At 72.0% G+C, this 56,406-nt stretch carries 51 protein-coding genes (1 of these 51 only partly in view); 25 read left to right on the plus strand and 26 right to left on the minus strand.

Features of this window, described 5'->3' with window-relative positions; all coding sequences use genetic code 11:
- The 3 genes from AB0389_RS23280 to AB0389_RS23290 form a co-directional block, all read right to left on the minus strand.
- On the minus strand, positions 1-3,025 hold a 3,025-nt coding region (locus tag AB0389_RS23280), incomplete at its 3' end, for an amino acid adenylation domain-containing protein (RefSeq protein ID WP_366397384.1).
- Positions 3,026-3,338: 313 nt separating this feature from the next.
- Positions 3,339-3,809 (minus strand): ATP-binding protein, encoded by a 471-nt coding sequence (locus AB0389_RS23285; RefSeq protein WP_366397385.1) that lies wholly within the window; start codon positions 3,807-3,809, stop codon positions 3,339-3,341.
- 178 nt (positions 3,810-3,987) lie between these two features.
- Positions 3,988-4,368 (minus strand): hypothetical protein, encoded by a 381-nt coding sequence (locus AB0389_RS23290; protein WP_366397386.1) that lies wholly within the window; start codon positions 4,366-4,368, stop codon positions 3,988-3,990.
- 452 nt (positions 4,369-4,820) lie between these two features.
- Between AB0389_RS23290 and AB0389_RS23295 the strand changes: the two genes are divergently transcribed.
- The 10 genes from AB0389_RS23295 to AB0389_RS23340 all read left to right on the plus strand — a co-directional run bounded on the left by AB0389_RS23295 (position 4,821) and on the right by AB0389_RS23340 (position 15,202).
- Positions 4,821-5,984, plus strand: coding sequence for an LLM class flavin-dependent oxidoreductase (locus AB0389_RS23295; protein WP_366397387.1), 1,164 nt, complete (start codon positions 4,821-4,823; stop codon positions 5,982-5,984).
- Positions 5,981-6,529: a GNAT family N-acetyltransferase gene (locus tag AB0389_RS23300; RefSeq protein ID WP_366397388.1), complete on the plus strand. Its 549-nt coding sequence runs from the start codon at positions 5,981-5,983 to the stop codon at positions 6,527-6,529. The genes AB0389_RS23295 and AB0389_RS23300 overlap by 4 nt, the downstream gene beginning before the upstream one ends.
- A gap of 17 nt (positions 6,530-6,546) precedes the next feature.
- The gene (locus AB0389_RS23305; RefSeq protein WP_366397389.1) at positions 6,547-7,587 is read left to right on the plus strand and encodes an amino acid ABC transporter permease; all 1,041 of its coding nucleotides are present in this window, start codon (positions 6,547-6,549) and stop codon (positions 7,585-7,587) included.
- Complete coding sequence (locus tag AB0389_RS23310) at positions 7,584-8,360, plus strand: amino acid ABC transporter ATP-binding protein (protein WP_366397390.1); 777 nt, start codon at positions 7,584-7,586, stop codon at positions 8,358-8,360. The genes AB0389_RS23305 and AB0389_RS23310 overlap by 4 nt, the downstream gene beginning before the upstream one ends.
- A 104-nt stretch (positions 8,361-8,464) precedes the next feature.
- The gene (locus tag AB0389_RS23315) at positions 8,465-9,457 is read left to right on the plus strand and encodes an ABC transporter substrate-binding protein (RefSeq protein ID WP_366397391.1); all 993 of its coding nucleotides are present in this window, start codon (positions 8,465-8,467) and stop codon (positions 9,455-9,457) included.
- Positions 9,458-9,682: 225 nt separating this feature from the next.
- Positions 9,683-11,869, plus strand: coding sequence for an APC family permease (locus AB0389_RS23320; RefSeq protein WP_366397501.1), 2,187 nt, complete (start codon positions 9,683-9,685; stop codon positions 11,867-11,869).
- 85 nt (positions 11,870-11,954) lie between these two features.
- Entirely contained in the window at positions 11,955-12,128 is a 174-nt protein-coding gene (locus tag AB0389_RS23325; RefSeq protein ID WP_366397392.1) for a hypothetical protein, read from the plus strand.
- The gene (locus AB0389_RS23330) at positions 12,125-12,877 is read left to right on the plus strand and encodes a hypothetical protein (protein WP_366397393.1); all 753 of its coding nucleotides are present in this window, start codon (positions 12,125-12,127) and stop codon (positions 12,875-12,877) included. The genes AB0389_RS23325 and AB0389_RS23330 overlap by 4 nt, the downstream gene beginning before the upstream one ends.
- 157 nt (positions 12,878-13,034) lie before the next feature.
- A complete protein-coding gene (locus tag AB0389_RS23335) occupies positions 13,035-13,964 on the plus strand; it encodes a hypothetical protein (RefSeq protein WP_366397394.1) in 930 nt (309 codons plus the stop codon).
- Positions 13,961-15,202 carry a serine hydrolase domain-containing protein gene (locus AB0389_RS23340; protein WP_366397395.1) on the plus strand — a complete coding sequence of 414 codons (1,242 nt, stop codon included), beginning with the start codon at positions 13,961-13,963 and terminating at the stop codon, positions 15,200-15,202. Before AB0389_RS23335 ends, AB0389_RS23340 begins: the two co-directional genes overlap by 4 nt.
- A gap of 206 nt (positions 15,203-15,408) precedes the next feature.
- Here the strand turns inward: AB0389_RS23340 and AB0389_RS23345 are convergent, their stop codons facing one another.
- The gene (locus tag AB0389_RS23345; RefSeq protein WP_366397396.1) at positions 15,409-16,743 is read right to left on the minus strand and encodes an LCP family protein; all 1,335 of its coding nucleotides are present in this window, start codon (positions 16,741-16,743) and stop codon (positions 15,409-15,411) included.
- A 175-nt stretch (positions 16,744-16,918) separates the two neighbouring features.
- Here AB0389_RS23345 and AB0389_RS23350 point away from each other — a divergent pair, with 175 nt between their 5' ends.
- Positions 16,919-17,410: a hypothetical protein gene (locus AB0389_RS23350; RefSeq protein WP_366397397.1), complete on the plus strand. Its 492-nt coding sequence runs from the start codon at positions 16,919-16,921 to the stop codon at positions 17,408-17,410.
- 29 nt (positions 17,411-17,439) lie between these two features.
- Here the strand turns inward: AB0389_RS23350 and AB0389_RS23355 are convergent, their stop codons facing one another.
- The 9 genes from AB0389_RS23355 to AB0389_RS23395 all read right to left on the minus strand — a co-directional run bounded on the left by AB0389_RS23355 (position 17,440) and on the right by AB0389_RS23395 (position 31,024).
- Positions 17,440-20,664 carry an alpha-L-rhamnosidase gene (locus AB0389_RS23355; protein WP_366397502.1) on the minus strand — a complete coding sequence of 1,075 codons (3,225 nt, stop codon included), beginning with the start codon at positions 20,662-20,664 and terminating at the stop codon, positions 17,440-17,442.
- Between the two features lie 219 nt (positions 20,665-20,883).
- The gene (locus tag AB0389_RS23360; RefSeq protein WP_366397398.1) at positions 20,884-21,648 is read right to left on the minus strand and encodes an SMI1/KNR4 family protein; all 765 of its coding nucleotides are present in this window, start codon (positions 21,646-21,648) and stop codon (positions 20,884-20,886) included.
- Between the two features lie 21 nt (positions 21,649-21,669).
- Entirely contained in the window at positions 21,670-23,082 is a 1,413-nt protein-coding gene (locus AB0389_RS23365) for a GntP family transporter (RefSeq protein WP_366397399.1), read from the minus strand.
- Complete coding sequence (locus AB0389_RS23370) at positions 23,079-24,041, minus strand: NAD(P)-dependent oxidoreductase (protein WP_366397400.1); 963 nt, start codon at positions 24,039-24,041, stop codon at positions 23,079-23,081. Before AB0389_RS23370 ends, AB0389_RS23365 begins: the two co-directional genes overlap by 4 nt.
- An 85-nt stretch (positions 24,042-24,126) precedes the next feature.
- Positions 24,127-24,984, minus strand: coding sequence for a class II fructose-bisphosphate aldolase (locus AB0389_RS23375; protein WP_366397401.1), 858 nt, complete (start codon positions 24,982-24,984; stop codon positions 24,127-24,129).
- Complete coding sequence (locus tag AB0389_RS23380) at positions 24,984-26,411, minus strand: four-carbon acid sugar kinase family protein (RefSeq protein ID WP_366397402.1); 1,428 nt, start codon at positions 26,409-26,411, stop codon at positions 24,984-24,986. Before AB0389_RS23380 ends, AB0389_RS23375 begins: the two co-directional genes overlap by 1 nt.
- A gap of 132 nt (positions 26,412-26,543) precedes the next feature.
- Positions 26,544-27,242 (minus strand): FadR/GntR family transcriptional regulator, encoded by a 699-nt coding sequence (locus AB0389_RS23385; protein ID WP_366397403.1) that lies wholly within the window; start codon positions 27,240-27,242, stop codon positions 26,544-26,546.
- A gap of 133 nt (positions 27,243-27,375) precedes the next feature.
- Positions 27,376-29,418 (minus strand): cellulase family glycosylhydrolase, encoded by a 2,043-nt coding sequence (locus AB0389_RS23390; RefSeq protein WP_366397404.1) that lies wholly within the window; start codon positions 29,416-29,418, stop codon positions 27,376-27,378.
- A gap of 103 nt (positions 29,419-29,521) precedes the next feature.
- A complete protein-coding gene (locus tag AB0389_RS23395) occupies positions 29,522-31,024 on the minus strand; it encodes an NAD(P)/FAD-dependent oxidoreductase (RefSeq protein WP_366397405.1) in 1,503 nt (500 codons plus the stop codon).
- A gap of 153 nt (positions 31,025-31,177) precedes the next feature.
- Between AB0389_RS23395 and trxA the strand changes: the two genes are divergently transcribed.
- Positions 31,178-31,570, plus strand: coding sequence for a thioredoxin (trxA, locus tag AB0389_RS23400; RefSeq protein WP_366397406.1), 393 nt, complete (start codon positions 31,178-31,180; stop codon positions 31,568-31,570).
- Between the two features lie 43 nt (positions 31,571-31,613).
- Here the strand turns inward: trxA and AB0389_RS23405 are convergent, their stop codons facing one another.
- Positions 31,614-31,883, minus strand: coding sequence for a hypothetical protein (locus tag AB0389_RS23405; RefSeq protein ID WP_366397407.1), 270 nt, complete (start codon positions 31,881-31,883; stop codon positions 31,614-31,616).
- A 122-nt stretch (positions 31,884-32,005) separates the two neighbouring features.
- Between AB0389_RS23405 and AB0389_RS23410 the strand changes: the two genes are divergently transcribed.
- On the plus strand, positions 32,006-32,503 hold the full coding sequence (locus AB0389_RS23410; protein WP_366397408.1) for a type II toxin-antitoxin system PemK/MazF family toxin: 498 nt from the start codon (positions 32,006-32,008) through the stop codon (positions 32,501-32,503).
- Here the strand turns inward: AB0389_RS23410 and AB0389_RS23415 are convergent.
- Positions 32,488-33,402, minus strand: a complete 915-nt coding sequence (locus tag AB0389_RS23415; protein WP_366397409.1) for a TIGR02452 family protein — start codon at positions 33,400-33,402, stop codon at positions 32,488-32,490. The two genes, AB0389_RS23410 and AB0389_RS23415, sit on opposite strands and share 16 nt — an antisense overlap.
- A 175-nt stretch (positions 33,403-33,577) precedes the next feature.
- On the opposite strand from AB0389_RS23415, the gene egtA reads away from it, so the two are divergent.
- The 4 genes from egtA to egtD are packed head-to-tail and all read left to right on the plus strand — an operon-like array spanning position 33,578 to position 37,957.
- Positions 33,578-34,891 (plus strand): ergothioneine biosynthesis glutamate--cysteine ligase EgtA, encoded by a 1,314-nt coding sequence (gene egtA, locus AB0389_RS23420; protein WP_366397410.1) that lies wholly within the window; start codon positions 33,578-33,580, stop codon positions 34,889-34,891.
- Positions 34,888-36,237: an ergothioneine biosynthesis protein EgtB gene (gene egtB / locus AB0389_RS23425; protein ID WP_366397411.1), complete on the plus strand. Its 1,350-nt coding sequence runs from the start codon at positions 34,888-34,890 to the stop codon at positions 36,235-36,237. Before egtA ends, egtB begins: the two co-directional genes overlap by 4 nt.
- Entirely contained in the window at positions 36,237-36,998 is a 762-nt protein-coding gene (gene egtC, locus AB0389_RS23430; RefSeq protein ID WP_366397412.1) for an ergothioneine biosynthesis protein EgtC, read from the plus strand. The genes egtB and egtC overlap by 1 nt, the downstream gene beginning before the upstream one ends.
- A complete protein-coding gene (gene egtD / locus AB0389_RS23435) occupies positions 36,995-37,957 on the plus strand; it encodes an L-histidine N(alpha)-methyltransferase (protein ID WP_366397413.1) in 963 nt (320 codons plus the stop codon). The genes egtC and egtD overlap by 4 nt, the downstream gene beginning before the upstream one ends.
- Here egtD and AB0389_RS23440 read toward each other — a convergent pair.
- Positions 37,852-38,865 (minus strand): lysophospholipid acyltransferase family protein, encoded by a 1,014-nt coding sequence (locus AB0389_RS23440; RefSeq protein WP_366397414.1) that lies wholly within the window; start codon positions 38,863-38,865, stop codon positions 37,852-37,854. The two genes, egtD and AB0389_RS23440, sit on opposite strands and share 106 nt — an antisense overlap.
- Entirely contained in the window at positions 38,862-39,731 is an 870-nt protein-coding gene (locus AB0389_RS23445) for a GNAT family N-acyltransferase (protein WP_366397415.1), read from the minus strand. The genes AB0389_RS23440 and AB0389_RS23445 overlap by 4 nt, the downstream gene beginning before the upstream one ends.
- A gap of 288 nt (positions 39,732-40,019) precedes the next feature.
- On the opposite strand from AB0389_RS23445, the gene AB0389_RS23450 reads away from it, so the two are divergent.
- Together AB0389_RS23450 and AB0389_RS23455 are read left to right on the plus strand one after the other, a co-directional pair.
- Entirely contained in the window at positions 40,020-40,235 is a 216-nt protein-coding gene (locus AB0389_RS23450; protein ID WP_114664071.1) for a dodecin, read from the plus strand.
- Positions 40,236-40,274: 39 nt separating this feature from the next.
- Positions 40,275-41,300: an LLM class flavin-dependent oxidoreductase gene (locus AB0389_RS23455; protein ID WP_366397416.1), complete on the plus strand. Its 1,026-nt coding sequence runs from the start codon at positions 40,275-40,277 to the stop codon at positions 41,298-41,300.
- Here AB0389_RS23455 and AB0389_RS23460 read toward each other — a convergent pair whose 3' ends face one another.
- From AB0389_RS23460 to AB0389_RS23470, 3 genes are read right to left on the minus strand one after another with little or no spacing between them, the layout of a single operon-like run.
- On the minus strand, positions 41,301-42,047 hold the full coding sequence (locus tag AB0389_RS23460) for a succinate dehydrogenase/fumarate reductase iron-sulfur subunit (RefSeq protein WP_366397417.1): 747 nt from the start codon (positions 42,045-42,047) through the stop codon (positions 41,301-41,303).
- Positions 42,044-44,020 (minus strand): fumarate reductase/succinate dehydrogenase flavoprotein subunit, encoded by a 1,977-nt coding sequence (locus AB0389_RS23465; protein ID WP_366397418.1) that lies wholly within the window; start codon positions 44,018-44,020, stop codon positions 42,044-42,046. Before AB0389_RS23465 ends, AB0389_RS23460 begins: the two co-directional genes overlap by 4 nt.
- A gap of 1 nt (position 44,021) precedes the next feature.
- Complete coding sequence (locus tag AB0389_RS23470) at positions 44,022-44,768, minus strand: succinate dehydrogenase (protein ID WP_366397419.1); 747 nt, start codon at positions 44,766-44,768, stop codon at positions 44,022-44,024.
- A 95-nt stretch (positions 44,769-44,863) separates the two neighbouring features.
- Here AB0389_RS23470 and AB0389_RS23475 point away from each other — a divergent pair, with 95 nt between their 5' ends.
- Positions 44,864-45,778, plus strand: coding sequence for a LysR substrate-binding domain-containing protein (locus tag AB0389_RS23475; protein WP_366397420.1), 915 nt, complete (start codon positions 44,864-44,866; stop codon positions 45,776-45,778).
- Positions 45,779-45,790: 12 nt separating this feature from the next.
- Here AB0389_RS23475 and AB0389_RS23480 read toward each other — a convergent pair whose 3' ends face one another.
- The 3 genes from AB0389_RS23480 to AB0389_RS23490 form a co-directional block, all read right to left on the minus strand.
- Positions 45,791-47,959, minus strand: a complete 2,169-nt coding sequence (locus tag AB0389_RS23480; RefSeq protein ID WP_366397421.1) for an EAL domain-containing protein — start codon at positions 47,957-47,959, stop codon at positions 45,791-45,793.
- Positions 47,956-48,768, minus strand: coding sequence for an SAM-dependent methyltransferase (locus AB0389_RS23485; protein WP_366397422.1), 813 nt, complete (start codon positions 48,766-48,768; stop codon positions 47,956-47,958). The genes AB0389_RS23480 and AB0389_RS23485 overlap by 4 nt, the downstream gene beginning before the upstream one ends.
- Before the next feature lie 207 nt (positions 48,769-48,975).
- Positions 48,976-49,977: an SCO0930 family lipoprotein gene (locus AB0389_RS23490; RefSeq protein ID WP_366397423.1), complete on the minus strand. Its 1,002-nt coding sequence runs from the start codon at positions 49,975-49,977 to the stop codon at positions 48,976-48,978.
- 336 nt (positions 49,978-50,313) lie between these two features.
- On the opposite strand from AB0389_RS23490, the gene AB0389_RS23495 reads away from it, so the two are divergent.
- The 3 genes from AB0389_RS23495 to AB0389_RS23505 all read left to right on the plus strand — a co-directional run bounded on the left by AB0389_RS23495 (position 50,314) and on the right by AB0389_RS23505 (position 52,332).
- The gene (locus AB0389_RS23495) at positions 50,314-50,712 is read left to right on the plus strand and encodes a hypothetical protein (protein WP_366397424.1); all 399 of its coding nucleotides are present in this window, start codon (positions 50,314-50,316) and stop codon (positions 50,710-50,712) included.
- A gap of 112 nt (positions 50,713-50,824) precedes the next feature.
- A complete protein-coding gene (locus AB0389_RS23500; RefSeq protein ID WP_366397425.1) occupies positions 50,825-51,589 on the plus strand; it encodes a hypothetical protein in 765 nt (254 codons plus the stop codon).
- Positions 51,590-51,777: 188 nt separating this feature from the next.
- Positions 51,778-52,332, plus strand: coding sequence for a hypothetical protein (locus tag AB0389_RS23505; protein WP_366397426.1), 555 nt, complete (start codon positions 51,778-51,780; stop codon positions 52,330-52,332).
- A gap of 97 nt (positions 52,333-52,429) precedes the next feature.
- On the opposite strand, the gene AB0389_RS23510 is transcribed toward AB0389_RS23505, so the two are convergent.
- On the minus strand, positions 52,430-52,915 hold the full coding sequence (locus AB0389_RS23510) for a hypothetical protein (protein WP_366397427.1): 486 nt from the start codon (positions 52,913-52,915) through the stop codon (positions 52,430-52,432).
- A 311-nt stretch (positions 52,916-53,226) separates the two neighbouring features.
- Between AB0389_RS23510 and AB0389_RS23515 the strand changes: the two genes are divergently transcribed.
- Positions 53,227-53,889 carry a class F sortase gene (locus AB0389_RS23515; protein WP_366397428.1) on the plus strand — a complete coding sequence of 221 codons (663 nt, stop codon included), beginning with the start codon at positions 53,227-53,229 and terminating at the stop codon, positions 53,887-53,889.
- A gap of 76 nt (positions 53,890-53,965) precedes the next feature.
- Here AB0389_RS23515 and AB0389_RS23520 read toward each other — a convergent pair whose 3' ends face one another.
- Positions 53,966-54,850 carry a polysaccharide deacetylase family protein gene (locus AB0389_RS23520; protein ID WP_366397429.1) on the minus strand — a complete coding sequence of 295 codons (885 nt, stop codon included), beginning with the start codon at positions 54,848-54,850 and terminating at the stop codon, positions 53,966-53,968.
- A gap of 135 nt (positions 54,851-54,985) precedes the next feature.
- Between AB0389_RS23520 and AB0389_RS23525 the strand changes: the two genes are divergently transcribed.
- On the plus strand, positions 54,986-55,450 hold the full coding sequence (locus AB0389_RS23525; RefSeq protein ID WP_366397430.1) for a universal stress protein: 465 nt from the start codon (positions 54,986-54,988) through the stop codon (positions 55,448-55,450).
- 32 nt (positions 55,451-55,482) lie between these two features.
- Here AB0389_RS23525 and AB0389_RS23530 read toward each other — a convergent pair whose 3' ends face one another.
- Positions 55,483-56,406 carry the 3' portion of a CapA family protein gene (locus AB0389_RS23530; protein WP_366397431.1) on the minus strand. It continues 258 nt past the right edge of the window, so only the last 924 of its 1,182 coding nucleotides appear in the window; its start codon lies beyond the right edge, outside the window; it ends in the stop codon at positions 55,483-55,485.

A 56,406-nucleotide genomic window follows, 5' to 3' on the forward strand; every position in this document is an offset into this window, starting at 1 on the left:
ACCGAATACGGCTCACCAACCGGGTCGCCAGCAGCGAATGACCACCCAGCTCAAAGAAGTTGTCCTCCACACCGACCCTGGACACACCCAGAACCCCGGCGAACACAGTGCACAGAATCTCCTCCTGCACCGTCGACGCCCCCCGGCCGCTCTCGGCCGCCCGGTAGTCCGGAGCAGGCAGCGCCTTACGGTCCAACTTGCCGTTCACCGTCAGCGGCAGCGCATCCAGCACCACCAACGCGGACGGCACCATGTACTCCGGCAGCATCGCGCCGAGGAACGCGCGCAGGACAGCCGTATCCACACCACCAGCGTGACCGGCCGCCGGAACGAGATAACCGACCAGACGCTTGTCCCCGGGACGGTCCTCACGCACCACCACCGCAGACTGGGCCACATTCGGCAGGCCAGTCAGTACGGCCTCGACCTCACCCAGCTCGATCCGGAAACCCCGAACCTTCACCTGATCATCCGTACGCCCCAGATACTCCAACTGCCCATCGGCACCCCACCGGGCCAGGTCACCCGTGCGGTACATCCGCTCACCCACGGCAAACGGACTGGCCACAAACCGCAGCGCGGTCAACCCCGGCCGCTCGAAATAACCACGCGCCAACTGCACACCCGCCACATACAACTCACCCGCGACCCCGGGCGCCACCGGACACAACGCCGCATCCAGCACATAGACCCGGGTGTTCCACACCGGGCGCCCGATGGGGACACTGCTCCTGCTGGTGTCGCCGTCGCACGTCCATGCGGTGACCTCGACCGATGCCTCGGTGGGGCCGTAGAGATTGTGCAGCGGAACATCCAGGATGTTCCGGAACTGTCCGGCGACATCGCTGGGGAGCGCCTCGCCGCTGCAGAACACAGCGCGCAGATCGGTGCAGGCCGAGGCGGCCGGTTCGCGGAGGAAGACCTGTAGCAGGGAGGGGACGAAATGCGCGATCGTGACACGTTCGCGTTGGATCAACTCGGCCAGGTACCCGGGGTCGCGGTGGCCCGAGGGCTTGGCGACCACCAGCGTCGCCCCCTGGAGCAGCGGCCAGAAGAACTCCCGTACCGACACGTCGAAACCGAAGGGAGTTTTCTGCAACACCCGTTCCGAGGCGGTCAAGTTGTAGGTGCCCTGCAGCCAGGTAAGCCAGTTGACGACACCCGCATGCGGTACGGCCACACCCTTGGGCCGTCCGGTGGAGCCGGAGGTGTAGATGACGTACGCGGGGTGGGCGGGCAGCAGGGCGGTACTGCGCTCGGTGTCGGTGGGATCAGTGACCGAGAAGCCCTCAAGCACGGTGGCGGTCCGGGGATCGTCGACGGCCACGTACGGTGGGCGGCTGCCGCCGAGACGGAGGGCCAGGTCCGCGCTGGTGAGCACCAGAAGCGGCCGTGCGTCGGCAAGGACGTAAGCGATCCGCTCGGCAGGATAGTCAGGGTCCACGGGAACATACGCGCCACCGGCCTTGACCACCGCAAGGAGAGCGACCACCAGATCGACGGAACGGTGCATCATCACCGCGACCAACGACTCAGGACCCACACCACGATCGATCAGCAGCCGGGCAAGACGATTGACCCGGGCGTTGAGGTCGGCGTAGGTCACCTCGATACCGGCGAAGACCACCGCCGGCGCCTCGGGGGTACGAGCAGCCTGGGCCTGGAACAGCTCCGGCAGCGTCGCCGAGGGCACGGCGCGGACGGTGTCGTTCCATTCCTGGAGAACCAGACGCTGCTCGGAGCGGCTCATCAAGGTGATCCGGTGGACGCGTTCCTCAGCGGCGGAACGCGCCATCCAGGTCATCACGTCAAGGAATTTCGCAGCATGCCCATGCGCTGCTTCCGGGCTGTAAAGATCCGGGTTGGCATCAACAACCACGGATATGCTTCCGTCGGATGACCTGTCGTACACGGAAATCGACAGGTCATTGAAGTTTATGCCGCCGAGCCCGTGCGCACTGCTGGGCGCGTCACCAAATCTCAGATCGTAGTCAAAGGATACGATATTGACCAGCAGGGGGTAAAGTCCGCTGCGCCCCAAGAGCTTCAGGTCTCGGAGGATGTCCTCATAACGGTATCGCTGATGCCGCAGGGCGTCTCTTACGCCACGGGACACCTGCTTCACAAGGTCCCGCACTGTGACCTTCGGCTGCACGGTGAGACGCAGCGGAACTATATTCGCCGTCATTCCCGGGATGTCCCGCAGTGCGGTTGCTCTTCCCATGACGGGGACACCGAGAATGATGTCCTCCTGCCCCGTCGCCCGATGCAGATAGGCGGCGCTCGCGGCTATGGCCAGACCTGAGAGACTCGTTCCCAGCCGACGTGCTGATTTTCTTAGTTCCGCGGCGGCGTCGGGAGGAATATGGAGTGCATGACGTGTCAGTTCATGGCATGCGGCGGAAGGCTCCCGGCCGCTCAAGCTGACCGCTTGAGGGTGATCGGAAAGACGCTCCGCCCAGTACGCACGGTCCTGTTCGAACTCTGCGGACGACCGGTAATCGGCGTCGGCGTCCATCAGTGAGGAACTGGAGGGAATCGCACTGTACGCAGGAGCTTCGCCGGCCGAGAGGGACGTGTAGACCGCAGCGACTCGGGCCGCTATCACGGATCCCGCGAGTCCGTCCGCGACGATGTGGTGCATGCGGTGGTACCAGAGGAAGCGGTCTTCGTCCAACGCGAAGAGAGCCTGGGTGAAAAGGTCACCGCTCCGGAGATCCACGGGACGCAGCATGTCCGCCCGCATCCAACTCTCCGCGCTGGAACGGGGATCGCCCTCGCCGCTCACGTCGATCACGTGAAACAGCCAATCGCTCCGCAGGTCAAAATACTGCTGCGGGATTTCTCTTGCGGCCACCTCGAAACGTATGCCAAAACAGTCGACCTCTTCGGCGACTCTTCGCACGGCCGCTTCAAATAACTCCGCGTTCACCTTTCCGTGAATCTCGATGTATTCACCCATGTTGTAGATCGGATTATCCGGATCCATTTGCTGCGCATGCCATACGCCAAGCTGTCCGGCCATCAATTCGCGACGGCCACCTCTGGATCCAGACACTTCCACACCTCGGTCAACGCTCGCGCCCCACATCAAGGAGCAACCGATTAAGAATTGGCAGCAATGTTGATTAACCTTCTCAAGACGAGCAGGACACTGTCAACATCTTCGGCAAGGCAGGAGTTAAGAGGGCGTTTGATGTTTATTGCGAAGACCGTTTACCGTTCCGTCATATCCGTCGGCAGTACTGACAGGACGAAAGGCGTGGAATATCCACACTGATGGCAATTTTTACCGAGTAGCGTCCCACCGCGGCGAGACACTGTAGGTAGCCGCGGTGTCACGCAGCGGGCAGTGGCAGCCGCCGCACCGCGCCCACCGGGGTGAGCGGTGTACGCGGCAGGCTCGGGACGCCCTGCGGCGCCTCCACACTCCTGGTGAACCAGACGACCTTGCCGCGGTCCGTGGCGCAGGTGCCCCAGCTGTCACTCAGCGCGGCGACGTGGGCGAGTCCTCCGCCGCCGGCCGTGAGCAGGTGCGGCAACCGGGGCAGCCGAGGCCCCTCGTCCTCGACCGATACCGTCAAGTGACGGCCGGTCCACCGGAGTTCGATCACACAGCGGGCGCCGACGCCGACATGGCGGTGGACGTTGGTGACCAGTTCGCCCAGGCCCGCGCAGACGGGTCCGACGGCATGCGGTCCGAGCCCCCAGAACAGCAGGCGCGCGGAGACGATACGCCGCAGTGTCGGTACACGTTCGGCGGAGGCGGGCGATTCCACGACGTAGTGACACCCGAGGGGAACGGTCATGGTCGAAGGCTCCTCGTCACGCCTCATCACACTTCGCGCACTCGCACACTCGCACGCTTCGGGGCGCACCTGCTGCGCCGCGCACGGAGCGTGAGCGATCACCCTGAACGGGTTGTCACCAGCCTGCGCCCGTACGCGCCGCCCCGCAACACGAACGGACGAGAGGGCCGCGCGAGGGCTACGTACGGCTCTCCAGCCGCAGCTGTACCTCTTCCTCCTGGTCACCGTAGGCCGTACCGACCTCGCGCACGGTGAACGCCGAGGCCAGGCTTCCGCGCAGGCTGTCCACCGCCGCGTAGCCGCCCTGGAGGGTGGCCACGACCGGGGCCGTCAGCCGCACCGGACGTGCCGGACGCGCCCGTACGTCCGAGGCGTCGAACGTGGCGATCCAGACGGTCGGGCGGTCCCCCGCCCCCGGCACCTCCTTCGGTACGTCGTCGGCCGCGCGGTCGCAGCCGTATGCCGAGCGCAGCGCGCCGAACACCTCGCGCGCGTCCTCCTTCACCCCGCCGGTGAGCGCGACCACGACTTCCGCCACCGGCTGTCGCGTGCTGTTCACGTGGACCACTTCCTCTGCCGCTCTGTCCCCGCCCCCCACTCTCGACGATAGCGGGCCCCGCCGCCCACGGAGCGAGCATGTGTTGACTTCGGTGAAAGTCCCGTGCTCAATTGGCTTCATGCAGAAGCAGCTGCCGTTGGTCACCCGCGGGCACATCGACTTCGGTCGCGTGTGGTCCGCCTCTTGTTGCGCCTGACCCGGCAGCGGGCCCGCCCGACCGGCCGCCCCTTCCACACCTCCCCGTGACCCCGTAGCGCACGCTGCCGCCGTACCCCTGACGCGCCTCTCGCCGTCACGTTCGGCTCCGGCCGCGTACCGCGTCCACGTACCGCGTCACACGTACCTCGTACTCCGCCACTCCGCACTCCGTACCGCGTGCTGCCGTCGGCCGGCCATGTCCGTGTGCCCGCGTCCGTACGTTCCCCCGTCCTGTCCTGCCCGAAAGGTCCCTCATGCCTGTGGAGTTCCTCGGTATCGCCGCCACCAACGACGGGTCGGAGACCGGCCCGCGCTCCGGAGCCGCGTTCGACAAGGAATACACACTCAAGCTCGCCCGCGCCCATGAGGATCACGGCTGGGACCGGGTGCTCTTCGCGTACGGGTCCGGCTCGCCCGATCCTGCGCCGGCCGCCGCGTACATCGCCTCCCGGCTGGACAAGCTCCAGATCCTCCTCGCGCACCGGCCGAACGTCTCGTATCCGACGTTCGCCGCGAAGACGTTCGCGACGCTGGACCGGATCAGCGACGGCCGGCTCACGGTGCACTTCATCACCGGCGGCAACGACCACGAACAGGGGCGCGAGGGCGACACACTCACCAAGGACCAGCGGTACACCCGCACCCGCGAGTACATCGAGATCGTCAAGCGGATCTGGACCTCGCACGAGTCCTTCGACCACGAGGGCGAGCACTACAGGTTCCACGACTTCGTCAGCGATGTGTTCCCGGTCCAGCAGCCGCGGCCCGTTGTGTCGTTCGGCGGTTCGTCGGCCGCGGCGTACGCGGCGGGTGGCGCAGAGGCGGACGTCTACGCGCTGTGGGGCGAGCCGCTGGAGCGGACGGCGGAGCAGATCGAGTCGGTACGGGCGGCGGCCCGCGCGGCGGGGCGGGCGACCCCGCCCCGTATCCAGGTGGCGTTCCGGCCGATCATCGCGCCGACGGAGGAGCTGGCCTGGGAGAAGGCGTACCGGACGGTCGACGCGATCAAGGCGCGCAAGGCGCGGGGCGATGCCACGGTCGTGCGCCACCACCGCCGCGGCGAGCCCGAGAACGCGGGGTCGCGGCGGCTGATCTCGATCGCCCAGGACGGTGAACGGTACGACCGGGCGCTCTGGACCCCGACGGCCGCGGCGACGGGCGGCGCGGGCAACTCCAACGCCCTGGTCGGTACGCCGGAGACGGTCGCCCGGGCGCTGCTCGACTACTACGACCTCGGTGTGGACATCATCTCCGCCCGCGGCTACGACCTGCTCGGCGACGCCATCGACTTCGGCCGGCATGTCATCCCGCTGGTACGGGAGGGCGTGGCCCGGCGCGATGCCGAGGGCGCCCGCCGGGGTCCGGAGACCCTCGACCCTGAGATCCTCGGCCCGCGCGCCGCCGGGGCCGGCCGATGACCTCCGTGGCCCGGCCGGACGGGGCGACCTGGCTGCGGACCCGGGTGGCCGATCCGCTGGTGCGCCCGATGCTGCGGGAGCTGGGCGACGAGTACGCGGCCCGGTACGGCAAGGACGCGCACGGCGAGCTGGAGCGGTATCCGGCCTCGGAGTTCGACCCGCCGCACGGGGTGCTGCTGCTGTTGCTGGAGCACGGTGAGGCGGTCGCCGGGGGCGCGTTCCGCCGCTACGACGCGACCACGGCCGAGCTCAAGCGCATCTGGACGCACTCCGCCCACCGGCGGCGCGGGCTCGCGCGGCGCGTGGTCGGGGAGCTGGAGCGGATCGCGGCCGTACAGGGGTACCGCAGGGTCTGGCTGACCACCGGGCCGCGCCAGCCGGAGGCCCGTGGGCTGTATCTGGCGGCCGGGTACACACCGCTGTTCGACACGGGCGCCGATCCGGAGACGATCGGCCCGCTGCCGTTCGAGAAGGCGCTCACGGACCGCCGCCGCGGGGTCCCGGCCGTGGAGATGTCCCGCGTCAGCCCGCCCGAACACACGTGACCCGCAGGAGCCCTTGAATGGACACCACGACCGACGCCGGCTCGACAACCGGCGCCCGACCGACGGCCGGCGCCACCACCACAGCCGTCCCCTCTCCCGCCTCCGCGCCGTCGCCCCGTCCCGACGAGGTGCGCGACGGCGAGGATCTCGCCGCGCTGAGGGTCGTTCCCGCGCGCCACTACTGGCGCTGGGCCGCGGGCGCCGCCGCGCTGGTCGTCGTCGCCCAGTTCAGCCACGGTCTGCTCACCAATCCGGGGTGGGAGTGGGACATCTTCTTCCGCTATCTCACGGCCGACACCGTACTGAAGGCCGTGTGGGTGACCCTTCAACTCACCTTCTACGGAACGGCGATCGGCTTCGCCCTCGGGATCGCCCTCGCCTTCATGCGGCTGTCGCGCAGTGTGATCCTCCAGACGATCGCCTGGACGTACATCTGGGCCTTCCGGTCGATCCCGCTCATCGTGCAACTGCTGTTCTGGTTCAACCTGGCTTATCTCTACAAGGAGTTGGGGGTCGGCGTTCCCTTCGGTCCGGTGCTGTGGAGCTTCGACACGATGAATCTGGTCGGTGCCCTCTCGGCCGCCGTCATCGGACTCGCACTGCACCAGGCCGCCTACGCCGCGGAGATCGTGCGCGGCGGGATCATCTCCGTCGACAGCGGGCAGCTGGAGGCCGCCGCCGCGCTCGGCATCCCCCGGCTGCGGCAACTGCGCCGCGTTCTGCTGCCGCAGGCGATGCGCGGCATCCTGCCCAACGCGGCCAACGAGGTGATCTCCCTCTTCAAGGGCACCTCGATCGTCTCCGTCATGGCCATCGGCGAGCTGTTCTACCAGGTGCAGGTGATCTACGGCCGCAACGGCCGGGTCGTACCGCTGCTGATGGTCGCCACGGCCTGGTACATCCTGCTGACCACCCTGCTGTCCATCGCCCAGTACTACGTGGAGCGGCACTTCGCGCGCGGCTCCGAGCGCACTCCCCCGCCCACCCCGTTCCAGCGCGCGAGGGCGTTCGGCGACAGGATGCGGGCTGCCGCCGCCACCGGAGGGTTCCAGAAATGAGCACCGACAGCCGCCGTCCGATGGTCGAAGTACGCGGCGTCCACAAGAACTTCGGCGCACTCGAAGTGCTGCGCGGAGTCGACCTCCAGGTCCGTGCCGGTGAGGTGACGGTCGTGCTCGGCCCGTCCGGTTCGGGCAAGTCGACGCTGCTGCGCAGCATCAACCACCTCGAAAAGCTCAACCGCGGGTACGTGAGCATCGACGGGGAGCTGATCGGCTACCGCCGCGCCGGCTCCACGCTCCACGAGCTCAAGGAGCGGGAGGTGCTCAAACAGCGGCTCCACATCGGATTCGTCTTCCAGAACTTCAACCTCTTCCCGCACCTGACCGTCGTCGAGAACATCATCGAGGCCCCCGTCTCGGCGCTGCGCCGCCCCCGTAAGGAGGCCGTCGAGCAGGCGGGGGCGCTGCTGGAGCGGGTGGGGCTCGCCGACAAGGCGGACGCCTATCCGCGTCAGCTCTCCGGTGGCCAGCAGCAGCGTGTGGCCATCGCCCGCGCGCTCGCGCTGGAGCCGAAGGTGCTGCTCTTCGACGAGCCGACCTCGGCGCTCGACCCGGAGCTGGTCGGTGAGGTCCTGGACGTCATCAAGGACCTGGCCGTCAGCGGGACCACCATGATCGTCGTCACCCATGAGATCGGCTTCGCCCGTGAGGTCGCCGACACTGTCGTCTTCATGGACGAGGGCGTGATCGTCGAACAGGGCCCGCCGGGGCAGGTGCTCGACCGGCCGCGTCACGAACGTACGAAGGCGTTTCTCTCGAAGGTTCTCTGACCGGGCGTCCGCTCATCGAGGTCCGCCGGACCACCATCGCCCTCTCCCTGTTTCCGCTTCCGTTTCCGTTTCCGCTTCATCCGCCATCCCGTCAAGGAGTCACCGTGCCGCCGCGCCGTTCCCTCGTCCGTACCGCCGCCGCCCTGCTGGGCCTCGCCACCGCGTTCTCGCTCACCGCCTGCGGCAACTCCGCCGACGACACCACCGGCACGGTCGCGGCCAAGGGCGCCGGCGGTAGCGGGTCGAAGATCAACCTGGGCCCGGACCAGAACCGGGTGACCACCCCCAAGGTGGATTCCATCGCCGCCCTCGTACCGGAGGCGATCCGCAAGCGGGGCACCCTGGAGATCGTCGGGACGACCGGCACCGCGCCCCCGCTGGGTTTCTACGCCACCGACGACAAGACCGTGATCGGCGTGGAGCCGGACATCGCCTCGCTCATCGCGAATGTGCTCGGGCTCAAACCGCACTACAACACGGTCGACTGGGCCAATATCTTCGTCGGGCTCGACAGCGGCAAGTACGACGCGGGGCTGAGCAACATCACGGTCACCGAGGAGCGCAAGGAGAAGTACGACTTCGCCACGTACCGCCTGGACAACCTCGCCTTCGAGGCCAAGAAGGGCGCCGGCTGGAAGGTGAGCAAGCCGGCGGATGTGGCCGGCAGAACCATCGGGGTCGGCTCCGGCACCAACCAGGAGAAGCTGCTGGTCACCTGGAGCGAGCAGAACGTGAAGAAGGGGCTCAAGCCCACCGACATCAAGTACTACCAGAACGCGACCGACTACTATCTCGCCCTCGGCTCCGGGCGGCTCGACGCCTATCTCGGCCCCAACCCGACGGCCGCGTACCACGTCGCGTCCGTCGGACAGACCGAGATCATCGGTACGTACTCGGGCGGCGGCGCCGATGTCCAGGGCGAGATCGCGGCCACCACGAAGAAGGACAACGGGCTGATCAAGTCCATTCAGGAAGCGCTCAACACCGTAATCAAGAACGGCACGTACCAGAAGGTGCTGGATCGCTGGGGGCTGGCGAACGAGGCCGTGTCCTCCTCCGAGCTGAACCCGAAGGGGCTGCCGAAGACGAACCAGTAGCCGCGCGCCCGGCTGTGCCGGTGCTGCCGCCGAACGGGTGGTCGACGCCCGCGCCCGTGTGTCGCCGGGCGCGGGTGGGGCCCGTGGGCCGGTCCGCCGAAGAGACTCACGGATGTGACGGATACCCGAGGAGCCCCGGACGGTCAGAACGGTCAGAGCGGCCAGGATTCCGCCGACTCGGCGGCCGGGCCCGTCTCGGTGCCGAAGCTCGACGCCGAGCAGTCGATGCTGCTGAGGATGGTGGGGCGGGAGTGGGGACGGGTCTCCGTCGGCCCGGAGGCGTGGCGCGAGGCGCTGCCGGTCGATCCGGACCTCGGCAGCTATCCCGAACCCGCGCAGATCGTACCGGCCCGCTTCGGCCGGTTCGTCCGGGTCGCCCCGCTCGGTGGGCAGCCGTCCGGTACGGAGGCGGGCGGGCCGGAGGCGCTCGCGGGCGACGCGGCGCCGGCCGCCGGGTTCGGGGCGCGCGTACGGCGGGCGGTGCTGGGGGCGCCGCTGCGGAGCACGGCGATCGCGCGCGAGCGGATGCGCAAGCTGGTGGCGCTGCCGGTGCTCTCGGCGGACGCGCTGTCGTCGGTGGCGTACGGTCCCGAGGCGATGCTCGCGGTCCTGGTCCTCGCCGGTACGGCGGGGCTGGCCTACTCGGTGCCGGTGGCCCTGGCGATCGCCTTCCTGATGCTGGCCGTGGGGTTGTCGTACCGCCAGACGATCCGTGCGTACCCGCACGGGGGTGGTTCGTACATCGTCGCCACCGACAATCTGGGGCGGACGCCGGGGCTGGTGGCCGCCGCCGGGCTGATGACGGACTACGTACTGACCGTCGCGGTCTCGGTCTCGTCCGGGGTGGCGGCGGTGACCTCGGCGCTCCCCGGGCTGAACGACGAGGCCGTACTGATCGGGGTACTGGTCATCGCGCTGCTGCTGGCGGGGAATCTGCGCGGGGTCCGGCAGGCGGGCGCGGTGTTCGCCGCGCCGACGTACGCCTTCATCATCGCCATCGCGGCGCTGGTCGGCTTCGGGCTGTACCACGCGGCGGGCCGCGGTTTCGCGTCCGTACCGACGCCGCCGCTGCACGCGGCGGAGGGGGTCGGCCTGCTCCTGGTGATGCGGGCGTTCGCGTCGGGCTCGACGGCGATGACCGGGATCGAGGCGATCTCCAACGCCGTACCCGCGTTCAAACCCGTCCCCTGGCGCAACGCGCGCACGACGCTGTCCTGGATGATCGGGCTGCTCGTCGCGCTGTTCGCGGGGACGGTCGCCATGGTCCATCTGGAGGGTGTGATCCCCAACTCCCAGGAGACCGTGCTGTCCCAACTGGCCCACCGGAGCTTCGGTTCCGGCGGGATGTACGTCTTCACCCAGGCGGCGACGGCTCTGGTGCTCCTGCTCGCGGCGAACACCGCGTACAACGACTTCCCGCGGGTGCTGTTCCTGCTGGCGCGGGACAACTACGCGCCGCGGATCTTCACCCGGCTGGGCGACCGGCTGGCGTTCAGCAACGGAATCATCGTGCTCTCGGTGGCGGCGGCGATCGTCTACGTCGCGTTCGAGGGCAGGACGGCGTCACTGATCCCGCTGTACGCCGTCGGGGTGTTCCTCGCGTTCACCCTCTCCCAGACCGGCATGGTGGTGCACTGGTGGCGGCGGCGCGACCGGCACTGGCGCAAGAGCCTGTGTTTCAATGCCACGGGCGCACTGCTCTCGGCGCTCGTCTTCGTGACGGCGGGCATCACCAAGTTCACCGAGGGCGCGTGGGTCGCGATCCTGGCCGTCGCCGGGTTCCTGCTGGTGACGACGCGGATCCGGCGCCACTACGACCGGGTGACCGCGGCGCTTCGACTGCGTCCGCAGATGATCGAGATCCCCGGCGGTACGCTCACGCCGCCGCCCGACCCCTGCTCACCGGCGCGCGGCGGCACGGCGGGTCCGAGGGATTCGGAGAACGCGGACGACTCCGAGGAAGAGGACACGCCCGAGGAGATCCGCCATCTCTCGGTCGTGCCGATCGACGCGCTGCACCAGGCGAGCGTGCGGGCGCTGGCCTACGCGGCCTCGCTCCAGCAGCCCGTCCTCGCCCTCCATGTCAGCCCGAGCGACGAGGACGCGGAGCGCTTCCGCGAGGCGTGGATGCTGTGGGGCGACCATCTGCCGCTGCGGATCGTCGTCTCTCCGTACCGCGCGATCGTGGCACCGCTGATCAGTTATATCGAGACGCTGCACCATCAGCGGCCGGATCTGACCATCACTGTCATCATCCCGGAGATCGTCGTACGGCACTGGTGGCATCGGATTCTCCACAGCCCGCTGGCGGGACGGCTGCGGCGGGCACTGCGGCATCTGCCGAAGATCGTGGTGACGACCGTTCCGTTCCATGTACAGGACAGCGCGTTGAGGTCCGGACGCCCGTCCTGAATGGCCGGTTTGTCACACAATGATTAGAGTCACTTCTGGCATTGCCCAGTCGGGGCGATGGCATCTCTACGAGGAGAGCTCACTGATGCTTTCTCAGACCATCAGGCCGGGAGAAATCACTCTGGACACCGCGGCGTTGGGAACGGCGATGGCCGAACCCGAAGCCCCGATCAGCGACGCTCCGGTCTACGCGCCGGAAGCGGGCGGCATTCTGCTTCTGCTGGCCCTTCTCTCGCCGAAGGAGCCCAAGGACAGGTGACGGAAGACCAGTCGCGGACCGCCGCGTACCAAGCATCGGCGGCCGGCCTGGCACGACGTGCTCTCGGAGCCCTTTCGGGCTCCGGGGGCACCGCCATGGTCGCCGAGCACGTGGAGAGCGCCGCGGATCCCGGCGCCGCGCTGGCCGCCGTCCGGATTCTGGGCGCCGATGCCCTGGCCCCGGCGCTGCTGACCGGGGCAGTACTGCATACCGGTGACGCGGCGGCCGTCGCCCTCTCCTTCAGCGCGCTGCCGCCCGCGGCCGAGGCGGTGCCCGCACCGCCCGGCGGACCCGAGGCGGCCTGGCTGATGGCCTGGCGCGACTGGGCCACCGTCAGTCTGCTGGCCGTACTCACCGGTCGCCACGCCGACGGCGTACACGCGCCGCGACCGGAGCCGGATGGTTCGGGCGGTGCGGACTGTGCGGGCGGTGCGGGCGGTGCGGAGTGGGCCGCGTGGTCGGTCAGGATGGGGCAGTTGTGCACCCTGGCCCTGCCGGGGCTGGACGGTCCGGTGCACGACGCGGCCCGAGGCGCGCCGCTGAGGCTGGCCCGCGGGGCCGCCCGCGCCGTACTGCGCCGGGACTACGCCACCGCCGCGCGGATCACGCGCTGGCTGGCGTGGCTGCGCGCGGACGGGGTGGAACTGCCGCTGGATCCGGGGCCGTTGGTAGAGCACATCGCTCTGATGGCGGGCGGCGACCGGCCGGCGCTGGATATGGCGATCGCCCGGCGTCTGCTTGCCGCTTGACCCTGTTCGCACGGCAGCCGCCGCTGCCTCTGCCTCTGTTGTCTCTACCACCTCTGCTATCTCCGCTGTCGCTGCTGCATCCGTCGCCTCGCTGACCCCGCCGCTCTCGTGCGGGCCTTCCTCCCCCGTACGCGCCACCCGATCGGACCAAGACCCGATGGCCATGTCCGTCACGCAGAACGCCCACCGCGTCAGCAGCCTGGCACTGGCCTGGCTCCACACACACCGGGAGCACGGCGCGCTGCCGCCCGACACCACGGCGGAGCTGGCCGAGCCCGACACCGTCTACAAGCCGCTCGGCGAGACCGGCCTCGCCGCCTCGCTCGTGATGCGCGAGGCGGTGGCCGGTACCGGGGAACTGCGGCTGGCGCGCGAGCTGCTGGACTTCAGCTGGAAGCAGCTCGGCGGCGGCTCCATGCTCCACGAACGGCTGCTGCGCTATCCGATGATGAGCGACCCGCTGGAGACATACGCCCATTTCGCGCGCTGCGGTTACCGCAACGAGGAACTGGACGCGCTGCTGGCACACACGACGTCGCTGCGCTCGACGCGCGCGGCGGAGGTTCTGCCCAACCGGCGGCTGGCCGTCGCCAACGCCGCCCGGATCAGTGGTTTCGACCTCGGCGAGGGGTTCGACGCCACCGACTGGGCCGGGCTGACCCGGGCCACCTGGCTGGGCGCGCTGCCCGAACCGTGGCTGATCGACTGGCTGACCGCGTACAGCATGACCCACACCGTCTTCCACATCACGGACTGGGGACGGCTGCCCGGCGCGCTGCCCACCGACATCTGCCGCTACCTCACCCGGTGGCTTCCCGTCTGGATCGACATCTGGACCGAGATCGGCGAATGGGACCTGGTGGCGGAGCTGCTCATCGTCGATCACTGTCTGCCCGAGCCTCTGAGCGCCCCCGCGGACTGGGAGCGACTGGCCGCGATCCAGCACGAGGACGGGCTGATGCCCCGCGACGGCGAGCCCGTCACCGGGGACGATCACGAACGGTTCGTCACCCACCACCACACCACCGTGGTCGCCGCCGTCGCCGGAACGCTCGCCGTCTCCCGTACGCTCGGCGCCCGCGCGTGACGGCGGGCACGGCCGGGGCCGCCGGAGCGGCGGCGGGTGCGGACACCGGCGCGGACAGCGGCGGGGTGTACGAGATGAAGTCCGCGGACCACCCGCCACCGCCCGACTGGGCGCGCCGTCCGGCTGCCGCGATTGCCGCGGCGGCGCGCGGAGCCTCGGGGGTGGCGGTCGCGCTGCGCCAGGGCGAGCGCTGGGCCATCGTGACGCACGGCAGTACGGGGTACGGCGGATCGGCGGTCGGCGGATCGGCGTACGGCGGGGGCGGCCCGGTCACGGCCGACACCCGGTTCGAGGTCGGCTCGGTCACCAAGTGCTTCACCGCGCTGCTGCTCGCCGAACAGGTGGCCCGGGGGGAGATGGCTTACGGCGATCCGCTCTCCCGGTTCCTGCCGTACGGCGTGCTCCCCCGGACGCCAGGTGGGGCCATCACCCCGCTCCATCTGGCCACCCACACCTCGGGGCTGCCCCGGCTGCCACCCGGTTTCCTGGCCGCCGCGGCGCCCCGGTGGTTCAGCAACCCGTACGCCGGGTTCACCACCGCCGATGTGCTGAGCTCCCTCGCCGGAACGCGTACGCGCACCCGGCCCGGCGACCGGGTGCGGTACTCCAACTTCGGGGTCGGGCTCCTCGGCCATCTGCTGACCGTGGCCGCCGACGGCAGGCCGGAGCAGCGGGAAGAGTGGAGTGAACGGGGAGAACAAGGAGAGCCGGGTGAGCGGAAGGAGCGGGGATGCGGGGGCCGGCGGTACGGCGAGCTCCTCACGGCCCGGGTGCTGGAGCCGCTCGGGCTGTGCCACACCGGCTGCGCGCCGAACGGACCGCAGGCCACCGGCCACTGGCACGGCCGGCCGCGGCCGGCCTGGCGGATTCCCGGGCTGGCCGGGGCGGGCGCCGTGCGGTCCACGGCGCGCGACCTGCTGGCGCTGCTCGACGCCCTGCTGGACCCCGCCGCCGCGCGGGGGCCGGATGAGCTGCGGGCGGCGCTGGCCGATGTGGTCCGTCCCCGGCTCGCCCTGCGCGGCGGCGCGAAGCGGCTGGCGCTCGTCTGGAACATCCGCGTCCGGCCGGACGGCGATGTCTACCACCACTCCGGCGGTACGCGCGGCTTCACGTCGTTCACCGGGTTCAGCCCGGCCCACCGTACGGCCGTGGTGGCGCTGGCGAACACGGGGCCGGCGGCCGACGGGGCCTTTGTCCAGAGCGCTTACTCGGCCCTGCTCGCGCTCTCGCGCCCCTGACTGGACTGAGGGTTTTCCCTGCCATTGATCAGGGATCTTCCGGATAGTCAGCGGCGGGCGTTCCGGGGATCGTTGATGTCATGAAACGACACTCATTCACTGTCATCTCGCTGCTTGTCGGCATGCTGCCGTTCCTCTTCCGGAGGCTGGAGGCCGCCCTGAGCCGGCCTCCACGGTGCCTGCCGTGGCGCCTGCCCCGGGGCCTTTTATCCGGGGGTGGGCAGATCCGGGCCGATGGTGAGGGTGACGGTGTCCGGGGCCGCGGCGGCGGAGAGTTCAGGGGTGAGCCCCGGCAGTCTGGCGGCCAGGGTCCGCGCCTGGGCGGCGAGGCCCTCGGGGTGGGTGAGGGTGGTCGCCGCGACCGGGGCGGGGGCGTTGGCGACGGCGGTGACGGAGAAGCCCAGGGCGCGCAGCCGGTCGGCGATCTCGCGGGCCCGGCCGGCCACACCGGTGCCGTTGAGGACGGCGACCCGGACGGTGTCCGGCGCCGGGGGCAGCCGGCCGGCCGCCTCGCGCAGCCGGTCCGCGGTGATCTCCCGGTCGAGGGTGAGCGCGGTGAACAGCCGCTCGGCGGCGGGCGGGTTCCAGACGACGTTGGCCGTGTCGCCGGGGACGTCACGCCGCCGGGGGTAGTTGGGCACGGTGAGGAAGGTGATCCGGTCGGCGTCCATGCCCCGGATGCCGGCGGCCAGGTCGTAGAGGCGGCGCAGGTCGGCCAGGGCGGGATCGGTCGTCAGCGACGCGGTGGCCGAGTCGAGGAAGCCGTACAGCGCCCGGGGGTGGTGGAGCCGGTCCCTGGCCTTGGCCGCCAGAGCCCGCAGGAACTCCTGCTGGCGGCCGATCCGGCCGAGGTCCGTGCCGTCCCCGAGGCTGTAGCGGGCCCGTACGTAGCCGAGGGCCTGCGCGTCGCGTACGGTCTGGCAGCCCGCCCCGAGATCCAGCCGGGCCTTCGCGTCGTGGATCGGCCGCTCGGGACAGATCTCCACCCCGCCGAGGGCGTTGACCATGCCGGTGAAGCCGCGGAAGTCCGCGATCATGAAGTGATCGACCCGGACCCGGGTGTTCTGTTCGACGGTCTTGATCGCGCAGGCCGCGGCCCTGGCGGCGTCTCCGCCCGAGCCGCCGATGGCGAACGCCTCATTGATCTTGAAGCTGTGCGGGGCGGAGAGAGTGCCGTCGCCCTGGCGGCACGCGGGGATGTGTACCCAGGAGTCGCGCGGGAGCGATACGACGGTGGCCCACTTCCCGCTGCCGCCGACATGGAGCAGCATCAGTGTGTCGGACTGCATGGAGGTCAGCTCCGCGCCGTAGTCGTCGCCCAGTCCCGTGCGGCTGTCCGACCCGATGATCAGGATGTTCCGGCCGCCCCGGGTGGCACCGGGCCGGTTGTCGCCGAGCGCGCCGTCCACGGCGGCGCCATGGATGTTGCCGCTGAGCCGGGTGTAGAGCCAGCCGCCCGTGGTGGCCGTGCCCAGCACCAGGAGGGCGGCGGCCAGGGCGATACAGCGGCCGATCCGGCGGAGCGGATGCACTGCTCTCACGGGGTGGGACTCCTTGCCTCGGACTTCCACCCGGTGAACAGCGGGCGCGGCCGACAGGTCACGGGCCCGTCGGGCTCCACCGGACGGGCCCGTCCGGTGGCCCCGGTCCCGCACGTGCCGTCTAGTGGGGCGTACGTGGCACGGCCGGCCGGAAGAGCACCCCGCGGGAGCAGCGATGTCCTCAGTCATCCCCGACGCGTTCGCCCGTACGGGCGGGACCCGTCGCGTTCTGCGGGCGGTGGCGCGCCTGGTGGCCGCCGCCGCGCTCGCCTGGGACGCGTATCTGCACGCGCACCTCGCGGATCAGTACGACACGGTCTCGGGGAGCATCAGCCAGGGGGACCTCTTCCGTATCGAGGCGGGTCTCGCCTCGCTCGCCGCGCTGCTGGTGCTGGCCTGGCGGCGGGTGCCCGGCGATCTCTTCGCCTGGCTCGTCGCCGCCGGTGGCCTCGCGTTGCTGCTGGTCTACCGGTACGTCGACGTCGGCACCCTGGGTCCGGTGCCGAACATGTACGAGCCCGTCTGGTACACGGAGAAGCGGCTCTCCGTCGTGGCGCAGGCGATCGCCGTTCTGGCCACCATCTTCCTGCTGCTCACCCCCTCCACCCGACGGCGTGGGCGCGGCGCGCACGCGGCGCGGGGCAGACGTCTGCGCCTGCCCCGCTGACCCTGTGCCGCAGTGCGCTCCGTCCTTGGTCAGGCCGTGAAATGGTGTCTGCCCGGGCCCACGGCGAAGACGGCGCAGCCGTCCTCCTTCCGCAGGAACGTGGCGCCGCCGGCGCCGGGCTTCCTGGTACCGGCGGTCGGTATCCACACCTCGGCGGTGGTGTTGGCCGGGAGGGAGACGGTGAGCTCGAACCCGCCGGCGCCTGTCCGCCACTTGGTGGTGATCGGTCCGTAGACCGAGTCGAAGCGGCCTTCCGCCCGGGTCAGTCCGCCGCCGGGCCTGGGCCTGACGGTGATCTCGCGGAAGCCGGGGGCGCGCGGTGCGATGCCGGCGATGTTCGCGTACATCCACTCACCGACCGAGCCGTACGCGTAGTGGTTGAAGGAGTTCATGCCGGCGTCCTGGAAGCCGCCGCTGGGGGTGATGGAGTCCCAGCGCTCCCACATCGTCGTGGCGCCCCGGTCGATCTGGTAGCCCCAGCTGGGGAAGGTGCGCTGGAGCAGCAGCCGGTACGCGACGTCCTGGTGGCCGGTGGCGGTGAGTACGGGCAGCAGTCGCGGGGTGCCGAGGAAGCCCGTCGAGAGGTGCCAGTCCTTCGCCTCGATCAGCTGGACGAGCCGGTCCGCGGCGGGGGCCCGGTCTGCGGGTGCCAGCAGATCCATGGAGAGGGCCAGCACGTAGGCGGTCTGGGTGTCGCCCTTCACCCGGCCGCCCGCGGTGACGTACGCGGTACGGAAGGCGGTCCTGACCCGGTCGAACAGGGCGCGGTAGGGCGCGGGGTCCTTGCCGAGCGCCTCGGCGGTCCGGGCGACGAGGTCGGCGCTGTGGGCGTAGTAGGCGGTGCCGATGACGTCCTTGGGGGTCTCGTCCTGGATGTTGAGCCAGTCCCCGTAACCCTGGTCCGGGCGCAGGTAGGCGTTGCTGTTCCGCTCCAGGTAGTCGAGCCACTTGAGCATCGAGGCCCAGGACTGTTCCAGTACCCGGGTGTCTCCGTACGCCTGGTAGAGCGCCCAGGGGACGGTGACCCCCGCGTCCCCCCAGCCCGCTACGCCCCTGCCGACCGTGCCAACGAACGGCGCGACGTCGGTGAAGCCGCCGTCGGACGCCTGGTCGTCGCGCAGGTCCCAGAGCCACTTGGTGAGGAAGCGGGCCGACTCCATGGTGTAGGCGGCGGTGGGGGCGAAGACGTTGATGTCCCCGGTCCAGCCGAGGCGTTCGTCACGGGCGGGGGTGTCGGTGGGCACGGAGAGGAAGTTGCCCCGCTGGCCCCAGGTGATGTTGCTGTGCAGCTGATTGAGCAGGGGGCTGTCCGTCTTGAAGTCCATGGTGAGCGGCGCCGAGGTGTGGATGACACGGCCCACGACCGCGTCGCGCGACGGCCGGCCCGGGTAGCCGGTCACCTCGACGTAGCGGAAGCCGTGGAAGGTGAAGCGCGGCTCGTAGGTCTCCTTGCCGCCGCCCTTGAGGGTGTAGGTGTCGGTGGCGCGGGCGGTACGGAGGTTGGTGGTGTAGAGCGTGCCGTCGGGGTTGAGTACTTCGGCGTGGCGCAGCCGTACGGTGGTGCCGGCGGCGCCGGTGACCTTGAGCCGGACCGTACCGACCATGTTCTGGCCCAGGTCGAAGACGAAGACGCCGGGCTTCGGTTCGGTGACGGTACGGGCCGGGAGGTCGGTCTCGACCCGCGAGGGGCCGTCAACGGCCGCGACGAGGGCGGCGGTTGTCGCGGGGACCGGTTCGGCGGCGGCCCAGTCCGAGGCGTCGAATCCGGCGCGGGTCCAGCCCGGGGTCTCCAGCCGGGCGTCGTAGTCCTCGCCCATCAGCAGGTCGGCGCTGGTGACGGGGCCGATGATGCTGCGCCAGCCGGCGTCGGAGACGACGCGTTCGGTGCTGCCGTCGGTGTAGGTGATCTCCAACTGGGCCATGAGTGCGGGACGTTCACCGTACTGGTGGGGGCCGAACATGCCGACGCTGCCGGCGTACCAGCCGGCGGCGAGGGTGATGCCGAGGGCGTTGGCGCCGGTGCCGAGCAGGCCGGTGACATCGTAGGTCTGGTACTGGACCCGCTTGTGGTAGTCGGTCCAGCCGGGGGCGAGCCGGTCCTCGCTGACGCGCTGTCCGTTGACGTACGCCTCGTACACGCCGAGGGCCGTGGCGTAGAGGCGGGCGCGCGCGACGGACTTGCGCGGGAGCCGGAACTCCTGGCGCAGCTGGGCGGCGGGCGAGTAAGGGACGGTCACCCTGCCCCAGGGGCCTCCGCCCCAGCGGGCGAGGACCTTGGCGGCGGACCACGAGGTGTCGTCGTGGGCGAGGGAGCGCCAGTCGCCGGCGGGTTCCCGCTGGACCGTCCGCCAGGTGTCGCCTGTGGTGAAGGTGCGGACACCGTCGGCCGTGGTCAGCTCCAGCAGGCCGAGCAGTCCGGCCGGACCCACGGAGGCGTTGGTGGCGGAGACGGCGATGACGTTGGAGCCGGTGCGGAGGTGGGCGGTGACGTCCAGGAGGGCGGGGCGGCGCCAGTTGTCGGCGGGGCCGTCGGCCTCGGTGTGCGCGACCTGGACGCCGTTCACGTAGGCGGTGTAGCCGTCGTCCGCCGTCATGACCAGCCGGGCCCGGGTGACGCCCGCCGGGACATCGGTGCGACCGCGGAACCAGCGGGTCTCCGCCGGGGCGCTGCTCGCCGGGTCGCCCTCGGGGAACCAGATCCACGAGGCACCGTCGAGCGCGGGGGGCCCGGTGAGCGCGACGGGGGCGGCGATCCAGCGTGCGGACCAGTCGGAGGCGTCGGTGAGAGCGGTCTCCCACCAGGACGGCGCGCTCCACGCGGAGACCGAGCCGTCGGTGCCCCAGACGCGCACGGACCAGTGGTAGCGGGTCCGGGAGGCGAGCGCGGGGCCCGCGTACGGGACCAGGACGGAGTCCGGCGACCGGACCTTCCCGCTGTCCCAGACGTCGGGCCGGGTGAGCCGGGCCGGGGAGGTGGCCACCCGTACCTGGTACGCCTGCTGGGCCTGGCCGGGGCGGGCGGACACGACGGGCCAGCTGAGTCTGGGGCGTGGCGTGTCGAGGCCGAGCGGGTGCCGTACGTACTCGACGGTCGGCGCGGTGACATGGACGGCGGAGGCCGGGGCCGCCACTGGGGACGAGTGGCCCGTTCCCGCGTCGGCGGTGCCGGCCAGTGCGGGGACGGCGGACCCGGCGACCATGGCCGATCCCATGGCGGTGGCGGTGGTGCCGAGCAGTCGTCTTCTGCTGATCACAATGCGGCTCCGATACGACTCGACAGTGAATCGTTTCACTGCGGTGAAAGTAGGGAGGCGCGTGAGGTGTGTCAAGGGTGTGGGGCGGTTGTGGTGCGGTCGCGAGATTTCCAGGTACGGACCATTGACGCGATGCTCGATAGGGGCTTAACGTCCCTGAACGCAGGGGGCGTTGAAACCTTTCATGCCGGAGATGGCGTACGGTCGGGGACCGTGTGGTCAGGTGTGGAGGGGCGCGCCGTCGCCCAGCCAGCCGAGAAGATCGTCCGTCACCGGCCTGCTGACCCCGCAGCCGGCGATGTCCCGCTCCCCCGCGCCGAGATCGAGGAGGTGGACGGTTCCGCGGTCCTCGCCGTGGCGCCGGACGAACAGTCCGCTTCCGCCGCTGTCGTCACCGATGAGCAGCCAGTCCGGCGCGTAATCGGCCACGCCGTAGGTCTCGTTGCGTTCCAGGAGGTCATGAGGGCCGTAGACGTGGACGCCGTTGGGCAGCAGGACGCCCGGGGTGGAGCGCCAGAGCCGGGCCAGTCCGGGAACGGGGCCGAGGCCCAGTCCGTTGCTCAGCGCGACCTCTCCGGTCAGGAAGCCGGCGAAGGAGTCGGCCGCCTGCTCCTCGGCGCCGCTGAAGTGGTCCCGGCGGATCACCGGGTGTTCCCCGTCGGTGCGCCGTCCCAGGTCGAAGTGGTAACTGTCGCCGCCGTCCGGCTCCGTGAAGAAGCAGAGCAGACCCGCGTCGAGCCGCCACCCGGCGGTGATGTCCTCCTCGGCGCCGGCCGCCCCGGGCGGCACGACGGTCGCCGGCGCCGCGCCGCTCAGCGTGCCGCCGCCGTACGCGCCGAGCCACCAGCGGTACGAGACGGACAGGGGCCCGACGGCGGACTCGGCCGCCGCGATCCGATCGGCTGCCACTCCTCCGCCGGGCCGGGTGGCGATCACCGGCGAAGCCTCGATCAGCTCACGGAGAAGTACCAGGTCGGGTCGCATGCGGCCGAGCCTGTCACACGCTCACACCACCAGCCAGAGCAGGCCGGTCAGTGCGAATCCGCTCACGCCCATCGCCGTGGTCAGCACGGTCCAGGTGCGCAGACCGTCCTTGACGTCCAGCCCGGCCAGCTTGGTGAACATCCAGTACCCGGCGTCGTTGATGTGCGACACGGCCAGCGCGCCCGCGCCCATCGCCAGACAGACCAGGGCCAGTTGCTGCGCCGACAGATCGGTGCGGTGCAGCAGCGGGGTGATCAGCCCGGCCGTCGCCACCAGGGCGACGGTGGCCGAGCCCTGTACGGCGCGCAGCAGCAGGGTCATCACGAACGCCAGCGCCAGCAGCGGGAGTCCAGTACGGTCCAGGATGTCCGCGACGGCGTCGCCGATGCCGGTCTTGACCAGGACCTTGCCGAAGACTCCGCCCGCGCCGGCCACCAGGATCACCATGGCGACGCCCGGCAGCGCCGAGCCCATCACGGTGGAGATCTGGCCTCGCGTCCAGCCGCGCCGGACCCCGAGGAAGTAGGCGGCGAGCCCCGCCGCGATGAGCAGGGCGACCATGGGGGCGCCCAGCACGGTCAGTACGGCGCGGAGCACGGAGCCCTCGGCGAGGGTGTTCGTTCCGATGGTGCCGAGCAGGATGAGCGCGATCGGGGTGACGATCAGGCTCACCACCATGGCGAAGGACGGCGGGTTAGCGGTGGTGGCCGCGGGCAGCCCGTCCGGCCCCTCCTCGGCGTGCTCGGCGCCGGACTCGGCAGAGCCCGCGCCGCCGTCCTGGCCGCCGTAGACCTTCTCGCGCACATCGGCCGCCAGGCTGTACTCACGGCGCGTCATGCGCCGGGCGAGCAGGTAGCCGAGGAGGATCACGACCGCCGTCAGCGGGATGCCGAACAGCAGCACCCAGCCCTGGTCGGCGCCGATGGTGGAGGCGGCGGCGACCGCTCCCGGGTGCGGCGGCAGGAAGGCGTGCACCGTGAGCATGGCGGCGCTCATCGGCAGTGCGTAGACGAGCAGCGGCTTGCGGGAGGCTCGGGCGACGCCGTACGCGATCGGCATCAGGATGATCAGCCCGACCTCGAAGAAGACCGGGATGCCGAGCAGGAATCCGGCGACGGTGAGCGCGAGCGGGGTGCGTTTCTCGCCGAAGCGCGCGATGAGCGAGTGCGCCAGCGAGGCGGCGCCGCCGGAGAGTTCGACGATCCGGCCGATCATCGCCCCGAGCGCGATGATGGTGGCGATATGGCCGAGGGTCGAGCCCATCCCCTCCTCGATGGTCGCCACGAGGTCCGCGGCGGGCACCCCGGCCGCGAGGGCGACCCCGATGCTGACGACCATGAGCGCGACAAAGGGCTGGACCTTCACCTTGATGATGAGCAGGAGCAGCAGGGCGACGCCTGCCGCCGCTATCAGCAGCAGGGAGTTGTGGCTCATCGGTCGCCCTCGCTCACCGGTGAGAGCACGGTGACGATGGACGAGTCGTCGCGGCCGGCCAGCCCGGCGCGCTCGCCCAGCAGATACAGCTGCTCGGCGGCGGAGGCCAGCGGCACCGGGACGTGCGCGTTCTTCGCGATGCCGGTGACGATGCCCATGTCCTTGACGAAGATGTCGAGCCGGGAGCGGACTTCGACGGCGTCCGCGTCGTCCCCGTACGCCTGTGCCATGCGCGGGCCGCGGTCGGCGAACATGAACGATCCGGCGGCCCCCTGGCTGAGGCTGTCGATCACCGTCCGCGGGTCGAGGCCGACGCCGCGTGCGAGGGCGACGGCCTCGGCGGCGGCGGCGATGTGGATGCCGGCGAGCAGCTGGTTGATGGCCTTGAGCGCCTGTCCGTCGCCGGGGTTGCCGCCGATGACGGTGAGTGTGGACGCGAGCCGGTCCAGCACGGGCCTGGCCAGGTCGAGGGCGGCGGGTTCCGCGCCGACGACGATCAGCAGATCGCCGTTGCCGGCGCGGGTCGGGCCGCCGCTGATGGGGGCGTCCACCAGCAGGGCGCCGTACTCGGCGAGCGCGGTGGCCGTGGCGCGGGCCGCGTCGGGACCGACCGTGCTGGTGAGCACGACGACGGCGCCGGCGCGCAGCGCGGGCGCGACCCCGTCCGGGCCGAACAGCGCGCTGTCGACCTGGGCCTGGTCCCGCACGGCGAGCAGTACGACGTCGGCGTCGCGCGCCGCGTCGGCGGGGGTGGTGGCCTCCGCGGCGCCGTCGGCCGCGGCGAGCGCGCGCCGCTCGGCGGAGATGTCGAAGACGGTCACGGGCAGCGCGCCCGCGAGATGGCGGGCCATCGGGAGGCCCATCGCGCCGAGGCCGATCACGGCGGTGCGCGGCGGCACGGCGGTGGGCGTGGCGGCGGTCGGAGTGGAGGTGGCGGAGCCGGGGGTGGTCGAGGACATGCGGGATCCTTGGCGGTCTGGGAGGTGCGGGAGGCGGGGGAGGTTCAGCGGGTGGAGGTGGCTTGCGGGCGGGACGCGCGTCCGCTCAGACGGGGCGGGCCTGGGTGGCGAGCCGTTCGGTGATGCGCAGCGCCGTGGCCGTCACCGCGTCGCGGGCGGCGGCCCAGGTGGCGACGGTGTCGGAGCCGGGCAGCGCCGTCGGCAGGGCGGACTCGACGGCCGTCAGATAGGCGCGCCGCAGCTCCGCGTTGACATTGACCTTCGCGACGCCGCGCCGCAGCGCGCCCAGGAGCTGTTCCTCGGGGAGGCCGCTCGCGCCGTGCAGGACGAGGGGTACGGGGACCGCGTCCCGGATGGCGGCGAGGCGGTCGAGGTCGAGGCGTACGGGTTCGGCGGTGAAGCCGTGCACGTTGCCGACCGCGACGGCGAGGGCGTCGATCCCGGTCGCGGCGGTGAACTCGGCTGCCTGGTCCGGGTCGGTCATGGAGCCACGGGCCGCCGTGGCGCCGGTGGACACGTCCTCGTCGCCCGCGAGGGCGCCGAGTTCGGCCTCGGCCCAGACCCCGGCCTCGTGGGCGATCGCCACCGCCGCGCGGGTGAGCGCCACGTTCCGGGCGAAGGGCAGGTGCGAGCCGTCGATCATGACCGAGGTGTAGCCCGCCTCGACGCAGGCGGTGATCTCGGTCAGGTCCCGGCTGTGGTCCAGATGGACGCCGATCCGCGCGGTGGACCGGCGCGCGGCGTCCAGCGCGAGGGCCATCAGGGCCTCGCGGCCCGCGTGCTTGAAGGCGCTCGATCCCGCCTGGAGCAGTACGGGCCGGCCGGATGCCTCGGCCGCCGCCACGACGGCCTGGACGGTTTCGAGGTTGTAGGCGACGAAGCCGGGTATCGCGGTCGACTCGCGGGCGGCGGCGGTCAGCGCGTCGGTTCCGTGGAGCAGCATCATCGGCTCCTGAGCAGGTCGACGGCGTCGGCGAGGGCTTCCTCGCCGCCGACGTTCCCGGCGAACACGATGTACGGGATGCCCTCGGCGGGTCCCGACACCGGTTCCCACAGCGAGACGATGCCGGGCAGCAGCGTGCCGCGTGCCACGGCGCGGCGGATCTCCAGACCCTCGGTGGCCACATCGCTGGAGGTGATACCGCCCTTGGCGAGGACGAAGGCGGGGCGCCGCTCGGCGAGGAGCGCGCGGACGGTCTCCACCACGGCGGCGGACACGGAGCGCGCGAGGGCGAGCGAGTCGTCCGCGCTCGCGCCGGTGACCACCGCGCGGGTCGTCCGCAGGACCACCTCGGCGGAGGCGAGCGCCCCGGCGCAGGCGCGTACCACCTCGGCGATGTGCGCGGCGCGCCGCTCGCCGTCCAGCAGAGCCGGTACGTCGAGTTCGAACTCGGCGAGTCCGCCGCGCAGGCGCAGCCGGTCCAACTGCCGTGTGGTCAGGCCGACATGGGATCCCACGACGATCAGTCCATGGGCCGCGGGGGCGGCCGGTGACGCCGGCTCGCGCCGGACGGAGCGGATCTGTTCCGGCGTCAGCGGTGCGCGGGCGCCCTGTCCGGCCCTGGCCCGTACGAAGGAGGGGCCGACCCGGTACAGCAGCCGGGTGCCGGACTTCTCGGCGGTGGCGCAGGCGACGGCCAGGACGCGCAGGTCGTCGTCGCAGAGCGCGTCGACCACGGCGGGCCGGCCGGCGCGCAGCGAGGTCAGCAGGGTGGCGACGTGCTCGGGGCCGCGCAGCCGGAGGTCGTCCAGCGTGACGCGGAGCACGTCTCCGGCGGGGATCCGGCCGCCGGTCTTCTCCTCGATCCACTCGGGGAGGCCGGAGTGGGAGTAGCCGAAGGTCGCGTCCTTCGCGAACTCGCTCTCGGCGACCGGCAGCATGCCCGTCTCCGTACGCATCCAGTGCACCGAACCGGCCGTGAGCCGCCCGGCCTCGATGTACGCCGGTACGACGACGACGCCGTCCACCGGTGTCTCCTCGGCCAGGACGTCCGTCTCCAGCGGGTAGTGGCCACGCAGGGTGGAGTCGCCCCGGCTGGCCAGCACGAATCCGGTGTGCTCGGCGGCCGACGCCTCGGTCAGCGCCCGGACGATCTCGCGGTTGCGGGCGGCGGCGGCGTCCGGCGCCAGGCTGCGGGTGTTGGTGAGGACGAAGAACGCGGTGCTGTCCTGGCGCAGTGCCCAGCGCAGGTCGTCGACCGTCCAGGTGGTGAGGACGGGGATGTCGGCGACGGTCTGGGTGCCGGTCGGATCGTCGTCGAGGACGACCAGCCGGCGGCCTCCGGCGATGGCCGCGGCCACCTCGGCGGGGGTGACCTCGCGGACCGGGGGCAGCGTGGCCTCGTCGGGGAAGACAGGGGTGTGGAGCATGTGCGGCTCTGCTTTCGTGTGGCGTGGGGCAGGCGTCGGCCGGGCAGGCGGGAGCGCGCGCCGGCCCGGCGCGGGGTGTCGCGTGGTGGTGGTGCCGGGGCCCGGGCCCCGGGCCCGGGACGTGGTGTGCGGTCAGGCGGGCTGGTCGATGACGTGGGTCCGCAGGTCGTCCGCCGTCTGTGCCATGTGGTCGTCCATGGCGATCCTGGCCTTCTCCGGGTCGCCGGCGCGCAGGGCTTCCAGCACGGCCTCGTGGTGCCCGATGGCGTTCGTACGGATCTGGGGCACGGCGGAGGTCTGCCGGCGCGCCTCGACCAGCAGCCGTCCGAAGGGTTCGAAGAGCAGCGGTACGAAGGCGTTGCCCGAGGACCGCATCACCACCTCGTGGAACGCGATGTCGGCCTGGACGAACTGCTCGGTGTCCCCGGCCTCGGCCGCCGCCCTCATCTCGTCGAGCGTTTCGGCCAGTTCGGCGAGATCTCCGTCGGTGCGCCGGGTCGCGGCGAGCCGGGCGGCACCGACCTCGATCAGCTGGCGGGCCTCGATCAGCTTCTCGGCGACCGCGCCGGCCGCGGGCGCCCCGGCGGCGGCGCGGATCATCGGTTCGAGGGCGGTCCACTGGTCGGGGGCGTTGACGTACGTACCGCGCCCCCGCTGGATCCGGACCACGTTCTGGGACCGCAGCACCTTGACCGCCTCGCGGACCGTGAGCCGGCTGACCGCGTGTTCGTCGGCCAGCACGCCTTCCGCGGGAAGCGCGGTTCCGGGCGGGTACTGACCGTCGATGATCGAGGACAGCAGACGTTCGGCGATCTCGTCGGACAGCGGCATTGCTGTCGGCCTCCTTGCGTAGTCCGGGACATCAGACGTCTGATGTCCCGGAGGTGAAACTAAGCGGGCCTTTTCCCCCGCGTCAAGACCCCGGCACGAAAACATCCCGCACCGTCACCGTGCCGGGGTCGGGTCACGACGCCTGACCGAAGCCCGCGCCCGCCGCCCAGGCGGCCAGTTCGCGCTGCGCCGCCGCCCTGAGTTCCGCGCTCGGGGCCGTGCTTCCGTCGGCCACCAGGGCGTAGTGGAGCGTGCCTGCGGTGTCGGCCGCCGCCGGGGCCGAGAGCAGCAGCCGCCGCGCGTCGGTGGTGCCGGTTTCGACGGCCGAGGCGATGGGATGGTCGGCGATCCGGTCCCGGGCGGTGTACTCGGGCAGGCCGGTGACCGTACCGAGGTCGGAGACGACCGTGGTCGCGGCGGCCGTGAAGCCGGCCGGCAGATGCAGCTGCGTCGGCGCCCGGGTGGCGCCTTCGGAGCGCCAGACCAGCATCCCGTACCGGCCGCTGCCCACCAGCCGGGCCGTGCTGGGCATGGAGTCGGGGATCCGGTTCCAGGTCAGGACGGTGTTCCCGTCACGCGAGCGGTCCTCGTAGCTGAACGCGAGGGTACGGCCGGCCACCGCGCCCGGGTAGAGCCGGTCGAGCAGCCTGGCGTCCTGGCGCAGCACGGCACGGCCCGAGGAGTCGAGGGCGACGGCGGACAGGTCCTCGTCGTTCCAGGCGTCGCCCTCGGTGAGGATCTTGTTCGGATTGCCGTTCATCGCCTCGCGGTGCCGGCCGCTGTAGATGTCCCACTGCCACTGGGTGGACGAGAGGACGGGTCCGGACCCGGTGGGCGCGGTCCACCAACTGGCGCCCGGGACACGGGAGTCGAGCGCCTGGTACATCGCCTTGTTCACGGTCGGCGCCTTGTCGGAGGTGTAGCCGGTCAGCGGATGGCCGAACTCGCTGATGATCGCGGCCGTGTTCAGCGCCCTGGAGCGGTCGCGGACCGTCCCGAAGTCGGTGGTGTACTGGCCGTCGTTCGCCTTGCCCCACATGAAGACGCCGGAGATGGCCTTCTGGTCGTAGAAGTGCGTGTTGAAGACGTAGCGGCTGCCGATCGCGCCCGCGTCGAGCAGACCGCCCTCCTGCCGGGCGAAGTCCAGATTGGCGTTCCAGAACATGTTGGGTTCGACGAAGACGGGCTTGTCGCGCCAGCCGGCCGCGTCCATCCGGGCGCGGAACTTCTCGTAGAACGGCCAGAGGCGGTCCCGTTCCCAGGTACGGCTGGTCTGCCCGGACGCGTACTCGCCCGCGTACGGCTCGTTGTACGGGTCGAAGCCGACGACCCCGGCGAACTCGGCGGGGGTGAGCTTCGCCGCGAGATGGGCCATCGTCTTCTGCGCGGTGTCGAGGAAGGCGTCCTGGACGGGTACGGAGCGGGTCCCCGAGGCGGTGGGGACAGCGAGGACGCGGTTGTTCCAGAAGTCGCGGGTGGCGTTCTTGACGGCCTGGTTCTGGGTGATGTTCTGGCCCCACAGGAGGCAGACTCCGCAGTTCTCGACGGGGTAGCCGCCCGCCTCGACGGCCCAGCGGGGCGCGCCGTCACCCGTGTACCAGCTGTCCTTGTGGAAGAGGTAGCGGGAGTGGAGATCCTGATGGAAGTCGGGGAACACCCGCAGTCCGGCGTCGAGGAGCGCCTTGATCTGGTCGGCGGCCCGGTCCAGATAGGCGGTGTCGACCTGGCCAGGCTCGGGTTCGGCGTAGGCCCAGGACAGCAGGAAGCGGACGGCGTTCCCGCCGGTCAGCGAGCGCAGCGCGGCGGCGGAGGCGCGGGCGTCGGCCGTACTGGCGAAGGGCAGGCCGCCGTACTCCTCCAGCTTGGTCTCGCCGGAGACGTTGAAGCCGCGCAGCACGACCTCGCGTCCGTGGCCGTCGGCGAACCGGGTGCCGGTGACGGAGACCTGATCCGCCGTCGCGCCGTCGAACCAGAGCGGCGCGGCCACCGCGGCGCTGTCCGCCGCCACGGCCGGCGGCCCGCCGACCGCGCCCGCCGCGAGCAGAACGAGCGCGGCACCGAGGAGCACGCCCCTGCGCCGCGCTCCGGACACCGCGCCCGGCCGCGCCGCCGTCCCCTGCCCCGCGCCGTGCCCCGCGTCGTGCCCCGACCGGCTCTCCGACCATATTTTCGCCATGCACACAACACTGAGCTACCTACTGATGAGTAGTCAATACTCGTGCGTAACAAGGGGCTTGAGGCCAGGAGCGGCGCACCGGCCCGGTGCCGGAGCGGCCGGCTCAGGCGGCCCCCGTACCATCCCGGTACGTCTCCAGCAGCCGCAGCCACACCTCGCTGATCGTCGGATACGCGGGAACGGCGTGCCAGAGACGGCCGATGGGCACCTCCCCGACGACCGCGACGGTCGCCGAGTGGAGCATCTCGCCCACGGCGGGACCCGCGAAAGTGACGCCGAGGAGGGTCTCGCTGTCCAGGTCGACGATCATCCGGGCGTGCCCCCGGTAGCCGTCGGCGTAGAGGGCGGCGCCCGCGACGCCGGACAGGTCGTAGTCGACGGCCCGCACCCGGCGGCCCGCCGACTCGGCCTCGGCGAGGGTGAGGCCGACGGAGGCGATCTCCGGTTCGGTGAAGACGACTTGGGTGACCGCCCGGTGGTCCGCCGTCGCGGCGTGGACGCTCCACGGTCCGGACCCGGAAGCGGACCCGGAACCGGAAGCGGACCCGGAACCGGACCCCGTGGAGCGGGCGCCCCCACCTCCCGCCCGCGCGGCGATCGCGGCTCCCGCGATCCGGGCCTGGTACTTGCCCTGGTGGGTCAGGAGGGCGCGGTGGTTGACGTCCCCGACCGCGTAGAGCCAGTCGCTGCCCTCGACACGGCAGCTGTCGTCGACCGTAAGCCAGGAGCCCGGCTCCAGCCCGACGGAGTCGAGCCCGAGGTCGTCCGTGCGCGGCGCGCGGCCCGTCGCGAAGAGCACTTCGTCCGCCTCGACGCTCTCCCCGTCCGCGAGGACGACAGTCACCGGACCGGTGGATCCGTCGCGCCGGACGTCGGTGACGGACACCCCCGTACGGACCGTGGCACCGGCCTCCGTCAGCGCCCGGGCGACCAGCTCACCGGCGAAGGGCTCCATCCGGGGGAGCAGTCCGCCGCCCCGTACCAGCAGGGTGACCTCGGCGCCGAGCGCCCGCCACGCCGTGGCCATCTCCACGCCGACCACTCCCCCGCCGACGACCACCAGCCGCGCGGGCACCCGCTGCGCGCTGGTCGCCTCGCGGCTGGTCCACGGCGCGGCGGTGGCGATCCCCGGGAGGTCCGGCAGCACGGCACGGCTGCCGGTGCACACGGCGACGGCGTGACGGGCCGTCAGGACCAGCCGCTCGCCGCCGGGTCCGGTGACGGTGACCCGCTTCGTACCGTCCAGCCTGCCGTGCCCCCGGTGAATACGGGCACCGATGCCGTCGAGCCAGGCGGCCTGGCCGTCGTCCTTCCACTGCGAGGTGAACACGTCGCGGTGGGCGAGTACGGCCCGGGTGTCGAGCGGCCCCTGGACCGCCGCGCTCAGCCCCGGCACCCTGCGGGCCTCGGCGCGGGCGATCACCGGGCGCAGCAGCGCCTTGCTGGGCATGCAGGCCCAGTACGAGCACTCGCCGCCGATCAGTTCGCTCTCGACGACCGCCGCGCTCAGCCCGGCCGCGCGGACGCGGTCGGCGACGTTCTCGCCGACCGGCCCCGCGCCCAGCACCACGACGTCGTACTCCATGGGTTCCGTCGCTACCGTCATGGGCCCAGTCTGGTGGGCTCCCCCGCGCATGGCCACATGATCTTCGGGCAGGTGCGGGGGGGGAATACGCCGTCGGCGCGGACCGTTCTCGCAGGCGGGTTCCCCGGCGAGCGGTGAACGGTGAACGGCGACAGGAAGAAGAGGTAGCGGGTCATGGCGACTGTGGAACTCACCAAGGAGAACTTCGACCGGACGGTGTCGGAGAACGACTTCGTGCTGATCGATTTCTGGGCCTCGTGGTGCGGTCCGTGCCGCCAGTTCGCCCCCGTCTACGAGAAGGCGTCGGAGCGTCACGGCGATCTCGTCTTCGCGAAGGTGGACACGGAGGCGCAGCAGGAGCTGGCCGCCGCGTTCGAGATCCGCTCGATCCCGACGCTGATGATCGTCCGGGACAACGTCGCGGTGTTCGCCCAGCCCGGGGCGCTGCCGGAGGCGGCCCTGGAGGATGTGATCGGCCAGGCGCGCGCGCTGGACATGGACGAGGTGAAGAAGTCGGTGGCGCAGGAACAGGCCAAGGCACAGGCCGCCGAGGGCGCCTCGGAGTGAGGCGTTCCGGCCCGGACCGGCCGAGTCGGCCGGCCGGGCCGGATCAGGTGGCGGGCGCGGCGACGACGCGGACCGACAGGCCGTAGTCGATCTCCGCGCCGTCGACCAGCAGCGCTTCGACGGTCAGGGTCTCGGGGTCGATGTCCGCCTCCATCCCCTCGCCCGCGTACCGCGGGTAGCCGGAGGCACCGGTGTCGCCCGTCGCCTCGACGACGGCGGAGCGCAGGGCGGTCGCCGGGGCGGGCGGGGCGCCGTCGCCCTCGCTGAACGCGGCGACCAGCAGGAGCTCGAAGCGCCGCGGAACGGTAGTCATGCCTCCGACGCTAGCCGAGTGGCTCCGAGGTTTCACCCGCGGCGCTCCACGCGGCGGGGCGACGGCGGTCTACGGGTGACCCGGCGCCCGGGACGCAACGCGCGCGTTCTAACGTCTTGCGGATGACCTTCCTTTCCCCTGCCGGCAGCGGCAGCCGTGACAATGACCGTGATCGTGACCGTGACCGCGAGACCGACTTCCCCGGCCGTACGGGCCCGAGCGCCACGACCGAGGCCGACCCCCGCGATGTGGGCCCCGTCCGCACCTCGTACGCGCCGGAGCGCGACGGCGAACCCGACCCCGGCGAGATCGTCTGGACCTGGGTGCCGTTCGAGGAGAACGACGGACGCGGCAAGGACCGTCCGGTGCTGGTCGTGGCCCGTGAGGCGGCCGGTACGGTGCTCGCCGTCCAGCTCTCCAGCAAGCGCCACGACGAGGACCACGAGTGGGTGCCGATCGGCGTCGGGCCCTGGGACCGGGAGGGCCGCGAGTCCTGGGTGGACATCGACCGGGTGCTGCGCCTCCACGACGCGGGGATGCGCCGCGAGGCGTGCGCGCTGGACCGGGGCCGCTTCAACCTGGTCGTGAACCGGCTGCGGGAACGCTACGGCTGGAACTGACCGTCCGCAGGCGGTCGCTGTCTGCCCGCGGGCGCGGCGGACCCGGTGGTGAAAGGCCCCAGCACCCGTCGGAACGCGCCGAGCGTCGTCGTGTTCGCCGTACGGTCCAGTACGGCGAACACGGTCTCGTCGAAGCGCCCGGCGAACCGCCCCTCGCCCGTGAGCAGCCCCCGGAACGCGCCGGCGACCGCTGCCGGGTCGTTCATGAAGACCCCGCAGCCCCAGGCCCCGAGGACCAGCCGCCGGTAACCGCGCGCCGCCGCCGTCTCCAGAACGCGTTCGGCGCGGGCGGCGATCGCCGCCGGGATGAGCGGGACGTCGTCGGGGGCCTGACGCGCGATCACGCCGGCGTTCGGCGCGGCCGAGGTGAGGAAGCCGACCTCGTACGGCGTGTCGAGCAGCCGGCCCCGGTTGTCGCGGAAGACCGGCACACCGGGCGAGTGGATCACCCGGTCGCTGTAGAAGGGTCCGCGCTCCGCCCGGTGGTACGCGTAGAACCCGGGGGCGCGCAGCAGCGTGACGTACAGCGCGGAGGCCCGGCACAGCGCCTCCTCCTGCGCCTGCGCGCCGTTGAGATAGCCGCCGCCGGGGTTGCGCGCCGAGGCGAAGTTGAGGACCGCCACGGGCCCGGGGGCCGCCGCCGTCAGCCGCCCGGCGGCTTCGAGGCTGGACTCGCCGGTGACCTCGACGCGCGCCGCACCGCTCAAAGCGCCCCGCTCCGCCGCGTCCGGGACCGGCACCGGCACCGGCACTGGCTCGGGCCCGTACATCCGCGTCCCCGCCAGCGCCGCGTCCACCGCCGCGCCGATCAGCACGTCACGGCCGTCCGCGGCGCGGTAACCGCCCGTTCGGACGATGGACTCGGTCTGTTTGGCGATCCCCCGCAGCCGCGCGCTCATAGAGCGAATCCTGTGTGAACGATCTCCTTCGGGGCAACCGGATTTCTGCCGGAACGCGACCATGGGGGCACTCTTGTGCGAAGCGGCGAGAGTGGCTTTAGGTTGGACGAAGCGCTCCGCCCCCGACCCGCGGGACGGAGTTCCGGGCACGGTCTTCGACAGGAGGATCCGGCCAATGCCATCGATCGGTTTCAGCGAAGAGGAAACCCCCCTCGGCGAGCACGACGCCGAGGATCTGCTGCGCGGCATCTGTTTCAAGACGGGACCGCCCCGCACCGTGGGCGTCGAACTGGAATGGCTCGTGCACGACCTGGACGACCCGCACAGAGCAGTCCCCGCCCACCGCCTCCGCGAGGCGTACGGAGGACTGCGGAACCTGCGACTGAACTCCGCGCTCACCTTCGAGCCCGGCGGCCAGCTGGAACTCAGCTCGGCACCCGCCCGGTCACTGATGGAGTGCGTCACCACCACCGCCGCCGACCTCGACGCCGTACGCCCCGTGCTGCGTACGGCGGGACTCGCGCTGGCGGGCATCGGACGGGACCCCTGGAAGGGGATGCCGGACCGCATGCTCCGCGAGCCCCGCTACGACGCCATGGAGACCTATCTCGACCGGATCGGCGTGGCCGGGCGCACCATGATGCGCTCCACCGCCTCCATCCAGGTCTGTCTGGACGCGGGCCACGAGGAGCCGGGGCCGCTCGGCTACGGCCGGCGGTGGCAGCTCGCCCATCTGCTGGGCGCGGTGCTGGTCGCCGCGTTCGCGAACTCCCCCATGCGGGAGGGGGCCCAGACCGGCTGGCGCTCCACCCGGCAGGCGCTCTGGGCGGAGCTGGACCCGGCCCGTACGACGGCGCCGGCCGCGCGGTACGAACCGCGCGTCGCCTGGGCGGCGCACGCCCTCGACGCGCCGGTGATGTGCGTCCGGGCGCCGGAGGGCCCGTGGGCGGTCCCGGAGGGGCTGACCTTCCGGGAGTGGATCCGCTCGGGGGTGCCGAGGCCGCCGGTGCGCGCCGATCTCGACTACCACCTGACGACACTCTTCCCGCCGGTCAGACCGCGTGGCCATCTGGAGCTGCGGATGATCGACGCGCAGCCGGGCGAGGACGGCTGGATGGTGCCGCTCGCGGTCACCACCGCGCTGTTCGACGACCCTGAGGCGTCGGAGACCGTCTACCGCACGGTCAAGGCGCTGGCCGAGACCGCGGGCGACGCGCCGGCCCCCGGCAACCCGCTCTGGACGAACGCCGCGCGGTACGGGCTGGCCGACCCGGAGCTGCACTCCGCGGCCCTCGCCTGTTTCGCGGCAGCCCGGGAGGCGCTCCCCCGGATCGGGGCGAGCCCGGCCGTCCGGGAGGCGGTCGCCGCGTTCACCGACCGCTATGTCGTGCCGGGCCGCTGCCCGGCGGACGATCTGCGTACCCCCGTGACCGGGAAGACCGGGACCACCGGGCAGACCGGGACCACCGGGAAGGACCTCCGCACATGACCGAGCTCACCAACCTGACCGACCTCACCGACCTCACCACCGAACAGCTCCGCGACCGCGCCGTCGCCGGGCTCACGGCCGCCCGGGACCGTACCGCCCTGCTGACGTCCTGCGTCGACGACCACGAACTGACCGCGCAGCACTCGCCGCTGATGTCCCCGCTCGTCTGGGACCTGGCCCATATCGGCAACCAGGAGGAGCAGTGGCTCCTGCGCGCCGTCGCGGGCCGCGACCCGATACGCCCCGAGATCGACTCCGTCTACGACGCGTTCGAGCATCCGCGCGCGGCCCGGCCCACACTGCCGCTGCTGCCGCCCGCCGAGGCGCGCGCCTACGCCGCCGATGTACGCGGCCGGGTGCTGGACGTCATCGAGCGGAGCCCGCTGCGCGGCGGGCCGCTGCTGGACGCCGCGTTCGCCTTCGGGATGATCGCCCAGCACGAGCAGCAGCACGACGAGACGATGCTCATCACGCACCAGCTGCGCCGCGGACCCGCCGCGCTGACCGCTCCCCCGCCGCCCGCCGGCGACACGGCCGGGCTGCCGGCGGAGGTGCTCGTACCGGCCGGGCCCTTCACCATGGGCACCTCCACCGAGCCGTGGGCGCTGGACAACGAGCGCCCGGCGCACCAGCGGCTCGTACCGGCGTTCCATCTCGACACCGTGCCGGTGACCAACGGCGCGTACCAGCACTTCATCGAGGACGGCGGCTACACCGACGAGCGCTGGTGGGCCCCCGAGGGCTGGGCGCAGATCCGGGAACACTCCATCGGCGCGCCGCTGTTCTGGCGGCGCGAGGGCGGGCAGTGGCTGCGCCGCCGCTTCGGTACGGTCGAGCCCGTCCCGGCGGACGAGCCGGTGGTCCATGTGAGCTGGTACGAGGCGGACGCGTACGCCCGCTGGGCGGGCCGGCGGCTGCCGACCGAGGAGGAGTGGGAGAAGGCCGCCCGGCACGATCCCTCCTCCGGCCGGTCGCTGCGCCACCCGTGGGGCGACGCGGACGCCACCCCGGACCACGCCAACCTCGGCCAGCGCCATCTGCGGCCGGCGCCGGCGGGCAGCTATCCGCGGGGCGCGTCGCCGCTCGGGGTGCGGCAGCTGATCGGGGACGTCTGGGAGTGGACGGCGAGCGACTTCCTGCCCTATCCGGGCTTTGTGGCGTTCCCGTACCGCGAGTACTCGGAAGTGTTCTTCGGCAGCGCGCACAAGGTGCTGCGGGGCGGTTCGTTCGCGGTGGACGCGGTGGCCTGCCGGGGCACGTTCCGCAACTGGGACCTGCCGGTGCGCCGGCAGATCTTCGCCGGGTTCCGCACCGCGCGGACGGCCCTCGTACAGGAGGCCGGCTGATGTGCCGCCATCTGGCCTACACGGGGCCGCCGGTGGCGCTCGGTGAGCTGCTGACCGGGCCGCCGCACGGGCTGTACCGGCAGTCGTGGGCGCCGCGCCGGCAGCGGTACGGGACGGTCAACGCGGACGGCTTCGGCGTGGGCTGGTACGCGGAGGACGATCCGGTGCCGGCCCGCTACCGGCGGCCCGGGCCCATCTGGGCGGACCTCGGGTTCACCGATCTGGCGCGGGTGGTCCGCACCCGTACCCTGCTCGCGGCGGTGCGGGACGCCACGCTCCCGGGCGCCGACGGGGAGGCCGCGGCGGCGCCGTTCGCCGCCGGGCCCTGGCTGTTCAGCCACAACGGCTCGGTCGGCGACTGGCCGGCCGCGCTCGCGCCGCTCGCCGCCGCGCTGCCCGCCGAGGAGCTGCTCGCGCTGGCGGCCCGTACCGATTCGGCGCTGATCTGGGCGCTGCTGCTGCGCCGGCTGCGCGCCGGGGACGAGCTCGCCCAGGCACTCGGTGACACGGTCCTCGACGTCGCCGGTGCGGCGCCCGCCGCCCGGCTCAATCTGCTGGTCACCGACGGCGTACGGATCGCAGCGACCGCCTGGGGCGACACGCTCTGGTACCTGGGCGGCGCCGACGGCACCGCCCGGGTGGTGGTGGCCTCCGAGCCGTACGACGACGACCCGCGCTGGCGCGAGGTCCCCGACCGCACCCTGCTGGTGGCGGCCGGTGGTGACGTTCTGCTGTCCCCTCTCAAGGAGCCCCCCGCGTGAGCCCGTTCCAGCTGACCCGCATGCTCCCCGAGCACGCCACGGAGGCCGCCCTGCGCGCCGATGTGCTCCAGGGGCTGACCCGCAGGCCCAAGACGCTCCCTCCCAAGTGGTTCTACGACGCCCGGGGCAGCGAGCTGTTCGACGAGATCACCGCACTGCCCGAGTACTATCCGACACGCGCCGAGCGGGAGATCCTGCTGACGCGCGGCCCGGAGATCGCGGCGGCGAGCGGGGCGCGCACCCTGATCGAGCTGGGTTCGGGATCGTCCGACAAGACCCGCCATCTGCTGGACGAACTGACCTCTCTGGAGCTGTACGTACCGGTCGACGTGAGCGAGAGCGCGCTGCGCGGCGCCGCCGGGGCGCTGCTCGACGGGCGGCCCGGGCTGCGCGTGCACGCGCTGATCGCCGATTTCACCGCGTCGCTCGACCTGCCCGCCACACCGGGCCCCCGGCTGGTCGCGTTCCTCGGCGGCACGATCGGCAACCTGCTCCCTCCCGAGCGCGCGGTGTTCCTGGCCTCGGTCCGGGCGCTGCTGGCGCCCGGGGACGCCCTGCTCCTCGGTACGGATCTCGTCAAGGACGAGTCCGTACTGGTCCGGGCGTACGACGACGCGGCCGGGGTGACGGCCGCGTTCAACAAGAACGTGCTCACCGTCATCAACCGCGAGCTGGGCGCGGACTTCGACCCCGCGGACTTCGGCCATGTGGCCCGCTGGGACCGGGCGGAGGAGTGGATCGAGATGCGGCTGCGGGCGCGCCGGGCGCTGACCGTGAAGATCCCGGAACTGGATCTGGTGGTGCACTTCGCGGCGGGTGAGGAGGTGCGGACGGAGGTGTCGGCGAAGTTCCGTCAGGAGCGGGTGCGGACGGAACTCGGCTGCGCGGGGATGGAGTTGAGGCACTGGTGGACGGACGGCGAGGGCAGGTTCGCGCTGTCGCTCGCGACGGCCGTGTGAGGGACGGCGGTGTGAGGGACGGCGGTCTGGGATACGCCGGGGTGAGGGACGGCGGGGTGCGAACCGCCGGGTCCGTGCACCGCCGCGGCCGTACGGAGCGGCTCCCGGACGACGACGGCCGACCGGGCGGCCCCGGCCAGTGACCGGCGATCGGTGTGGCGGCCGGCGGGGATCGGCGGCAGGACCGTGATCTCCGCCGTGAGCCCGCCGGCCGCCGCCACCCGCCACAGCGAGGCGGTCAGAGTGCCGTCCCCGATGTACGCGGGCGCGCCCGAGAGCGAGCCGTCCGGCGCGCGGTAGGCGATCCGTACGGGCTGGACGGGCGCGCCCGCGTCCAGCGCCGCCTGGAAGACGGCGCCGGTGAACGGGCCCTGGTCCCGGCCGCACCAGGTGCATCCCTCGGGGAAGACCACCACGTGCGAGCCCTCGGTGAGGGCGGTCGCGAGGGTGCGAACGGTGCCGGGCAGCGCCCGCAGCCGCTCGCGCTCCACGAAGAGCGTGCCGCCCCGGGCCGCGAGCGCGCCGATGACCGGCCAGTCCCGTATCTCGCTCTTGGCGAGCACCCGTCCGGGGAACACGCAGGCCAGCAGCGGGATGTCCAGCCACGAGATGTGGTTGGCGACGACGAGCGCCCCGGCGCCGGGCGCCACGGGGACCGCCTGCGCGGCGATCCGTACCGTGATCCGCACGCCGAAGGCGCGCAGTACGGCACGCGCCCAGCACCGGGTCAGCCGGTGCCGTACCGCCGCGGGCAGCGGTGCGAGGAGGGGCGCGAGCGGCGCCCCGGCCACCACCAGGAGGATCCCCGCCAGCAGCCGGCCGGCGGCGGCCACCGGCCCGGCGGCCGGGCCACCGTGGCCGGCGCAGTCGCGCGGGGTGCAGGGCGCGGTGGGCAGCCAGCCGGTCATGCCGCGGTCGCCGGGGCCGCCGTGATCGCCGGGCCCGCGGGAACCGCCGATGACGCCGGGGCCAGCGAGAGGAAGTGGCGCAGGTAGCGCGGGTTGACGCGGCGCATCGACAGCAGGACGTAGAGGTCGGCGACGCCGAACTCGGGGTCGTGCGCGGGCGCGCCGCAGACCCGGGCGCCGAGCCGCAGATAGCCGCGCAGCAGCGCAGGCAGCTCGGTGGGGGCGGCAGCGGCGGCGACCGCCTCGGGCCCCGGGGTCCAGAGGCGGTGCGGGGTGACCCACTGCGCCTCGGGCGCCAGGTGCTTCTCCTTGACGGTGTTCCAGGTGGCGGCGGCGAGGGCGCCGCCGTCCGCGAGCGGGACGGAGCAGCAGCCCGCCAGCCACTCGTGTCCGCTCGTGGTCATGTAGCGGGCGAGCCCGGCCCAGATCAGCGCGATCACGCCGCCGGTCCGGTGGTGGGGGTGGACGCAGGAGCGGCCGACCTCGACCAGGTCGGACCGGATCGCGTCGAGCCGGGAGAGGTCGAACTCACCGTCGGAGTAGAGCCGTCCTGCGGCCCTGGCGCGCTCGGGAGGCAGCAGCCGGTACGTGCCGACGACCTCGCCGCCGGTCGCCTCCCGCACCAGCAGGTGATCGCAGTGGGCGTCGAACGCGTCGCCGTCCAGACCGGGCTCGGGACCGTCGAGCCGGGCGCCCATCTCCCCGGCGAAGACCAGGTGGCGCAGGCGCTGAGCGGCGCGTACGTCGTCCTCGGTGCGGGCGAGGGAGACCACGTAACGCGTCTCGGCGGGCGCGAGAACAGGGGCGGGGGCGGGCGCGCGAACGGGGGCGGGAGCAGGTGCGGGAGCGAGAGGCATGACGGACATGACGGACTCCTGTGCCGTGGGGACGGGCGGTGCGCCGGGCCCGCCGCTCACGCGCCGGCCCGGCACCTCGTTTCTTCCGTGACCGGCTGGATTTGACATGACCGCACGGAGGAGTCCGGATGTGGGACGGCTGAATGCCGGGCGCGGGCCCGTCCCCGTCCTCCTTCCCCCGTCTCTTCCCCGTCTCGTCTCGCGCCGCGGCGCGCCGTGGGGCACGGTGGAGTGAGGAGCCGCACGCCCGGCACGCGGGTTCGGACCGGCGTGCCGACGCACAGAGGAGAGCGCCCCATGTCCCACCACACCTACCGGGTCACCGAGATCGTCGGCACCTCCCACGAGGGCGTCGACGACGCCATCCGCAATGGCGTGGCCCGTGCGGCCCGGACCCTGCGCGGCCTTGACTGGTTCCAGGTGACCGAGGTCCGCGGCCATATCGTGGACGGCGACATCGAGCACTACCAGGTCGGCATGAAGGTGGGCTTCCGCCTCGACGACGAGCTGTGAGCGGGGGAATCCCGTGGCCGGCGCGTTGTTGAAGAGGCTGTGACCACCCTCGCGACCACCCGTTTCTCCGTACTCGACCGCTCCCCCGTCCGGCAGGGGCACGACGGCCCCCGGGCGCTGCGCGACACCGTGGACCTCGCCCGGCGGATCGAGGCGCTCGGCTTCCACCGCTTCTGGGTCTCGGAGCACCACAGCGTGCCGGGCATCGCCGGATCCGCACCGACGGTGCTCGCGGCGGCCGTCGCCGCCGCGACCACGACCATCCGGGTCGGCACCGGCGGGGTCATGCTGCCCAACCACCGCCCGCTGGTGGTCGCCGAGCAGTTCGGCGTGCTGGAGGCGCTCTTCCCGGGCCGGATCGACATGGGCCTCGGCCGTTCCGTGGGGTTCACCGACGGCATACGCGCCGCCCTCGGCCGGGACAAGCGGGACGCCGACGACTTCCCCGGGCAGCTCGCCGAGCTGCTCGGCTACTTCACCGGCGGCCCGAGCAGCCACCCCGGGGTGCACGCCCACCCCGCCGAGGGCCTGCGTGTGCCCGCGTTCGTCCTCGCCACCGGGGAGGGCGCCCGGGTCGCGGCCGAGGCGGGGCTGCCGCTGGTCATCGCGCCCGTGCGCGGCGAGGACGCGATGCTGCGGGCGATCGACGCGTACCGCGCGGACTTCCGCCCGTCCGTCGCGGGCGCGCGTCCGTATGTCGTGGTGTCCGGTACGGTCACGGTCGCCGCCACGGCGGAGGAGGCGCGCCTGCTGCTGCTCCCGGAGGCGTGGGCCACCGTGCGGTCGCGGACGCGGGGCGCGTTCCCCCCGCTCGTCCCCCCGGAGTCCGTACCGCCGGTCGCGGAAATGACCGAACGGGAACGGACCCTGTTCGAGGAGGCGATGCGCGGCCGGCTGTACGGCACCGGCGAGGAGGTGGCGGCGGGGCTGACGGGGCTGCTGGGGCGCAGCGGGGCGGACGAGTTCCTGGTGACGACGAGTACGTACGACCGCGTGGCGCTGCTCGACTCGTACCGGCGGCTGGCCGCCCTCGTGACACCCCTTCCCCGGCCGACGCGCTCCTGACTATCGGGCCGCCTTGCGGGCCGCGCGCAGCCATTCCTTGTTCATCGCCGCGATCGACGGCAGGGGGATGCCCTTCGGGCAGGCGGTGGCGCACTCGCCGGCGAGGGTGCAGCCGCCGAAGCCCTCCTCGTCCATCGTGGCGACCATGTCGAGCACCCGGGTCTCGCGCTCCGGCGCACCCTGCGGCAGCACGTTGAGATGGTTGATCTTCGCCGAGGTGAAGAGCATCGCCGAGCCGTTGGGGCAGGCCGCGACGCAGGCGCCGCAGCCGATGCACTCGGCGTGTTCGAAGGCTGAGTCGGCGACGGGTTTGGGAACGGGCGTGGCGTGCGCCTCGGGGGCTGCGCCGGTGGGGGCCGTGATGTAGCCGCCGGCGCCGATGATCCGGTCGAGGGCGGAGCGGTCCACGACCAGGTCCTTGACGACGGGGAAGGCCCCGGCCCGCCAGGGTTCGACGTCGATGGTGTCGCCGTCGGCGAAGTGCCGCATGTGGAGCTGGCAGGTGGTGGTGCGCTCGGGGCCGTGGGCGTCGCCGTTGATGACGACCCCGCAGGCGCCGCAGATGCCTTCGCGGCAGTCGTGGTCGAAGGCCACCGGCTCGTCGCCCTTGAGGATCAGCTCCTCGTTGAGGGTGTCGAGCATCTCCAGGAACGACATGTCCTCGGAGATGCCGTCGAGAGGGTAGGTGACCATGGCGCCGGGGGCGTGGGCGTCGGGCTGGCGCCAGACACGCAGGGTGAGCCTCATGCGTAGCTCCGCTGGGTGGGGTGGACGTACTCGAAGACGAGGTCTTCCTTGTGCAGGACGGGCGCGGCGCCGGTGCCCGTGAACTCCCAGGCCGCCGCGTACGAGAACTCCCCGTCGCGCCGCTCGGCCTCGCCGCCCGCGGTCTGCGACTCCTCGCGGAAGTGGCCGCCGCAGGACTCGGCGCGGTGCAGGGCGTCGAGGCACATCAGCTCGGCCAGTTCCAGATAGTCGACGATGCGGTTGGCCTTCTCCAGCGACTGGTTGAGCTGTTCGCCGGTGCCCGGCACCTTGACGCGGCGCCAGAACTCCTCGCGGATCAGCGGGATCCGGTCGAGCGCCTTGCGCAGACCGCTCTCGGTGCGGGCCATGCCGCAGTGCTCCCAGAGGAGTTCACCGATCTCCTTGTGGAACGACTCGGGTGTGCGGTCGCCGTCGATGGCGAGCAGCAGCCGCAGCCGGTCCTCGGTGTCGGCGACCGCCTCGGCGACGGCCGGGTGGGAGTCGTCGACCGGGTCGTGGTGCGGGTGGCGGGCAAGATAGTCGTTGATGGTGGCGGGCAGGACGAAGTAGCCGTCGGCCAGGCCCTGCATGAGGGCGGAGGCGCCGAGCCGGTTGGCGCCGTGGTCGGAGAAGTTGGCCTCGCCGATCGCGAAGAGGCCGGGGACGGTGGTCTGGAGGTCGTAGTCGACCCAGAGTCCGCCCATCGTGTAGTGGATCGCCGGGTAGATCCGCATCGGGACCTCGTACGGGTTCTCGGCGGTGATCCGCTCGTACATCTCGAAGAGGTTGCCGTACTTCTCCTCGACGGCCGCGCGGCCGAGGCGGGCGATCGCGTCGGCGAAGTCGAGGTAGACGCCCTGACCGCCGGGGCCGACACCGCGGCCCTCGTCGCAGACGTTCTTCGCGGCGCGCGAGGCGATGTCGCGCGGGACGAGATTGCCGAAGGCCGGGTAGATCCGCTCCAGGTAGTAGTCGCGCTCGTCCTCGGGGATCCGGTGCGGCGGGCGCTGGTCGCCGGCCGCTTTCGGTACCCAGATCCGGCCGTCGTTGCGCAGCGACTCGCTCATCAGCGTCAGCTTGGACTGGTGGTCGCCGGAGCGCGGGATGCAGGTGGGGTGGATCTGGGTGAAGCAGGGGTTGGCGAAGAGGGCGCCGCGCCGGTGGGCGCGCCAGAGCGCGGTGGCGTTGCTGTTCTTCGCGTTGGTGGAGAGGTGGAAGACATTGCCGTAGCCGCCGGAGGCGAGGACGACCGCGTCGGCGAAGTGGGTGGTGACGGCGCCGGTGATCAGGTCACGGGCGACGATGCCGCGGGCCCGTCCGTCGACGACGATGAGATCGAGCATCTCGGTGCGCGCGTGCATCTCGACGGCGCCCGCGGCGATCTGCCGGGAGAGCGCCTGGTAGGCGCCGAGGAGGAGTTGCTGACCGGTCTGGCCGCGCGCGTAGAAGGTACGGGAGACCTGGACGCCGCCGAAGGAGCGGGTGTCGAGGAGCCCGCCGTACTCCCGGGCGAAGGGCACGCCCTGGGCGACGCACTGGTCGATGATCTCGACGGAGACCTCGGCGAGCCGGTGCACATTGGACTCGCGGGCCCTGAAGTCGCCGCCCTTGACGGTGTCGTAGAAGAGGCGCTGGATGGAGTCGCCGTCGTTGCGGTAGTTCTTGGCGGCGTTGATGCCGCCCTGGGCGGCGATGGAGTGGGCGCGGCGCGGGGAGTCCTGGTAGCAGAACTGGACGACGTGGTAGCCCTGTTCGGCGAGGGTGGCGCCGGCGGCGCCGCCCGCGAGCCCGGTGCCGACGACGATGACGGTGTGCCCCCGCCGGTTGGCGGGGTTGACGAGCTTGGCCTCGAAGCGGCGCCGGTTCCAGCGCTCGGCGACGGGCCCGTCCGGTGCCTTGGTGTCGCTGACGGGGGCGCCGGTGGCGTACTCGGTGTACGGGGTGCGGTGGGCGGTGCGATGGGGGGTGCTCATGTCAGCTCACCACTCCGGTCATGACGGCTACGGGTACGGCGACGAAGCCGGCGGTCAGGGCGAGGGCCAGCAGGTCGGCCGTGGTCCGCAGCACGCGCTCGCGGGTGGCGCTGCCGACGCCGAGGGTCTGGGCCGCGCTCCAGAAGCCGTGCCGGACATGGAGTCCGAGGGCGAGCATCGCGACGAGGTAGACGGTGTTGCCGTACCAGGTGGAGAAGGTGTCGATGACGTTCTGGTACGGATGGCCGGGCTGGAAGCCGCCGGAGTGCACGGTGCCGGTCGTCAGGTCGAGGATGTGCCAGACGATGAACAGGGCGAGGATGACACCGCCCCAGCGCATGGTGCGGGTCGCGTAGCTCGCGCGCCGGCGCCGGTGCGCGTATCCGGTCGGGCGGGCGGCGAGGTCGCGCCGGCTGAGCTGGTACGCGCAGACCGCGTGGGCGACGACGGCGGCGACCAGGACGAACCGGACGATCCAGAGCGCCCATTCGTGGTGCAGGACCGGCTCGCCCATGGTCCGCAGCCAGTGGGCGTAGCCGTCGAACTCGGCCGGACCGAAGAAGATCTTGAGGTTGCCGAGCATGTGCGCGACGAGATAGCCGAGCATGATCAGCCCGCTGACGGCCATGACCGTCTTCTTGCCGATCGTCGATGTCCAGAGGATCCGCACCAGCGACGGCCGCCGGTCCGCGCGTGCGCGGGCCGCCCGTTTTCGGTCCACTTGTTTTCGGTCCGTTCCCAGAGCCATGCACAGCACGCTAGGCCGCCGGGAGCGAGAGGTCCAAGACATGGTTCGGCTGATCTCCATAGCCCATGCCTATCGTCGGGACTACCATGGGCGGCATGCAGTTCCAGCAGCTTCTGTACTTCGTGGCCGTCGCCGAGACCCGGCACTTCACCCGTGCCGCCGAGCGCGTCCATGTCTCGCAGCCCTCGCTCTCCCAGCAGATCCGGGCGCTGGAGAAGGAGTTGGGCGCCGAGCTGTTCAGCCGCGCCCGGGGCAATGTCGCGCCCACCGACGCGGGCGAGGCGCTCCTGCCGCTCGCCCGGCGCATCCTCGCCGACGCCGAGACGGCGCGGGTCGAGGTGCAGGAGCTGGTCCAGCTGCGGCGCGGCCGGGTCAGGCTGGGGGCGCCGCCGAGCCTGTGCACCGGGCTGCTGCCCGAGGTGCTGCGCGCCTTCCACGATCTGCACCCGGGCATCGAGCTCCTGATCGAGGAGAGCGGCTCCCACGATCTGGTGCGGGAGCTGGCGCGCGGTGCGCTGGATCTGGCGCTGGTGGTGATGCCGCTGCCCGCCGCGTCACCCGCGCTGACCACGGTCGAGCTGCTCCACGAGGATCTCGTCGTGGTCTCCTCGGCCGCCGGACCCGCCCCTCGCCGGCCGGTCCGGATCGCCGATCTGGCGGGCGAGCCGCTGGTGATGTTCCGGCACGGCTACGACCTGCGGGAGCTGACCGTGGCCGCCTGCCGCGCCGAGGGGTTCGAGCCGACGTTCACCGTGGAGGGCGGCGAGATGGACGCGGTGCTCGGTTTCGTACGGGCCGGGCTCGGGCTGGCCGTCGTGCCCAGCATGGTCGCGGCGCGCGCGCCGGGGCTGCGGGTGACTGCGCTCGCCCGGCCCGGCCTGCGCCGTACCATCGCTCTCGCGCACCGCAGCGACGTCGCCCCGCCGCGCGCCGCCAGGGAGCTCCAGAAGGTGCTGCTGGCCACGCGGCACCCCGTCCGGACGGAGCACTCCGGCCGGACGGCGCGTTAGTGTCCCCCGGCGTCAGACCGCGTCCGCGAGCAGCAGGGTGTGCAGCTGCTCGGGCGGTCCCGGCCTGGCGTAGTACCAGCCCTGCGCGGTGTCGCAGCCCAGCCGGCGCAGATGGTCCGCCTGCGCGCCCGTCTCCACGCCCTCGACGGTCACGGTCAGCTGGAGGCTGTGCGCGAGCGAGACGATGCCCTCGACGATCTTCAGATCGACGGGATCCGCCGGATGCTGCTGCATCCCCTGGGTGAAGGAACGGTCCAGCTTGAGCACGCTCAGCGGCAGCCGGCGCAGGTTCGCGAGATTCGAGTAGCCGGTGCCGAAGTCGTCCAGCGCGATGTCGACGCCCATCTCCGCGAGCTGGCGCAGCGGCTTGAGCAGGTCCTCGTCCGCGCCGATCAGCGCCGACTCGGTGACCTCCAGGCAGAGGCCGCCCGGCGGCAGACCGATCCGCTCCAGCACCTCGACGGTGTCGGCGACCAGCCCGGGGTGGTGCAGCTGGGCGGGCGACAGGTTCACATTGACGCGCGGCGGCGCCCCTGCCGACCCCTCCGGGAGCTGCTGGTGCCAGAACAGGGCCTGCCGTACGGACTGTTCCAGCACCCAGCGGCCCAGCGGCACGATCAGCCCGGTGTGCTCGGCGAGCGGGATGAACCGGTCGGGGCCGAGGACGCCGTGCTGCGGGTGGGACCAGCGCACCAGCGCCTCCGCGCCGTGCACGGTGCCGTCGGCGAGCCGTACCAGCGGCTGGTACTCGATGAAGAACTCGCCGCGCTCCAGCGCCGCCGGCAGCGCCGTGGTCAGTCCGTGCCGGGTGATGGCGCGCGCGTCCGCCTCCGGGTCGGCCAGCTCGAAGCGGTTGCCGCCCGCCGCCTTCGCCCGGTACATGGTGATGTCCGCGCTGCGCAGCACCTCCGCCGGGCTGCGGCCCGCCGCGGGCCCCTCCACGACGCCGATACTGCCCCGTACGGTGAACTCCCGGCCCTCGATCCGGATCGGCGCGGCCAGCACCCCGAGGATCCGGGCGGCCAGCTCCGCGACGCCGGTCCGGGTGTCGGGTCCGCTGGTCAGCGCCACGAACTCGTCGCCGCCGAGCCGGGCCACCATCTCCCCCGACGCGGTGGCGCAGCTCTGGAGCCGGTCGGCGACCTCGACCAGCAGCCGGTCGCCCGAGGAGTGGCCGAGGCTGTCGTTGATGGCCTTGAAGCCGTCGAGGTCGAGGTAGCAGAGGCCGAAGCGGGCGCCGTCGCCGGCGGCGAGGGTCTTCTCCAGGCGCTCGGCGAACAGCGTCCGGTTGGGCAGTCCGGTCAGGGCGTCGTGGGTGGCCTCGTAGCGCAGCCGCAGATTGAGCAGCCGCCGCTCCGTGGTGTCCTCCATCAGCGCCAGCTGGTACTGCGGCATGCCTTCGGCGTCGCGCAGGAGCGAGAGAGTGAGATTGGTCCAGAGCACGGTGCCGTCGTTGCGGTAGAACGCCTTCTCGACGCGGAAGTGCTCCCGCTCCCCGCGCACCAGCTCGCCGTACATCCGCCAGACGTGGGGCGCGTCCTCGGGGTGGACCCACTCGCTCACGTTCCGGCTGCGCACATGGTGTTCGAGGCCGCCGAACATCTGGGTGAGGGTGTCGTTGACCTCCAGCACCTTGCCGTCCAGGTCGGCGATGCCGATGCCGATGGCGGCGCCCTCGAACACGGCGTGGAAGCGCGCCTCGGTGGCGTGCAGCGCGGACTCGGCGTGGCTGCGCGCGGTGAGCGCGGAGCGGGCGATGGCCTCCTGCTCGGCGAGGGTACGTTCGCGCAGCGCCTGGGCGAAGCCGGCGGCCAGGGAGTGCTGGAGCCGGGCGCAGCGGGCCCGGCCCTCCTCGGCGGGCAGTTCGTCCGCGCCGCAGTACAGGACCAGATAGGAGTCGACCACGCCGAGCGTACGGCCGAGCGCCTCGGGGTCGGTGCAGTGTCCCGCCACGAGGGCGGTGCCGACCCGGGTGGCCGGCGCGGTGTCGAAGGGGTACGCGTGCAGGGCGTCCCGCAGCTCACGGGCCAGCGGCAGCAGCAGCGTCTCGAATTCGGGGCGCGTCAAGGACGTGGCCGTCGCCGGAAAGATCGCCCGGCTCCAGATCGTCGCGAAACGCCTGAGTCTGTCCTCCAGGCCGTCGGGGTCCGTCGCCGCCCCCGCCGGCTCGGGCACCCTCACGCCCTGCGTCCCACACCGGCGAAGCCGGAGAACGCGTACGGATCTTCCTCCTCGGCCGGGGAGTCGGGGCGCCAGTCGGGCATGGCCACCAGACCGGGCGCGACCATGGTGAAGCCGTCGAAGAAGCGGGCCGTCTGCTCGCGTGTCCGCATGACCAGCGGGTTGCGGATGTCCTTGTAGACGGCGACCGCGCCGCCCGCCGTCTCCTGGGAGAGCGGGACACCGTGGTACGAGGCGTGGGTGAGGATGATCAGGCTGCCGGGCGCGAGCGCCTCGCGCAGTTCGGCCACCGCGCGGTACGGCTCGTCCTTGTCCTCCAGGAAGTGCAGGACGAAGACGAGCAGCAGTGCCACGGGCCGCTCCAGGTCGAGCAGGGCGGCCGTCTCGGGGCTCTTGAGGATCGTGCCGGGATCGCGGAGATCCGCGCTCATGACGGCGGCGTTGGTGTTGCCTTCGAGCACCGCCCGGCTGTGGGCGACGGCGACCGGGTCGTGATCGACGTAGAGCACCTTGGCGTCGGGGTTTCCGCCCTGGGCGACTTCGTGGACATTGCCGAAGGTGGGAATGCCGGAACCGATGTCGAGGAACTGGGTAACGCCCTCGTCCAGGGCGAATTTCACCGCCCGGCGCATGAAGGCCCGGTTCGTCTTCATGATCGTGGGAAGCCCCGGCATGAAACTCATCGCCTTACGGGCCGCTTCCCTGTCCACCTCGAAATTGTGCGAACCGCCCAGATAGTAGTCGTAAATGCGGGAAACGCTCGGCATCGATATGTCGATGCCCTGCGGGGCCCAGGCGGGACGCTCCATCGATGTCTCCAACAGTCGCCACGGACAGCCATGTACATGGCCGGTTGTTCGAGCCGAGGCTACTGATCGACCGCCAAGAGAGCGAGCCCAAACGGAAATTAACGATCCGTTCTTGGTCACACACCGGCGGCAATGCGACGGTCCGCCGCCACACGGGGATGTGTGACGGCGGACCGAACGGCCGGCGCTTACGCGGCGCGATGACGACTAGCTGGTCTTGACCAGCTCATTGTCGGGAGTAACGGCGAACCAGGTGCCGCCGACACCCTGACCGTTGGTGTCACCGGGCTTCTTGTCGTTGGCGAAGGTGTAGATCGGCGAGCAGTTGATGGTCTGCTGCTTGATTCCGTCGGGACGGTCGAAGGTCACGAAGCCCTTCTTGAGGATGCCGTCGGCGACATCGTTCTTGTCGACGGGGGCGACAACCGGCCACTTGTCGAGGCACTCACCGGTGCAGGCGGTGCTCATCGGCCACGCGGTGTCCTTGGTGAACCGGTAGACCGTCATGCCCTTGGAGTCGACCATGATGTCGCCGAGCTTGGGGTCCTTGCGGACCGACAGGCCCTTCAGGTCGGCCGGGGCCGTGTCGCCGCCACCGGTGGCGGCGCCGCCGGCACCGCCGGAGGCCTTCGAGCCGTCGGGGGCCGAGGCGAACCAAGTGCCGCCGACGCCCTCGCCGTTGACATCACCGGCGGCGGTGTCCTTGGCGTACCGGTACATGGGCCAGCCGTCGACGGTGAGCTGCTTCGTGCCGTCGGCACGGGTGACCTCACCGAGCAGCTGGGCGTCCGTACCGGCCGCGGCCTTGGCGTTGTCGGCCGTGACCACCGGCCAGGCCGCCTCGCAGTCGCCCTCGCAGTTGGACTTCGGCGGGCTGGCGGTGTCCCTGTCGAAGCGGTAGAGCGTGAAGCCCTCGCCGTCGGTGAGGACCTTGCCGACCTTCGCGTTGGTGGCGACGGCGAGCTGGCCGGCCGGCTTGGTGGCCGCCGTGTTCGCCGTACCCGCGTCGGAGCCGTAGTCGCTGCCGGAACCGGAACCGGAGCCGGAGCCGGACGAGCCGGACCCGGCGTAGCCGGAGCCCGCGTCGGCCGGGCTCACAGCGCCGACGGACTGCCCGTTGGTGGTGCCTTGATCCTGACCGCACGCCGTCGTCAGGGCCAGTACGGCCGCCGCGGTCACCGCGAGCGAGGCGTTCCGCCAGGTGTTCATGTCGACTCCTGTTATCAGTTGGCCAGTTGCGGCGCCCATGTGCGCTGCTTCATGGCCCTAAGTACGGAGCTGGGGTGGGCTCGCGTTCAACGCGGCCGGAAAAAACTTCTGAGGCTCTGTGAGACCACCGCCAAATACCCCCTATCCGGGGGAATCTGCTCAGTTTTCCGCGTGCCGCGGCCGGAAGAGGAACAGGCTCCCGCCCGTGTACGGATCGTTCGCCGGCCGGCTGCTCGCAGCCGCCGCACTCATAGCTCTGACGGCCGCCCCCGCGCCCGCCGCCGCGGACAGCTGCGCCTACGCCTCGGTCGGCGCGGGCGGCTCCGGCGGCTCCGCGTGGGCGTCGGCGGGGGACGGCCACTGTCCGCCGCCGACCCCGCCGCCCCCACCGACGCCCCCGCCTCCCCCGACGCCTCCTCCGCCACCGCCACCGCCCACGCCGCCACCACCGCCGACGCCACCACCGCCACCGGCACCGCCACCGCCCGTCGTACCGAAGCCGCCGCCACCGCCGCCGCCCGCGCGGCCGACGCCCCGGCCACCGAAGGCGACTCCGGCGCCGGCGCCCGCACCGGTGCCCGCGCCCGTACAGGTACGGCAGCCGCCTCCGGCCCCTCCGGCACCGGCGCCGCCCGCGCCCGAACCCACGCCGAAACCCACGCCGAAACCGACCCCGTCCGCCACTCCCACCCCGACCGCGGTCGCCCTGCCCGCGTACCGCGAGGCGACCCGTGACCAGCCGCGGAACCACACCTCTCCGGTCCTGATGATGCTCCTGCTCACGGCCCCGGCGGTGCTCGCCGTCGCCGTGCTGCGCCCCCGTTCCCGCTGATCCACGGAGACACTCATGTCGGAATGGCTCGTTCTGTCCCTCGCGATGGCCGCCTCCTGCGCGGTCGTCCTGACCATCGTCGTCTTCAACAGCCGCCGGTTCGGCCCGGACGACGACACCAGCGGAACCCCCGACGTCCTCGACTACATGACGATGATGATCGGCGTGATCTACGCGATCGTCCTGGGCCTCGCGATCGCCGGCGTCTGGGAGGGCCGCGCCGCGGCCCAGGACTCCGTACGCCAGGAGGCCCAGGCCCTGCACGAGATCAGCCAGCGGGTGCAGGTCTATCCCGCCGAGGCGCGGGACCGGATCCGCGCCGACGTGGACGCGTACGTCACGTACGTCGTCCACAAGGAGTGGCCGCACATGGCCGAGCACCAGACGCTCAACGCGAAGGGCACCGAACTGCTCAACACGCTCCGCGCCGACGTGACGCGGTTCGTACCGCGTACGGAGCTGGAGGGCCAGGCGTACCAGCCGCTGGTCGACCAGGTGGCGGCCGTGGACGACGCCAGAGGGGTGCGCGGCGAGAACGCCGGGCCCACCATGCCGGCGGTGGTCTGGTTCGGCCTCATCACCGGCGCGGTGGTGACCGTGGGGCTGATCTTCCTCCTCCAGATCCGCCGCACCTTCCGCGAGCTGCTCCTGGCGGGCCTGTTCAGTGTGCTGATCGCGTTCCTGCTCTTCCTGATCTGGGACTTCGACGCGCCCTACGGCCGGGGCATCGGCGCGACCCCGGCGCCCTTCCTCGATCTGTTCCCGCACCTCGGGTCCTGAGGAGAGACGTCCGGAGCATGTTCCGGGGCGCGGGGGTCCGCCGGCCGGGGGACTCCCGTGCCCCATTCGACCGTCAGCGATCGCGGCTGTGATATCGCGCTTCTAGCGTTTCCGGCATCGAGGCGCATGTAACGGTATGTGTGGAAAACGGTTCCGCAGCTGCTCCTCGGGGACCCGGAGGATTCACCATGCGCGCGATACGTGCCGCGTCCGCCGCTCTGCTCGGAGCGGTCGCGCTCGCCCTGACCGCCCCCACCGCGACGGCGGCGGTCGACGGCGGCACGACCCCGTTCGGATTCAGCGTCACCCCCGCCACGGTCGCACCGGGCGGCCGGGTGACCCTCGGGGTCACGAACTGCTCCTCGACGGCCACCGCCTCCTCCGGCGTCTTCGACACCGTCAACATCCCCTCGGGCCGTACGGCCCTGGCCACGGTGGACTGGGACGCCAAGGCCGGCACGGCCCATCAGGTGACCTTCACCTGCAACGGGGTGACGGGCCGGACCACTCTCACCGTCTCGGGCGCCACCAGGGCCCCGGCCGCCGTGCCCGTTCCCGCCCGGACGGCCCCGACGGCCGCGTCCACCGCGATCGCGCCCGCCGGGGTCAGGGGCGGTCTGGGCGGAAGCGTCGGCGGGGTCACCAACGGCGAACTGGCGGCCGGTACGGCACTGGTCGTCGTGGCCACCGCCGGCGCCGTCCACGCGGCCCGCCGCCGTACCGCGGCGAGCCGCGGACACTGAGAAAACGCGGACACCGCGCCACGGGAACGCCGGTCGCCCCGAGCCTCCACCAGGACTCGGGGCGACCGGCGTTCCGCGCGGTCACGCCGTCACACCGTCAGACGCTCGCGCCGCTCGTCCGGCGCCGGCGGGCGACGAAGAGCGAGCCCGCGACGGCCGCCACCGCGACGAGCCCGCCGCCGACCGCCATGTCCGTGGAGCTGGGGCCGACGGAACCGCCGAGGCCACCGAGCGCGCCGCGCCCCTCCACCACCCGGAACTGGTGGGTCGCGACCCGGTCGTCGTCGCTGCACCGGACGGCCAGGTTGTAGTGGCCCGGCGTGGTGCGTTCGTGGATCCGGGCCCGGGCCGAGGAGTGCCCCGACTCGTTGTCCGACAGCTCCACCCGGGAGAACGCGTTGGACGTGACGCTGCCACCGTGGCCGCAGCCTTCGACGCGAATGTGGATCGTGCCGCCCTGGTGGACCTCGAAGGGGTTGACGGTGACATTCCTCGGACCGTTGGTGGCGACGGCCAGCGGGGCGGAGAGCGCCACGGCCGCGCAGGCGGTCGCGGTCACCGCGAGAGCGCGTGAAGCACGCATCGTTGAACCTCCAGCGGAAGACGCCCCAAAGCGGTGCTCCGGGAGATTCGACGAGTACGCCTTCCATGACGAACCCTCACCGCGCGACCGGAACGCCGCATTTCGGCACGGTCCGCGCCGGTGGGGCGACACGCCGTCGTACCCCGTCCGTGCCTGACGGACCCGCAGGTCACGGACCGTCAGAAAAAATCTGGGCGCCGAGCCCTCCAATGGGTCATCCCACCCGGCCGCACCACCCGTTCGCACGCCAGTGATCGCCGCTCGGGCACCGTGCGCTTACCGTGCCCGCAGGTGCCCACGAAGGGAGAACTATGGGCCGGGTCCATCACGCTCCGGAGTCGAGGAAGCGCTCGCCCTGGGGCGTACTGGCTCTCGTCATGCTCACCGGGATCGCCGTCATGCGGAACGGGATCGACGGGCCGCTCGGGCCGCCCCAGCCGGCGGCCGCCGCCGCGCCGGTGGCCCGCCCCGACCCGGCGGCGCTCGCGACCGGCACCGCCCCGGCCGTCAGACCGCTGCCGTACGCCCCGATGTCCCGGGTGCGGATCCCCGCCCTCAAGGTGGACACGCCGGTCGTGGACGTGGGTCTCGACCCGGACGGCTGGATCGCGGCGCCGCCCGCGCAGGACCCGAATCTGGCCGGCTGGTACCAGAACGGCGTCGCGCCGGGCCAGCGCGGCACCTCCGTGGTCGTCGGCCATGTCGACAACCGCAAGGGGCCCGCCGTCTTCTACGGACTCGGCTCGCTGGAGCGGGGGCAGCACATCGAGGTGGACCGGTACGACGGCCGCACCGCCGAGTTCGAGATCTACGGCGTCGAGGTGTTCGCCAAGAACGACTTCCCCGGCTCCCGGGTCTACGGCGACACCGGCCACGCCGAGCTGCGGGTGATCACCTGCGGCGGCGGCTACTCGAAGGCGGGCGGCTACGACGGGAACGTCGTCGTCTTCGCCCGGCTGGTCGGCACGGACTGACCGGCCACCGGCCGCGCCCCTGACCGCACCGCGTACCGGCGGCGTGGTCAGGGGCGCGGCGCGCTCCCGGACGGGGTCAGCGGTGCGGTACGGAGACGCGGTAGCCCGCGTCCAGCAGCCGGGGCAGATAGCGGCGCAGCGCCGCCACGCTCTGCGAGCGGTCGCCGCCCGCGTCGTGCGACAGGACGACCACCCCGGGCCCCGCGCCGTCCACCACACGGCGGACGATCGTGCTGGTGCCCGGGGTGGTCCAGTCCAGCGAGTCGACGGTCCAGCCGAGCGGTTCCATGCCGAGTTCGGCGCCGATCTCGAACGAGTGCCGGTTCCAGGCGCCGTAGGGAGCGCGGTACCAGAGCGGTGCCTCGCCGATGGTCTCCTCGATCACATCGCTGGTCCGTGCCATCTCGCGGCGGATGCCGGAGCGGGTGAGCCGGGTCATCTGCGGATGCGACCACGAGTGGTTGCCGACGACATGGCCGTCGTCGGCGATGCGCCGGAGCAGGTCGGGGTTGTCGTACGCCATCTCGCCGCAGACCAGGAACATCGCGCGGACGTCGTACCGGCGCAGGGTGCTCAGGATGGCGGGCGTGTACGCGGGGTCGGGTCCGTCGTCGAAGGTGAGCACCATGGTCCGGCCCAGCTCGGGCAGTTCCAGGACGGGCCGTACCCGGACCGGGGTCGCGGCCCTGCGGAAGCCGGAGCGCGCGCCCTCCGTCATGGGCTGGAGCCGGTACGCGGAGGACCGCAGCCGGGCGCTCGCGAGCGGTCCCGCGGCCGGTCCCGCGGAAGGCGCGGCGGGAGGTGCCGCGGGCGGTGGTCCCGCGGTCGGGGGCAGGGGGGCGGCGCGGCCGGGGGTCTGTGCCTGCCCGGCGGTCAGCAGCCGGGCGCTGACCGCCACCCCGAGACACGCGCCGATCCGCAGGGCGGCGCGCCGCCCCGGAAGCATCTGATCCTTCTTCATGACCAATGGCTTGCACGGCGCACGCGCCACGCCGCTCCCCCACACCGGGCGCCCGGGGGAAAACACCCGATGGGAGGAGCGGCCCGGCCGGGGCGCCGGTCGGGTACGCCACCGGGAACGGATACCCTGCGTGCCGTGACCGACCAGCAGCAGCCCACCCAGTTCGAACGCGGGACCGACGGCCCGAAGGTGATCGTCGTCGGTGTGGACGGTTCGTCGTCCTCGTACCGCGCCGCCGCCTACGCCGGTGGTCTGGCGCGGCGGCAGAAGGCGCTGCTGGCCGTCGTCTATGTGCAGCCCGTCATGGCGGCCGGCGCGTCCCTCGGCATACCGGTGGCGGGGACGACCGCGGAGATCGCGGAGGAGCTGGCGGAGGAGATCCGGGTGGCCATAGAACGGGTCAAGGACGTCTGGGATCTGCGCTGGGAGTTCCACACCTTCCACGGCGACCCGTACAGCGGCCTGGTCACGGCGGCGGACGAGCTGACGGCGGACGCCGTGGTGGTGGGCGCCTCGGAGTCGGCGGGGCACCGGTTCGTGGGGTCGGTGGCGGTGCGGCTGGTGAAGGCGGGGCGCTGGCCGGTGACCGTCGTCCCGTAACCCGGCTCGGGACCGCCCGCCCCCCCCCGGGGCTACCCGCGGCCCAGGGCCAGTCCGTCGGCGGCAGCGCCGCGGCTCAGGACGGCGGCGCTGATCTCGGCGAGCGCGGTGGCGTAGTCGTCGCGGTCCGGGTCGGCGCGTACGGCGTCGCGCAGATCCACCACGCGGCCCGCGCCGGTGTCCATCAGCTGCGGGACGAACTCCGCCTTCCGTACCGGCCAGCGCTCTCCCGGCGCGGCGGGCGGCGCGAAGGTGAACCGGCCGATCGAGCCCTGGTTGCCGCGCCCGTCGAGTTCGCCGTCGTCATTGGTCATGATCCCGGCGATCTGGTCGCCCATCCCGTAGATGATCCAGGTGCCGTTGACCTTCTCGTAGGCCTGCGGGACATGGGCGTGGGTGCCGAGGATCAGATCGATGTCGGGGCGGTTGCCGGTACGGGACGCGGTGAGCCGTTTCCCCAGGCCGAGCTGGATCTCGTCGGGGGCCGTCTGCCACTCGGTGCCCCAGTGCAGGCTGACCACGACGACATCGGCGCCGGCGCGCCGGGCCGCGCGGGCGTCGGCGACGATCTTCTTCTCGTCGATGAGCGCGACCGCCCAGGGCTCTCCGTCGGGCAGCGGAAAGTCGTTGGTGCCGTAGGTGTAGGCGAGTTGGGCGATCCGGGCGCCGCCCGCCGTCAGGGTGGCCGGGCGGTTCGCCTCGGCGGCCGAGCGGGCCGATCCGGTGTGCCGTACGCCCGCCCTGTCGAGGGCGTCGAGGGTGCGCCGTACCCCGGCGGAGCCGTCGTCGAGGCTGTGGTTCGAGGCGGTGGAGCAGGAGTCGTAGCCGGTGTCCCTGAGCCCCTGGGCCACCTCGGGCGGCGAGACGAAGGCCGGGTAGCCGCTGAAGGGGCCGTCCTCCTCCCCGGCCACGGTCTCCATGTGGCAGATCGCCACGTCCGCCGCGGCGACGACGGG

This window comes from Streptomyces sp. NPDC093109 (genome assembly GCF_040701725.1).
Classification (GTDB): domain Bacteria; phylum Actinomycetota; class Actinomycetes; order Streptomycetales; family Streptomycetaceae; genus Streptomyces.

Excerpts from the sequence above, each read along its gene's own strand:
- AB0389_RS23470 (WP_366397419.1), bottom strand. The coding sequence starts at position 44,768 with ATGGCTCTGGGAACGGACCGAAAACAAGTGGACCGAAAACGGGCGGCC.
- egtB (WP_366397411.1), top strand. The coding sequence starts at position 34,888 with ATGACCGAGCTCACCAACCTGACCGACCTCACCGACCTCACCACCGAA.
- AB0389_RS23320 (WP_366397501.1), top strand. The coding sequence starts at position 9,683 with ATGCTGCTGAGGATGGTGGGGCGGGAGTGGGGACGGGTCTCCGTCGGC.
- AB0389_RS23485 (WP_366397422.1), bottom strand. The coding sequence starts at position 48,768 with ATGGAGCGTCCCGCCTGGGCCCCGCAGGGCATCGACATATCGATGCCG.
- AB0389_RS23465 (WP_366397418.1), bottom strand. The coding sequence starts at position 44,020 with ATGAGCACCCCCCATCGCACCGCCCACCGCACCCCGTACACCGAGTAC.
- AB0389_RS23505 (WP_366397426.1), top strand. The coding sequence starts at position 51,778 with ATGCGCGCGATACGTGCCGCGTCCGCCGCTCTGCTCGGAGCGGTCGCG.
- AB0389_RS23460 (WP_366397417.1), bottom strand. The coding sequence starts at position 42,047 with ATGAGGCTCACCCTGCGTGTCTGGCGCCAGCCCGACGCCCACGCCCCC.
- AB0389_RS23300 (WP_366397388.1), top strand. The coding sequence starts at position 5,981 with ATGACCTCCGTGGCCCGGCCGGACGGGGCGACCTGGCTGCGGACCCGG.
- AB0389_RS23490 (WP_366397423.1), bottom strand. The coding sequence starts at position 49,977 with ATGAACACCTGGCGGAACGCCTCGCTCGCGGTGACCGCGGCGGCCGTA.
- AB0389_RS23305 (WP_366397389.1), top strand. The coding sequence starts at position 6,547 with ATGGACACCACGACCGACGCCGGCTCGACAACCGGCGCCCGACCGACG.
- AB0389_RS23310 (WP_366397390.1), top strand. The coding sequence starts at position 7,584 with ATGAGCACCGACAGCCGCCGTCCGATGGTCGAAGTACGCGGCGTCCAC.
- AB0389_RS23325 (WP_366397392.1), top strand. The coding sequence starts at position 11,955 with ATGCTTTCTCAGACCATCAGGCCGGGAGAAATCACTCTGGACACCGCG.
- AB0389_RS23500 (WP_366397425.1), top strand. The coding sequence starts at position 50,825 with ATGTCGGAATGGCTCGTTCTGTCCCTCGCGATGGCCGCCTCCTGCGCG.
- AB0389_RS23475 (WP_366397420.1), top strand. The coding sequence starts at position 44,864 with ATGCAGTTCCAGCAGCTTCTGTACTTCGTGGCCGTCGCCGAGACCCGG.
- AB0389_RS23380 (WP_366397402.1), bottom strand. The coding sequence starts at position 26,411 with ATGCTCCACACCCCTGTCTTCCCCGACGAGGCCACGCTGCCCCCGGTC.
- AB0389_RS23520 (WP_366397429.1), bottom strand. The coding sequence starts at position 54,850 with ATGAAGAAGGATCAGATGCTTCCGGGGCGGCGCGCCGCCCTGCGGATC.
- AB0389_RS23445 (WP_366397415.1), bottom strand. The coding sequence starts at position 39,731 with ATGTCCGTCATGCCTCTCGCTCCCGCACCTGCTCCCGCCCCCGTTCGC.
- AB0389_RS23375 (WP_366397401.1), bottom strand. The coding sequence starts at position 24,984 with ATGCTGCTCCACGGAACCGACGCGCTGACCGCCGCCGCCCGCGAGTCG.
- AB0389_RS23405 (WP_366397407.1), bottom strand. The coding sequence starts at position 31,883 with ATGACTACCGTTCCGCGGCGCTTCGAGCTCCTGCTGGTCGCCGCGTTC.
- AB0389_RS23440 (WP_366397414.1), bottom strand. The coding sequence starts at position 38,865 with ATGACCGGCTGGCTGCCCACCGCGCCCTGCACCCCGCGCGACTGCGCC.
- AB0389_RS23335 (WP_366397394.1), top strand. The coding sequence starts at position 13,035 with ATGGCCATGTCCGTCACGCAGAACGCCCACCGCGTCAGCAGCCTGGCA.
- AB0389_RS23390 (WP_366397404.1), bottom strand. The coding sequence starts at position 29,418 with ATGGCGAAAATATGGTCGGAGAGCCGGTCGGGGCACGACGCGGGGCAC.
- trxA (WP_366397406.1), top strand. The coding sequence starts at position 31,178 with ATGGCGACTGTGGAACTCACCAAGGAGAACTTCGACCGGACGGTGTCG.
- AB0389_RS23410 (WP_366397408.1), top strand. The coding sequence starts at position 32,006 with ATGACCTTCCTTTCCCCTGCCGGCAGCGGCAGCCGTGACAATGACCGT.
- AB0389_RS23295 (WP_366397387.1), top strand. The coding sequence starts at position 4,821 with ATGCCTGTGGAGTTCCTCGGTATCGCCGCCACCAACGACGGGTCGGAG.
- egtC (WP_366397412.1), top strand. The coding sequence starts at position 36,237 with ATGTGCCGCCATCTGGCCTACACGGGGCCGCCGGTGGCGCTCGGTGAG.
- AB0389_RS23510 (WP_366397427.1), bottom strand. The coding sequence starts at position 52,915 with ATGCGTGCTTCACGCGCTCTCGCGGTGACCGCGACCGCCTGCGCGGCC.
- egtA (WP_366397410.1), top strand. The coding sequence starts at position 33,578 with ATGCCATCGATCGGTTTCAGCGAAGAGGAAACCCCCCTCGGCGAGCAC.
- AB0389_RS23415 (WP_366397409.1), bottom strand. The coding sequence starts at position 33,402 with ATGAGCGCGCGGCTGCGGGGGATCGCCAAACAGACCGAGTCCATCGTC.
- AB0389_RS23450 (WP_114664071.1), top strand. The coding sequence starts at position 40,020 with ATGTCCCACCACACCTACCGGGTCACCGAGATCGTCGGCACCTCCCAC.
- AB0389_RS23385 (WP_366397403.1), bottom strand. The coding sequence starts at position 27,242 with ATGCCGCTGTCCGACGAGATCGCCGAACGTCTGCTGTCCTCGATCATC.
- AB0389_RS23285 (WP_366397385.1), bottom strand. The coding sequence starts at position 3,809 with ATGACCGTTCCCCTCGGGTGTCACTACGTCGTGGAATCGCCCGCCTCC.
- AB0389_RS23370 (WP_366397400.1), bottom strand. The coding sequence starts at position 24,041 with ATGTCCTCGACCACCCCCGGCTCCGCCACCTCCACTCCGACCGCCGCC.
- AB0389_RS23360 (WP_366397398.1), bottom strand. The coding sequence starts at position 21,648 with ATGCGACCCGACCTGGTACTTCTCCGTGAGCTGATCGAGGCTTCGCCG.
- AB0389_RS23350 (WP_366397397.1), top strand. The coding sequence starts at position 16,919 with ATGTCCTCAGTCATCCCCGACGCGTTCGCCCGTACGGGCGGGACCCGT.
- AB0389_RS23365 (WP_366397399.1), bottom strand. The coding sequence starts at position 23,082 with ATGAGCCACAACTCCCTGCTGCTGATAGCGGCGGCAGGCGTCGCCCTG.
- AB0389_RS23395 (WP_366397405.1), bottom strand. The coding sequence starts at position 31,024 with ATGACGGTAGCGACGGAACCCATGGAGTACGACGTCGTGGTGCTGGGC.
- AB0389_RS23515 (WP_366397428.1), top strand. The coding sequence starts at position 53,227 with ATGGGCCGGGTCCATCACGCTCCGGAGTCGAGGAAGCGCTCGCCCTGG.